Origin of the sequence: uncultured Bradyrhizobium sp. (assembly GCF_964252615.1) — a bacterium.
GTDB lineage: Bacteria > Pseudomonadota > Alphaproteobacteria > Rhizobiales > Xanthobacteraceae > Bradyrhizobium.
Window position 1 is genome coordinate 56,776 of the sequence record NZ_CAXUNQ010000001.1, and the last position, 56,782, is coordinate 113,557.

At 63.9% G+C, this 56,782-nt stretch carries 51 protein-coding genes (2 of these 51 running past the window's edge); 13 read left to right on the forward strand and 38 right to left on the reverse strand.

Annotation, left to right across the window (positions count from 1 at the left end; all coding sequences use genetic code 11):
• The 9 genes from ACFE72_RS00270 to ACFE72_RS00310 all read right to left on the reverse strand — a co-directional run.
• Window positions 1-321, reverse strand: the beginning of a protein-coding gene (locus ACFE72_RS00270) for an SDR family NAD(P)-dependent oxidoreductase (RefSeq protein WP_375411038.1). It extends 597 nt beyond the left edge of the window; only the first 321 of its 918 coding nucleotides appear in the window; it begins with the start codon at window positions 319-321; the stop codon falls past the left edge of the window.
• 28 nt (window positions 322-349) lie between these two features.
• Window positions 350-535: a hypothetical protein gene (locus ACFE72_RS00275; RefSeq protein WP_375411039.1), complete on the reverse strand. Its 186-nt coding sequence runs from the start codon at window positions 533-535 to the stop codon at window positions 350-352.
• Between the two features lie 102 nt (window positions 536-637).
• Complete coding sequence (locus ACFE72_RS00280; RefSeq protein WP_375411040.1) at window positions 638-1,117, reverse strand: MaoC family dehydratase; 480 nt, start codon at window positions 1,115-1,117, stop codon at window positions 638-640.
• Between the two features lie 3 nt (window positions 1,118-1,120).
• The gene (locus ACFE72_RS00285; protein ID WP_375411041.1) at window positions 1,121-2,857 is read right to left on the reverse strand and encodes an AMP-binding protein; all 1,737 of its coding nucleotides are present in this window, start codon (window positions 2,855-2,857) and stop codon (window positions 1,121-1,123) included.
• A gap of 119 nt (window positions 2,858-2,976) precedes the next feature.
• The gene (gene mmsB, locus ACFE72_RS00290; protein ID WP_375411042.1) at window positions 2,977-3,873 is read right to left on the reverse strand and encodes a 3-hydroxyisobutyrate dehydrogenase; all 897 of its coding nucleotides are present in this window, start codon (window positions 3,871-3,873) and stop codon (window positions 2,977-2,979) included.
• A gap of 14 nt (window positions 3,874-3,887) precedes the next feature.
• Window positions 3,888-4,997, reverse strand: coding sequence for an enoyl-CoA hydratase/isomerase family protein (locus ACFE72_RS00295; RefSeq protein ID WP_375411043.1), 1,110 nt, complete (start codon window positions 4,995-4,997; stop codon window positions 3,888-3,890).
• The gene (locus ACFE72_RS00300; protein ID WP_375411044.1) at window positions 4,994-6,142 is read right to left on the reverse strand and encodes an isobutyryl-CoA dehydrogenase; all 1,149 of its coding nucleotides are present in this window, start codon (window positions 6,140-6,142) and stop codon (window positions 4,994-4,996) included. Before ACFE72_RS00300 ends, ACFE72_RS00295 begins: the two co-directional genes overlap by 4 nt.
• 114 nt (window positions 6,143-6,256) lie before the next feature.
• On the reverse strand, window positions 6,257-7,753 hold the full coding sequence (locus tag ACFE72_RS00305; protein WP_375411045.1) for a CoA-acylating methylmalonate-semialdehyde dehydrogenase: 1,497 nt from the start codon (window positions 7,751-7,753) through the stop codon (window positions 6,257-6,259).
• Window positions 7,754-7,923: 170 nt separating this feature from the next.
• Window positions 7,924-8,559: a TetR/AcrR family transcriptional regulator gene (locus ACFE72_RS00310; protein ID WP_375411046.1), complete on the reverse strand. Its 636-nt coding sequence runs from the start codon at window positions 8,557-8,559 to the stop codon at window positions 7,924-7,926.
• Between the two features lie 176 nt (window positions 8,560-8,735).
• Between ACFE72_RS00310 and ACFE72_RS00315 the strand changes: the two genes are divergently transcribed.
• Window positions 8,736-9,506 (forward strand): enoyl-CoA hydratase, encoded by a 771-nt coding sequence (locus ACFE72_RS00315; RefSeq protein WP_375411047.1) that lies wholly within the window; start codon window positions 8,736-8,738, stop codon window positions 9,504-9,506.
• A gap of 123 nt (window positions 9,507-9,629) precedes the next feature.
• Here the strand turns inward: ACFE72_RS00315 and ACFE72_RS00320 are convergent, their stop codons facing one another.
• Together ACFE72_RS00320 and ACFE72_RS00325 are read right to left on the reverse strand one after the other, a co-directional pair.
• Window positions 9,630-11,189 carry an acyl-CoA carboxylase subunit beta gene (locus tag ACFE72_RS00320; protein ID WP_375411048.1) on the reverse strand — a complete coding sequence of 520 codons (1,560 nt, stop codon included), beginning with the start codon at window positions 11,187-11,189 and terminating at the stop codon, window positions 9,630-9,632.
• Window positions 11,119-12,090, reverse strand: coding sequence for an IclR family transcriptional regulator (locus ACFE72_RS00325; protein WP_375411049.1), 972 nt, complete (start codon window positions 12,088-12,090; stop codon window positions 11,119-11,121). The genes ACFE72_RS00320 and ACFE72_RS00325 overlap by 71 nt, the downstream gene beginning before the upstream one ends.
• A gap of 194 nt (window positions 12,091-12,284) precedes the next feature.
• On the opposite strand from ACFE72_RS00325, the gene ACFE72_RS00330 reads away from it, so the two are divergent.
• The 3 genes from ACFE72_RS00330 to ACFE72_RS00340 all read left to right on the forward strand — a co-directional run bounded on the left by ACFE72_RS00330 (window position 12,285) and on the right by ACFE72_RS00340 (window position 16,648).
• Window positions 12,285-12,506 (forward strand): acetyl-CoA carboxylase biotin carboxyl carrier protein subunit, encoded by a 222-nt coding sequence (locus ACFE72_RS00330; RefSeq protein ID WP_375411050.1) that lies wholly within the window; start codon window positions 12,285-12,287, stop codon window positions 12,504-12,506.
• Window positions 12,507-13,330: 824 nt separating this feature from the next.
• Window positions 13,331-14,491, forward strand: a complete 1,161-nt coding sequence (locus ACFE72_RS00335; RefSeq protein WP_375411051.1) for a TAXI family TRAP transporter solute-binding subunit — start codon at window positions 13,331-13,333, stop codon at window positions 14,489-14,491.
• Between the two features lie 60 nt (window positions 14,492-14,551).
• Window positions 14,552-16,648 (forward strand): TRAP transporter permease, encoded by a 2,097-nt coding sequence (locus ACFE72_RS00340; RefSeq protein WP_375411052.1) that lies wholly within the window; start codon window positions 14,552-14,554, stop codon window positions 16,646-16,648.
• 179 nt (window positions 16,649-16,827) lie between these two features.
• Here ACFE72_RS00340 and ACFE72_RS00345 read toward each other — a convergent pair whose 3' ends face one another.
• The 13 genes from ACFE72_RS00345 to ACFE72_RS00405 all read right to left on the reverse strand — a co-directional run bounded on the left by ACFE72_RS00345 (window position 16,828) and on the right by ACFE72_RS00405 (window position 32,619).
• Window positions 16,828-17,604: a gamma-glutamyl-gamma-aminobutyrate hydrolase family protein gene (locus ACFE72_RS00345; RefSeq protein ID WP_375411053.1), complete on the reverse strand. Its 777-nt coding sequence runs from the start codon at window positions 17,602-17,604 to the stop codon at window positions 16,828-16,830.
• 257 nt (window positions 17,605-17,861) lie between these two features.
• Entirely contained in the window at window positions 17,862-19,949 is a 2,088-nt protein-coding gene (locus tag ACFE72_RS00350; RefSeq protein WP_375411054.1) for an acetate--CoA ligase family protein, read from the reverse strand.
• Window positions 19,946-20,317 carry a Zn-ribbon domain-containing OB-fold protein gene (locus ACFE72_RS00355; RefSeq protein ID WP_375411055.1) on the reverse strand — a complete coding sequence of 124 codons (372 nt, stop codon included), beginning with the start codon at window positions 20,315-20,317 and terminating at the stop codon, window positions 19,946-19,948. The genes ACFE72_RS00350 and ACFE72_RS00355 overlap by 4 nt, the downstream gene beginning before the upstream one ends.
• Entirely contained in the window at window positions 20,314-21,450 is a 1,137-nt protein-coding gene (locus ACFE72_RS00360; protein ID WP_375411056.1) for a thiolase family protein, read from the reverse strand. Before ACFE72_RS00360 ends, ACFE72_RS00355 begins: the two co-directional genes overlap by 4 nt.
• A gap of 175 nt (window positions 21,451-21,625) precedes the next feature.
• The gene (locus ACFE72_RS00365) at window positions 21,626-22,792 is read right to left on the reverse strand and encodes an acyl-CoA dehydrogenase family protein (protein WP_375411057.1); all 1,167 of its coding nucleotides are present in this window, start codon (window positions 22,790-22,792) and stop codon (window positions 21,626-21,628) included.
• A gap of 3 nt (window positions 22,793-22,795) precedes the next feature.
• Window positions 22,796-24,001 (reverse strand): CaiB/BaiF CoA transferase family protein, encoded by a 1,206-nt coding sequence (locus tag ACFE72_RS00370; RefSeq protein ID WP_375411058.1) that lies wholly within the window; start codon window positions 23,999-24,001, stop codon window positions 22,796-22,798.
• Window positions 24,002-24,264: 263 nt separating this feature from the next.
• On the reverse strand, window positions 24,265-25,794 hold the full coding sequence (locus ACFE72_RS00375; protein WP_375411059.1) for a class I adenylate-forming enzyme family protein: 1,530 nt from the start codon (window positions 25,792-25,794) through the stop codon (window positions 24,265-24,267).
• A gap of 3 nt (window positions 25,795-25,797) precedes the next feature.
• Window positions 25,798-26,967 (reverse strand): acetyl-CoA acetyltransferase, encoded by a 1,170-nt coding sequence (locus ACFE72_RS00380; RefSeq protein ID WP_375411060.1) that lies wholly within the window; start codon window positions 26,965-26,967, stop codon window positions 25,798-25,800.
• A gap of 140 nt (window positions 26,968-27,107) precedes the next feature.
• A complete protein-coding gene (denD, locus tag ACFE72_RS00385) occupies window positions 27,108-28,094 on the reverse strand; it encodes a D-erythronate dehydrogenase (protein WP_375411061.1) in 987 nt (328 codons plus the stop codon).
• A 143-nt stretch (window positions 28,095-28,237) separates the two neighbouring features.
• The gene (locus tag ACFE72_RS00390; RefSeq protein WP_375411062.1) at window positions 28,238-29,155 is read right to left on the reverse strand and encodes a carbohydrate ABC transporter permease; all 918 of its coding nucleotides are present in this window, start codon (window positions 29,153-29,155) and stop codon (window positions 28,238-28,240) included.
• Window positions 29,152-30,108 (reverse strand): carbohydrate ABC transporter permease, encoded by a 957-nt coding sequence (locus ACFE72_RS00395; protein WP_375411063.1) that lies wholly within the window; start codon window positions 30,106-30,108, stop codon window positions 29,152-29,154. The genes ACFE72_RS00390 and ACFE72_RS00395 overlap by 4 nt, the downstream gene beginning before the upstream one ends.
• Before the next feature lie 63 nt (window positions 30,109-30,171).
• On the reverse strand, window positions 30,172-31,497 hold the full coding sequence (locus tag ACFE72_RS00400) for an ABC transporter substrate-binding protein (RefSeq protein WP_375411064.1): 1,326 nt from the start codon (window positions 31,495-31,497) through the stop codon (window positions 30,172-30,174).
• 60 nt (window positions 31,498-31,557) lie between these two features.
• A complete protein-coding gene (locus ACFE72_RS00405) occupies window positions 31,558-32,619 on the reverse strand; it encodes an ABC transporter ATP-binding protein (RefSeq protein ID WP_375411065.1) in 1,062 nt (353 codons plus the stop codon).
• 323 nt (window positions 32,620-32,942) lie between these two features.
• On the opposite strand from ACFE72_RS00405, the gene ACFE72_RS00410 reads away from it, so the two are divergent.
• The 5 genes from ACFE72_RS00410 (at window position 32,943) to ACFE72_RS00430 (ending at window position 37,476) form a co-directional block, all read left to right on the forward strand.
• Window positions 32,943-34,751, forward strand: coding sequence for an IlvD/Edd family dehydratase (locus tag ACFE72_RS00410; protein ID WP_375411066.1), 1,809 nt, complete (start codon window positions 32,943-32,945; stop codon window positions 34,749-34,751).
• Window positions 34,752-34,877: 126 nt separating this feature from the next.
• Entirely contained in the window at window positions 34,878-35,612 is a 735-nt protein-coding gene (locus ACFE72_RS00415; protein WP_375411067.1) for an SDR family oxidoreductase, read from the forward strand.
• A gap of 138 nt (window positions 35,613-35,750) precedes the next feature.
• A complete protein-coding gene (locus ACFE72_RS00420) occupies window positions 35,751-36,497 on the forward strand; it encodes an SDR family NAD(P)-dependent oxidoreductase (protein WP_375411068.1) in 747 nt (248 codons plus the stop codon).
• A 68-nt stretch (window positions 36,498-36,565) separates the two neighbouring features.
• A complete protein-coding gene (locus tag ACFE72_RS00425; RefSeq protein ID WP_375411069.1) occupies window positions 36,566-36,988 on the forward strand; it encodes a hypothetical protein in 423 nt (140 codons plus the stop codon).
• Between the two features lie 41 nt (window positions 36,989-37,029).
• The gene (locus ACFE72_RS00430) at window positions 37,030-37,476 is read left to right on the forward strand and encodes a hypothetical protein (RefSeq protein ID WP_375411070.1); all 447 of its coding nucleotides are present in this window, start codon (window positions 37,030-37,032) and stop codon (window positions 37,474-37,476) included.
• A 94-nt stretch (window positions 37,477-37,570) separates the two neighbouring features.
• Here the strand turns inward: ACFE72_RS00430 and ACFE72_RS00435 are convergent, their stop codons facing one another.
• The 8 genes from ACFE72_RS00435 to ACFE72_RS00470 form a co-directional block, all read right to left on the reverse strand.
• Entirely contained in the window at window positions 37,571-38,365 is a 795-nt protein-coding gene (locus tag ACFE72_RS00435) for an energy transducer TonB (RefSeq protein ID WP_375411071.1), read from the reverse strand.
• 16 nt (window positions 38,366-38,381) lie between these two features.
• Window positions 38,382-38,855, reverse strand: coding sequence for a TonB system transport protein ExbD (gene exbD, locus ACFE72_RS00440; RefSeq protein ID WP_375411072.1), 474 nt, complete (start codon window positions 38,853-38,855; stop codon window positions 38,382-38,384).
• A 3-nt stretch (window positions 38,856-38,858) separates the two neighbouring features.
• Window positions 38,859-39,821, reverse strand: a complete 963-nt coding sequence (gene exbB / locus ACFE72_RS00445) for a tonB-system energizer ExbB (RefSeq protein WP_375411073.1) — start codon at window positions 39,819-39,821, stop codon at window positions 38,859-38,861.
• Complete coding sequence (locus ACFE72_RS00450; protein ID WP_375411074.1) at window positions 39,818-40,507, reverse strand: Fe2+-dependent dioxygenase; 690 nt, start codon at window positions 40,505-40,507, stop codon at window positions 39,818-39,820. The genes exbB and ACFE72_RS00450 overlap by 4 nt, the downstream gene beginning before the upstream one ends.
• Before the next feature lie 61 nt (window positions 40,508-40,568).
• The gene (locus ACFE72_RS00455) at window positions 40,569-43,127 is read right to left on the reverse strand and encodes a TonB-dependent receptor (protein WP_375411075.1); all 2,559 of its coding nucleotides are present in this window, start codon (window positions 43,125-43,127) and stop codon (window positions 40,569-40,571) included.
• Between the two features lie 266 nt (window positions 43,128-43,393).
• On the reverse strand, window positions 43,394-43,633 hold the full coding sequence (locus tag ACFE72_RS00460; RefSeq protein ID WP_375411076.1) for a hypothetical protein: 240 nt from the start codon (window positions 43,631-43,633) through the stop codon (window positions 43,394-43,396).
• A gap of 178 nt (window positions 43,634-43,811) precedes the next feature.
• Window positions 43,812-44,591, reverse strand: a complete 780-nt coding sequence (locus ACFE72_RS00465) for a 2-keto-4-pentenoate hydratase (protein ID WP_375411077.1) — start codon at window positions 44,589-44,591, stop codon at window positions 43,812-43,814.
• A gap of 20 nt (window positions 44,592-44,611) precedes the next feature.
• Window positions 44,612-45,070 (reverse strand): MarR family winged helix-turn-helix transcriptional regulator, encoded by a 459-nt coding sequence (locus ACFE72_RS00470; protein ID WP_375411078.1) that lies wholly within the window; start codon window positions 45,068-45,070, stop codon window positions 44,612-44,614.
• 139 nt (window positions 45,071-45,209) lie between these two features.
• On the opposite strand from ACFE72_RS00470, the gene ACFE72_RS00475 reads away from it, so the two are divergent.
• The 4 genes from ACFE72_RS00475 to ACFE72_RS00490 all read left to right on the forward strand — a co-directional run bounded on the left by ACFE72_RS00475 (window position 45,210) and on the right by ACFE72_RS00490 (window position 50,912).
• Window positions 45,210-46,385 carry an efflux RND transporter periplasmic adaptor subunit gene (locus ACFE72_RS00475; RefSeq protein WP_375411079.1) on the forward strand — a complete coding sequence of 392 codons (1,176 nt, stop codon included), beginning with the start codon at window positions 45,210-45,212 and terminating at the stop codon, window positions 46,383-46,385.
• Window positions 46,386-46,388: 3 nt separating this feature from the next.
• A complete protein-coding gene (locus tag ACFE72_RS00480; RefSeq protein ID WP_375411080.1) occupies window positions 46,389-49,547 on the forward strand; it encodes a multidrug efflux RND transporter permease subunit in 3,159 nt (1,052 codons plus the stop codon).
• Window positions 49,548-49,668: 121 nt separating this feature from the next.
• On the forward strand, window positions 49,669-50,271 hold the full coding sequence (locus tag ACFE72_RS00485) for an invasion associated locus B family protein (RefSeq protein ID WP_375411081.1): 603 nt from the start codon (window positions 49,669-49,671) through the stop codon (window positions 50,269-50,271).
• 167 nt (window positions 50,272-50,438) lie between these two features.
• On the forward strand, window positions 50,439-50,912 hold the full coding sequence (locus tag ACFE72_RS00490; protein ID WP_375411082.1) for a VOC family protein: 474 nt from the start codon (window positions 50,439-50,441) through the stop codon (window positions 50,910-50,912).
• Window positions 50,913-51,080: 168 nt separating this feature from the next.
• On the opposite strand, the gene ACFE72_RS00495 is transcribed toward ACFE72_RS00490, so the two are convergent.
• The 6 genes from ACFE72_RS00495 to ACFE72_RS00520 all read right to left on the reverse strand — a co-directional run.
• Entirely contained in the window at window positions 51,081-52,223 is a 1,143-nt protein-coding gene (locus ACFE72_RS00495; protein WP_375411083.1) for an ATP-binding protein, read from the reverse strand.
• Window positions 52,216-53,004: an alpha/beta fold hydrolase gene (locus ACFE72_RS00500; protein WP_375411084.1), complete on the reverse strand. Its 789-nt coding sequence runs from the start codon at window positions 53,002-53,004 to the stop codon at window positions 52,216-52,218. The genes ACFE72_RS00495 and ACFE72_RS00500 overlap by 8 nt, the downstream gene beginning before the upstream one ends.
• Before the next feature lie 165 nt (window positions 53,005-53,169).
• Window positions 53,170-54,729, reverse strand: coding sequence for a L,D-transpeptidase (locus ACFE72_RS00505; protein WP_375411085.1), 1,560 nt, complete (start codon window positions 54,727-54,729; stop codon window positions 53,170-53,172).
• A gap of 406 nt (window positions 54,730-55,135) precedes the next feature.
• Entirely contained in the window at window positions 55,136-55,855 is a 720-nt protein-coding gene (locus tag ACFE72_RS00510; RefSeq protein ID WP_375411086.1) for an ABC transporter ATP-binding protein, read from the reverse strand.
• Complete coding sequence (locus ACFE72_RS00515; RefSeq protein WP_375411087.1) at window positions 55,852-56,619, reverse strand: ABC transporter ATP-binding protein; 768 nt, start codon at window positions 56,617-56,619, stop codon at window positions 55,852-55,854. The genes ACFE72_RS00510 and ACFE72_RS00515 overlap by 4 nt, the downstream gene beginning before the upstream one ends.
• On the reverse strand, window positions 56,609-56,782 hold the 3' end of the coding sequence (locus ACFE72_RS00520) for a branched-chain amino acid ABC transporter permease (RefSeq protein WP_375411088.1). 816 nt of this gene lie beyond the right edge of the window; the window shows 174 of its 990 coding nt (coding positions 817-990); the start codon falls outside the window, past its right edge; its stop codon occupies window positions 56,609-56,611. Before ACFE72_RS00520 ends, ACFE72_RS00515 begins: the two co-directional genes overlap by 11 nt.

Consider the following 56,782-nt stretch of genomic DNA (forward strand, 5'->3'; position numbering starts at 1 on the left):
TTTGTCTCTGAGGATGCCGGCATTGGCGCACAGCAGGTCGACGCCGCCCCATTTCTCGGCTGTCCTGGCCACCATCGCCTTGACCTGCTCGTAATTCGAGACATCGGCCGCATCGGCCATCGCCTCGCCGCCGGCTTTGCGGATTTCCTCGACCACGGCTTCAGCCGGCGTCAGCGAACCACCGGTGCCGTCGCGCGCGCCGCCGAAATCATTGACCACGACCCTGGCGCCGCGGCTCGCCAGCCCCAGCGCATGCGCACGTCCGAGGCCGTTGCCCGCGCCGGTGACGATGGCGACGCGTCCGTCAAACCTGATTGTCATGAGAAGTTCCCGTATGTTCATTCGTTGGTCATGCCGGGCTTGTCCCGGGCATCCACGTCTTTCTATAGCAGTAGACGTGGATGGCCGGGACAAGCCCGGCCATGACGGCTGAAACGTCACGCAAATAGATCAACCCCAGCCGCTCGGCCGCGACCGCCGGCTCGCCCTCGATCTCGACCCGGACGCCGGTGCGCGACGAGTTCCCGTTGTTCATTCCTTCGTCATGCCCGGGCCTGTCCCGGGCATCCACGTCTTTCTTCTCGCGGTTAAGACGTGGATGGCCGGGACAACAAGCCCGGCCATGACGGCTGAAACGTTACGCAAAATAGATCAGCCCCAGCCACTCGGCCGCGATGGCCGGTTTGGCTTCGCCTTCGATCTCCACGCTGACGCTGGTGCGCGACAGCAGTTCGGCCGGCTTGCGCAAGCGCGCTTCCATCAAGGTGAAGCGTCCGCGCACGCGGGAGCCTGCGCGCACCGGCGACAGAAAGCGCAGCTTGTCGAACCCGTAATTGACGCCCATGCTGGTGCCCTCGATCACCGGCATCACTTCATACGACATGATGCTCAGCAGCGACATGGTCAGGAATCCATGCGCCACCGTGGTTCCAAACGGCGTTTCGCGCGCCGCGCGCTCGGGATCGATATGGATGAACTGATGATCCTCGATCACATCGGCATAAACGTCGATCCGCTTCTGATCGATCAGGTGCCATGACGACACGCCGACTTCCCGGCCCACCATGCCCTGGTAGGCAGGAAGCGGGATCGGCGGCTTCTTCCATACTTCGTTCATTGGTCAGCTCTCCGCGGATCCGGCGGCCCGCACCTTCTGCAGTTCCGGAAAATCGTCCTCGCGGAACTCCTGCCCGCGCAGCGTGTCGCCGCGGTCGTTGTCATGTTCGAGACGGCGAAGCTGGACGCGGCGGATTTTGCCGGAAATCGTCTTCGGCAATTCGCTCACCAGCTCGATGCGGCGAATGCGCTTGAACGGCGCCAGCCGCGCGTGCAGATGACGGAAGATCGACAGCGCGGTGTCGGACGAACGCTCCCTGCCCGCCGCCAGCAGCACATAGGCTTTCGGAACCGCAAGCCGGATCGGATCGGGACTCGGCACCACCGCGGCTTCCGCGACCGCTTCATGTTCCAGCAGAATGCTTTCCAGTTCGAACGGGCTGATGCGGTAGTCCGACGATTTGAACACATCGTCGGAGCGGCCTACGAAGGTGAGATAGCCCTCGTCGTCGGCGAATACCACGTCGCCGCTGCGGTAGAGATCGCCGTCGGCGCCACTGAGCGTGCCGTCATCGCCCTGATAGCCCTGCATCAGGCCGGCGGGCCGGTCCGCACCGAGCACCAGCGTCACCTCGCCTTCCCTGGCGGCATGGCCGTCGCCGTCGGTGATCTCCACGCGATAGCCCGGCAGCGGCCGGCCCATCGACCCGACTTTTACATTCTGGCCCGGCGAATTGCCGGCCAGCGCCGTGGTTTCGGTCTGGCCGTAACCGTCGCGGATGGTGAGGCCCCATGCGGCCTTGACCTGATCGATCACTTCGGGGTTCAGCGGCTCGCCGGCGCCGCAGGCTTCGCGCAAGCCGACCTTGAAGGTCGCAAGCTTCTCCTGGATGAACAGCCGCCACACCGTCGGCGGCGCGCACAGCGTGGTGACGCCGCAGCGGCCGATGGTCGCGAGCAATCCCTTGGCGTCGAAGCGCGGCTGGTTGACCACGAACACGGTGGCGCCGGCGTTCCATGGTGCGAAGAAGCAGCTCCAGGCGTGCTTGGCCCATCCCGGCGAGGAAATATTGAGATGGATATCGCCGGGCTGCAGCCCGAGCCAGTACATGGTCGAGAGCCCTCCGACCGGATAGCTGCGCTGGCTGTGCCGCACCAGTTTCGGTTTCGCCGTCGTGCCCGAGGTGAAATACAGCAGCATCGGGTCTTCGGCGCGAGTTGGACCGTCGGGCGTAAAGGTTTCGGGAAACGACGCTGCATTCTCGAATGGCAGCCACCCTTCATGCGTCGCCGAGCCGCCGATCACGACGCGCGTAAGCCGGCCGCCACCAAGGCCTGCGAATTTTGCCACCTGATCCTGCGACGCCACCACCATCTTCGCCCGGCCGCGATCGAGCCGGTCGCGCAATTCGTCCGGAGTGAGCAAAGTGGTCGCGGGAATCACCACCACGCCGAGCTTGATCGACGCCAGCATGGTTTCCCACAGCGGGATCACGTTGCCGAGCAGCAGCAGCAAATGATCGCCGCGCTTCAACCCCTGCGCGCGAAGAAAATTCGCGACCTGGCTGGAGCGGCGCGACAATGCTTCGAACGACAGCCTGCTCTCGCGATTGCTGCCGGCGTCGACGATCCAAAGCGCGGTGCGGCTTTTGCTTTCCGGATCCTGGGCCAGTTCGGCGTCGAACCAGTCCAGCGCCCAGTTGAAATCCACCGGGTCGGGCCAGCGAAAGCCGGCGACCGCCTTGCCGTAATCGGTGCGGTGTTTCAGCAGAAACGCCCGCGCTTCCTTGAATGTCGTCATATCAAGCCCGCCCGGCACTCTCGGCGTCATTGCCGGGCTTGACCCGGCAATCCATCTCTTCGCAAGAGTCTTTTGAAGATGGATGGATGTGCGGGTCAAGCCCGCGCATGACGGATTGATCAAGTCTGCTTTTGTTGCGCCAGCCCGCGCACATGCTGGATGATCCCGGAGAAATCCACCCCGCCGTTTCCGGCGGCATCGAATTCCTTGTAGATCTCCTGCGCGTGCTGGCCGAGCGGCGTCGCGGCACCCGCCGTCCGCGCCGCGTCCTGCGCCAGGGTCAGGTCTTTCACCATCAGCGCTGAAGCAAAGCCCGGCTTGTAGCCGTTGTTCGCGGGCGACCCCGGCACCGGCCCCGGGACCGGACAATACGACGTCAGCGACCAGCACTGCCCCGACGACGTCGAGGCCACGTCGAACAAAGCCTGATGCGACAGTCCGAGTTTTTCAGCCAGCGCAAAGGCTTCGCCGACCGCGATCATGGAGACGCCGAGGATCATGTTGTTGCAGATCTTGGCTGCCTGGCCGGCGCCGGCATCGCCGCAGTGCACGATCTTCTTGCCCATGGCCTCGAGAACGGGCCTGGCTGCCGCGAAGGCCTTGGCGTCGCCGCCCGCCATGAAGGTCAGCGTCGCGCCCCTGGCGCCGCCAACGCCGCCGGACACCGGTGCATCGACCGACAATATCGAGGCCTTGTCCGCGAGCGCATGCGCCTGCCGCGCGCTTTCCACGTCGATGGTCGAACAGTCGATCATCAACGCGCCCTTGGCGACGGCGGGAATGATATCGCCCCAGACCGACACGACATGCTTGCCGGCCGGCAGCATGGTGATGACGACGTCGGCACCCTGTACCGCGGCTGTCGCACTTTTGGCGATCACCGCACCATCGGCTTTTGCCTGATCGAGCGAGGTCTGCACCAGATCGAAACCAACAACCTGATGGCCGGCCTTGACCAGATTGGCGGCCATCGGTCCGCCCATGTTTCCGAGCCCGATAAATGCGACGGTCGTCATGTCTCTCCCTCCGGTCAGGAATTCTTGTTCTTGTCTGGATTGCCGAAAACGAGCTCGTCGGCGCCGATCTCGGCAAGATAAGGCGCGATCATCTCAGGCGTGACATCCTCGATTCGCCGCGGCGACCATTTCGGCTTGCGGTCCTTGTCGATCACGGCGGCGCGCACGCCCTCGCGAAAATCATCGCTGGCGAACACTTCCAGCGCCGCGCGATATTCGCGCACCAGGCAGTCTTCCAGCGATGACGACGCCCGCGCCAGCCGCAGCAGTTTTAACGTGACCACCATGCCGCGGGGAGATTTTTCGTTCAGCGCCGCCAGCGTCGACTGCGCCAGTTCCGAACCGTCGCCATGCAGCGCCGCGACAATATGTTCCATCCGGTCATGCGCGAACCAGCCGTCGATGCGAGATTGACGCGTGGCAACGGGTCCTGCAGCCTCACCGGTTGCAAAGCCGTCGATCACGGCTTTCACCTCGGCCGGGTTCGGCCCTGCGCGGACCTGCACAAGGGCCTCGCGCAGCGCGGCAAGCTTGGCCGACGGCACCACCGCATCGGCGAACCCGGCGTAGACCGCATCGGGGCCGCTCATGGTCTGGCCGGTGAGGCCGAAATAAGTGCCGATCTCTCCCGGCGCGCGGGACAGCAACCAGGTTCCGCCGACATCCGGGAAGAAGCCGAGGCCGACTTCCGGCATCGCGAGTTTCGTCCGGTCGGTGACGATGCGGTGGCTGCCATGCGCGGCGAGACCGACCCCGCCGCCCATCACGATGCCGTCCATGAAGGCAACATAGGGCTTGGGGAATTTCGCGATGCGCGCATTGAGGATGTACTCCTCGCGCCACAGGATCCTGCCGAGGTCGCCGCCGGCGCGCGAGCTGTCGTACAGCGCCCGGATGTCACCGCCGGCGCAGAGGCCGCGCTCGCCGGCACCTTCCAGCACGATCAAGCCAACGGCCGGATCGGCCTCAAAGCGGTCGAGCGCCTTGTCGATATCGCGGAACATCTCAAGCGTGACGGCATTGATCGCCTTCGGCCGATTGAGCCGGATGATGCCGGCCGTACCCTCGCGCCGCACCACCAGGTCCGGCTCGGGACGCGAGGAGACTGCGGCAGGCGACGTCATCGCGCATCCTCGATCAGCTTGCGCGAAACGATCAGCCGCATGATTTCGTTGGTTCCCTCGAGGATCTGGTGCACGCGCAGGTCGCGGACGATCTTCTCGATGCCGTACTCGGACAGGTAGCCGTAGCCGCCGTGCAGTTGCAGCGCCTGATTGGCGACTTCGAAGCCGACGTCGGTACCGAAGCGTTTTGCCATCGCGCACAGCATGGTGGCGTCGGCGTCGCGGCGGTCGAGCGCCGCCGCGGCGCGCCACACAAACGTCCGCGCCGCCTCGAGTTCGGTCGCCATGTCGGCGAGGCGGAACTGCAGCGCCTGAAATTGGTCGAGCCGCTTCCCGAACGCCTTGCGTTCTTTCATGTAGCTCAGCGACTTGTCGAGCGCGCATTGCGCGCCGCCAAGCGAGCACGCCGCGATATTGATGCGGCCGCCGTCGAGGCCGGCCATCGCGATCTTGAAGCCGATACCCTCGTCGCCGAGCCGGTTGGCCACCGGCACCCGGGCATTCTCGAAAATCACCGCGCGGGTCGGCTGCGCGTTCCAGCCCATCTTGCGCTCGTTGGCTCCATAGGAAAGCCCGGGCGTGTCGCCTTCGATCACCAGCGTCGAGATGCCGCCGGGTCCGTCGCCGCCGGTCCGCACCATCACCACATAAAGATCGCCCTTGCCGGCGCCGGAGATGAACTGTTTCTGGCCATTGAGCACATAGTGATCGCCGTCGCGCACGGCGCGGGTGCGCAGCGCGGCCGCGTCGGAGCCGGAGCCGGGCTCGGTCAGGCAATAGCTCGCCAGCAATTCCATGGTGCACAATTTCGGCAGCCATCTGCGGCGTTGTGCATCGTCGCCATAGGCATCGATCATCCACGACGCCATGTTGTGGATCGAGATGAAGGCCGACACCGTCGGGCAGCCCAGCGCGAGCGCCTCGAAGATCAGCGCGGCGTCGAACCGCGTGAGCGCCGAACCTCCGACGTCGTCGCGGATATAGACGCCGCCGATGCCGAGCGCCGCCGCCTCGCGCATCACATCAACCGGAAAATGCTTTTCCTCGTCCCAGCGAATCGCATGCGGCGCGATTTTTTCCGCGGCAAACTCGCGCGCCATGTCGCGAACCGCGAGCTGGTCCTCGTTGAGGGCGAAGTGGGTCATGTTGGCTGCCCGTCGGAGAGCAGCGCTACGTAACGGGCAAAGTCAGCGGCGGCAAGCCTTGCGGTTTTGTCTCGGCCATCACGGCTTCTCCAAGATTTGTCGCTTCGACTTAGCTCAATTCATCGTCGGAATCGAGAACTCGGCGCCTTCCTTGACGCCGGAGGGCCAGCGTGCGGTCACCGTCTTGGTCTTGGTGTAGAAGCGGATCGAGTCCGGACCATGCTGGTTGAGGTCGCCGAAGCCGGATTTCTTCCAGCCGCCGAAGGTGTAATAGGCGATCGGCACCGGAATCGGCACGTTGATCCCGACCATGCCGACATTGACCTTGGCGGCGAAGTCGCGCGCGGCGTCGCCGTCGCGGGTGAAGATCGCGACGCCGTTGCCGTAGTCGTGGTCGGACGGCAGCGCCAGCGCCTCGCTGTAGTCGTGCGCGCGCACCACCGACAGCACCGGCCCGAATATTTCCTCCTTGTAGATGCGCATGTCCTTGGTGACGTTGTCGAACAGGCAGCCGCCCATATAGAAACCGTTCTCGTAGCCCTGCATCTTGAAGCCGCGGCCGTCGACCGCGAGCGTTGCGCCTTCCTGGATGCCGATCTCGACATAATTCTTGACGCGCTCCAGCGCGGCCTTGGTCACCAGCGGGCCGTAGTCGGCCGACGGATCGATGGAAGTCCCGATCTTCAAGCTCTCGACGCGCGGAACCAGTTTCTCCATCAGCCGGTCGGCAGTGGTCTTGCCGACGGGCACCGCGACCGAGATCGCCATGCAGCGCTCGCCGGCCGAACCGTAGCCGGCGCCGATCAGGGCATCGACGGTCTGGTCCATGTCGGCGTCGGGCATGACGATGGCGTGGTTCTTGGCGCCGCCGAAGCATTGCGCGCGTTTTCCCGTGGCCGCGGCGCGCTCGTAAATGTACTGCGCGATCGGTGACGAGCCGACAAAACCGACGGCGCGGATGTCGGGATCGTCGAGGATGGCGTCGACGGCTTCCTTGTCGCCGTTGACGACGTTGAGGATGCCGGGCGGCAGGCCCGCCTCGATCATCAGCGCCGCCAGCGCCATCGGCACGCCGGGATCGCGCTCGGAGGGTTTCAGGATGAACGCGTTGCCGCAGGCGATCGCCGGGGCGAATTTCCACATCGGAATCATCGCCGGGAAATTGAACGGCGTGATGCCGGCGACGACGCCGAGCGGCTGCCGCATCGAATAGATGTCGATGCCGGGACCCGCTCCCTCGGTGTACTCGCCCTTCATCAGATGCGGAATGCCGCAGGCGAATTCCACCACTTCGAGGCCGCGCTGGATGTCGCCCCTGGCGTCCGGCACGGTCTTGCCGTGCTCGCGCGCCAGCAGGTCGGCGAGCTTGTCGTAATCGCGCTGCGCCAGTTCGAGGAATTTCATCATCATCCGGGCGCGGCGCTGCGGATTGGTCGCGCCCCATTCCGGCTGCGCCGCCACCGCGTTCTCAACCGCCGCGCGCATCTCCGCTTTCGACGCCAAATCCACCTTGGCCTGGACGTCGCCGGTCATCGGCTCGAATACGTCGGCCGTGCGGCCCGATGTGCCCTTGACCTCGCGGCCGCCGATGAAATGTCCGATTGAGCGCATGGGTTCCTCCCGAAACATATTGCAAGACCGATTTTGCGGCATCTTGCAGGGTTTCGAGCATTTGAAAAGCGATTCTATGCGCGGGGGAACTGCGAAAATGAGGGGGGACCAGCCGCGATCTCCGGACCCATGACCAGCGGTATAGCCGGCTCAACTGGCGGTTGATGTCACTAACGTGCGTCGTGAGCAATTTTCTTTCGCGCCGGTTTCTCCAAACCGGCCTTGGTCGCCGCCGCCCGATCCAGCACCGCCTCGCGTCCCGCGCCTAAAATATCGTCCGAAAACGCGCCGTTGCCGGCGACACGGGCCAGCACCAGCGCACCCATCATGGTCGCCAGCGACGCCATCGCCTGTTGTCGCGCGGCCTTGCGCGGCAGGTCGGGGATCTGCTCGGCGATCATATCGATCATCTGGTCCAGTTTGGCCGCAAACGCCTTCCGGGTTTTCGGGCTTTCGCGGGCGATTTCCGCGCTCAGCGCCGGAATGGCGCAGCCATGGCCCGGATCGTCGCGATGCACCGGCGTCAGGTAGGACTCCACGATGGTCTCCAGGCGTTTTTCCGGCGGCGCCTGTTCAACCAGCTTGCGCCAGCGCTCGGTCGAGCGGTCCATCGCATAAGCAAACGCCTCGACCACCAGCGCTTCCCGCGAATCGAAATGCGCGTAGAACCCGCCATGGGTGAGCCCGGCGTCCTTCATCAGGTCGGCGACGCCGATGCCGTGCGCGCCCTTCTCGCGAAGCCGCACCGAGGCCTTTTTCACGATGCGTGCATGGGTTTCGAGCTTGTGTTCCTTCGAATAGCGCATCGGCGTTCCATTGGATGTTTGAAATCATATAATAACGGAAGCCGGCCAGAAAAGATGCACCTATCTGCAAGCGGTGCGCGTCATCCTGCCGGCGCACGATCCGGGTCAGGGCGCTTGACAAGCCGCGGATTTGGCCGGGAATACCGGATCGTACAACGCCGGACCCGAGACCGACCATGGATATGCTCAATCGTTATTGCGGGGTGGAGCGCGATCCACGCGGCGTGGTCCGCCTGACGATCTGCAACGCCGGCTCGCTCAATATCCTCGGTTCGGCCGCGATCAACGGCGTCCGCGAAGGGCTGGAAACGCTGGCAGCCGAGGCGGCGATCCGCGTACTTGTGATCGCCGGCCAAAGCGCGAAGAGCATGATCGGCGGAGCCGACATCAAGGAGATGGTGAAACTCGACCAGGCCTCGGCGGAAAGGTTCATCACTGGCCTGCGCGACCTCTGCGAAGCCGTGCGGGCGTTTCCAGCGCCGGTGATCGCGCGGATGCCGGGCTGGTGTCTCGGCGGCGGGCTCGAATTCGCCGCCGCCTGCGATTTCAGGGTCGCGGCGCATGACGCCAAATTCGCCATGCCCGAGGTCAGGATCGGCATTCCCTCGGTAATCCACGCCGCGCTGCTGCCGCGGCTGATCGGCTGGGGCCGCGCCCGCTGGCTGGTCATGACGGCGGCGACGATCGACGCGCCGACGGCGCTGGCGTGGGGGCTGGTCGATGCGGTGGCGTGTCACGGCCAACTCGACGCCGAAGTCGAAAAGGTCGTGGCGATGCTGCTGGAATGCGGTTCAGAGGCGCTGCGCGCGCAAAAAGCGTTGCTGAAACAATGGGAAGAGTTGCCGCTGAAGCAATCCGTCGATCTGTCGATCGGCGTATTCGGCCGCGCCTTCCTCACCGATGAGCCGCGCCGGATGATGCAGGGATTTATCGACAGGAAGCGATAGCGTAAACCGCTGTTCCCGCAAGTTGGGGATGACGGACTGTAGCAGGGCTGCCCATCGCCGCGATGGGTCGAGCCCTGCGGTGCGCACGCATCTCTGCCGTCATTGCCGGGCGAGACTCGGCGGTTACGGCCTGATCGTCATGTTGGTCGCCAGTCCCGGCGTGCGCAGCGGTTCGGCAAGCCGCGCGAATTCGCACAACAGCGAGCGCGTCTTGCGCGGATCGATAATCTCCTCGACCCAGAACCGTTCGGCCGAACGGAACGGCGAGCGCAGTTTGTTGAGGCGGTCCTCGATCTCCTGCAGTTTCGCCTGCGGGTCGTCGGACGCGTCGATGTCGGCGCGGTAGGCTGCCTCGATGCCGCCTTCCAGCGGCAGCGACCCCCAATAGGCCGACGGCCATGCATAGCGCATCGAAAACCGGTCGGCCGGCTGATGCACCACCCCGGCCACGCCAAAGGAATTGCGCACGATGATGGTGCACCAGGGCACCGTGGTCTGGTTGACCGCGGCCATGGCGCGGACGCCGTGCTTGATGGTGCCCGCCTTCTCCGCCTCAAGCCCGATCATGAATCCCGGGCAATCCATCAGATAGACCACCGGCAGGTGGAAGGTTTCCGCCAGATCGGCGAACCGCACCACCTTCTGGCACGCCTCCGCCGTCCATGAGCCGCCGTAGTGATAGGGATCGCTGGCCAGCAACAGCACTGCGCGGCCCTCCAGCCGCGCGAAGCCCGCGATGATCGAGCGGCCGAAATTTCGAGCCATTTCGAAGAACGAACCGCTGTCGACCACGGCCTCGATGATCGGACGCATCTTGTAGACCTGGCGGCGGTTGCGCGGCACCGCTTTCATCAGCGATTCCTCGGCGCGCGCCGGATCGTCGTCGCAGGCAAGCGTGGGCGGCAGTTCGAACACGGATGAAGGAAGATACGACAGGAAACGCCTGGCGCAGGCAAACGCCTCCTCCTCGGTATCGACGGCATGATCGACGCCGCCGGCGCGGGTCTGGATCTCGGCGCCGCCGAGTTCCTGCTTGGTGAGATCCTGGCCGAGGCGTTTGACCACCGGTGGCCCGGCCACGAACATGGCAGAGCTCTTGGTCATCACCGAAAAATGGCTGGCGGCGAGCCGCGCCGCCCCCAGTCCCGCGACCGAGCCCAGCCCAAGTCCCACCACCGGCACGCGCGCCATGTTCGCCGTCGTGTACCGGTACCAGCGCGTGCCGCCGATGCCGCCGGGCAGATTGGCAGCACCCTTGGTCTCGATCGTCTTGACCGAACCGCCGCCGCCGGAGCCTTCGATCATGCGGACGATGGGAAGGCGGAAATCATGCGCCATTTCTTCGGCCATTAGTGGTTTTGCCGAAATCGAGGCATCGGCCGAACCGCCCCGCACCGTAAAATCGTCGCCGACCACGACCACGGTGCGGCCATCGATCCTGCCGCGGCCGAACACGCAATTCGCCGGCGTCAGATGGATGAGTTCGCCACGTGCGTCATATTCGGCGCTGCCGGAAATCGCGCCGACCTCGTGGAAGGTTTTGGCATCGACCAGTTGGTCGATGCGCTCGCGGACGGTGAGCCGGCCCTGATCGCGCTGCCGCTTGACCTTGTCAACGCCTCCCATCTCGCGCGCGAATGCTTCGCGCCGGGCGAGATCGTCGAGTTCCGGCTTCCAGTTCATGCGGATCCTCCGTCTTGATTTTGGTGTCGCGGGTGGCGGCCGGAAGCGGCTGGTCCTGCAGGCAGCCGGGGAAGAGATCACCCTCGGCATTTTCCAGCATGGTGCCGACCGCCGTGCTCAATTCCAGCAGTACCGGCGCGACTTCTTTGTGCAGCCGCTTCTCGTCGTACATCGCCGATAATAGCCCGATCGTAACGACGACGAAGGTCCGGTACTGCGGCGACCATAGCGGCACCGCCAGGCCGTTGATATGCGGGCTCCACAGTCCGCAGGCCACCACATAACCGTGCTCGCGCAGGAAACGGCGGTTGGCGTCGATGCGCGCGCTCAGCATCTTGGCCTGTTCCGGAGTCTCGCGCGCCATTTCCGCCAGCAGAGCATTGCCGACATCGACGTCGAGCGCCGCGGTATAGGCATGTCCGGCGGCGGTGCTGGCCATGGCGATCCGGTCGCCGGTGGCCGACTGCAGGCCGATCGCCCGCGCCGCGCGGCCGAATTCGAGATAGACCAGATGAAACCGATCCGGAATCACGAACCCGACCGTACCCGGCAGTCGCTCGGCGACGTCCTGCAGCCGCAACCGGATCAGGTTGCGCAGTTGCAGGCCGCGCATCATCGATGTGCTCATCGCCACGGCACTCGGTCCGATGCGGTATTTCTGGTCGCGCGGCAGGTACACCAATTGGCCCATCCGGGTCAGGGTGTGGGTGAGACGGGAGACGGTGGATCGCGGCAGGCCGCAGCGGTTGGAAATTTCCAGATTGCCGAGCCGCGCTTCATGGCCCTCGAAGCAGCGCAACACGTCAAAGGCGCGCGACACCACCTGAATGATATCGCCCTCCCCCGCAAGATCGCTGGCGAGCATTCCCTGTTTGCTGAGCCGTTCCGAGCGCCGTCCCATCGTATGTCCGCCATTCAATGCACGCATCGTTGCGACAAGCGGTCCGCATCGACCGGCTTTGCGCGGGATGATGTATTCCGCACTGTGGAATAAAATTCCGCTTGCAGAACAAGCTACCTCAGGCAATCTGGCGCGACAACAGCAAGCCGTTCGCGAGGGGCATAGTCCGTCAAACGGTCGCGTCGGAGAACGGAATGCCGGAGATCAGAATCGTGACCGAGGTGGCGGGGCGCGTCTGCGCGCTTCCCGTGGCCGCCGGCAGCAGCGTCAACGGTGGCGAGGACATCGCATTCGTCGAAGCGATGAAGATGGAAATCCCGGTCGCCTCGCCTGTTGCGGGAAAGCTCAAGGCGTTTCTCGTTCAGATCGATGAGGTTGTCGCCGAAGGACAGGTGTTGGCGATCGTCGAGACGTGAGATTGCCTGTCCTCGTCATTGCGAGGAGCACTTGCGACGAAGCAACCCAGATCAAAAAATTCAAGCCGTCCTCCGCGAGGGATGGGGCAGGTTCTGGTTACGCCGCAAATCACTTCCGTAATCGGCTGCTCCGCTGCCGATCATTGCTGATGGAGGCTATGGGTGCCGCCTTCCGCGCTAATGCATGCGCACATTTTTAAACACCGCCGTCATCCTCGCGCAACGGCTACGCCATTGTCGCGGGAGGTGCGCGCCGTCTTCGGCGAGCCTCGAAGGATGGCCACAACCGCGCCTGTGGCCATCCTTCGAGACGCCGCGCAAGGTGCGCAGTTCCTCAGAGGCTGACCGAAAAAGCACCGATGAAATCAGGCGTCGCCACTGGTTCGTCATGCCCGGCCGTGTGCCGGGCATGCACGTCATAAAGGCGCTGAAGCAAGAAAGACGTGGATGGCCGGGACGAAGCCCGGCCATGACGAAAGTAAACCATTCAATCCGATGGCGAGAGCAAGGAAATATGGACGGCTTTTTCGGTCAGGCTCTCGGGATGACGGTCGAATGTGTGGCTGGAACTAGTTTCGGCGTGGACTTACGATCAAATCGGAGCTTGCAACCATATGTGCATGCATGAGAGCCCGCGTGGGGAGGACTCCGGGACTGGCGGCCTCTGGATTGCGGCGCTCGGCTTGCAGTGCGCGCGGAGGCTACCCGCGACAATCTGTCCGCAACGATTGGCTGATCTGCGACGGTTTGCCATCGCCGGCTCGCGATGACATGATCCGGGCAACAAAATGCCGTTCGCAAAAGCGGATTATCGGGAGGGATTCATGTTTCATCGCATCGCCATGCTCGTGTCGGTTGCCGTGCTGAGTGCCGCATCGGTGATGGCGGTATCCGCGCAAGACATCAAACTGCCGCCGACACTTACATTTACCGCCTACGACACCGGCACGGCCGGCTTCAACATCGCCGTCGCCGTCGGCAAGATGATGAAGGACAGATACGGCACGGATGTCCGCGTGCTTCCCGCCGGCAACGACGTCGCCCGGCTCGCACCCCTGCGCGCCGGCCGGGCGGTGTCGTCGGCCATGGGCTCCGGCACGTATTTCGCACAAGAGGGCGTGTTCGAATTCGGCGCAAAGGAATGGGGACCGCAGCCGCTGCAACTGATGCTGTCGTCGGTCGACTGCAACGCCGGTTCGCTCGGCGTGGCGCGCGACACCGGCGTGACCGAGATCAAGCAGCTTCGCGGCAAGCGGGTCGGCTTCGTGGTCGGCTCGCCGGCGCTCAACCAGAATGCGCTCGCCATTCTCGCCTTCGGCGACCTCAAGAAAAGCGACGTCAAGGCGGTCGAATTTTCCAGCTATGGCGCGATGTGGAAGGGCCTGATCAACAACGATACCGACGCTGCATTCGCAACCACCATTACCGGACCTGCGAAAGAAGCCGAAACCTCGCCGCGCGGCATCATCTGGCCGCCGCTTCCCCATAACGACGCCGCCGGATGGGAACGGGTGCAGAAGGTGGGATCGTTCTTCTTCCGCCATGTCGCAACCTGCGGCGCCGGAATTTCCCCGGAAAAGCCGATCGAACTCGGAAACTACCCGTATCCGATCTTCGTGGTGTACGGCACGCAGCCGGCCGATCTGGTCTACGCCATCACCAGGGCGATGATTGTGGACTATGACGTTTACAAGGACAGCGCCCCCGGCGCGGGCGGCCTCGCCGCCAAGCGCCAGACCATGAAATGGGTGGTGCCGTTCCACCCCGGCGCGGTCAAGGCCTTGAAAGAAGCCGGCAACTGGACCGACGGCGATCAGGCGCATAATGACGGCCTCCTCAAGCGCCAGGGCGTCCTTTCCGCCGCATGGGCCGATTACGGCAAATCCGGTCCGCCACCGGATGACAAGGCGTTCCTGGACGGCTGGATGGTCGCGCGCGCGGCTGCGCTGACGAAAGCCAATATGCCGAACGGGTTCGAGGAATAGGCCATCTTCTCGCTCTTCCCGCTTTGCGGGGAGAGGTGACGAGAACGCAGAGGATTACCTATGCCGTCCGCCTCATCATCCGCCGATCAGAAAGTGCCGGCGGCGGCATCCGCCGCGGGCGCGAAACGCATCGAGTTCGACGATCCGCATGCCGGCATCGGCGGCCTGCAGGAGGCCGAGGTTTCACGCGTGCGCACGCTATCCGGCGGCTGGCGCCGGGCGTTGATCGCCGCCACCGCCGCGACCATCGTTCTGTGCATCAACCAGCAATTCTCGCTGCGGTTTTTCGTCGGATATACCCAGCTCAATACCGAATATTTCTATCTGCTGATCGCGCTGATGCTGCCGTTCACCTTCCTGATTTTTCCGAACTCGGAAAAGTCGCCGCTGGATCGCGTTCCCTGGTACGACATCCTGTTGTTCGTCCTGACCTTCGGCTCGGCTATCATGCTGATGCGGTCGGTCCGCAAAGCAGCGGAGGCGGGCTGGGAGTTCGGCGGCGCGCCGACCACCGTGGTCGTCGCCGGCCTGATCATGTGGTTCGTGCTGATGGAGGCGTTGCGCCGCACCGGCGGCTGGAGCCTGCTGCTCAGCGTATTTCCATTCACGGTGTACCCGCTGTTCGCGGACGCCCGGTGGCTCGGTCCATTTCGCGGAACGCAGTCGACGCTGGAGCAGGCCGCCTCCTACCACGTACTGTCGGGCGAGAGCCTGCTTGGCATTCCGATTCAGGCCTTCGCCGACACCGTGATCGGCTTTCTGGTGTTCGGCACCGCGCTGATGATGACCGGCGCCGGCAAATTCTTCATCAACATCGCGTTCGCGCTGTGCGGAACGTTTCGTGGCGGCGCCGCGAAGGTCTGCATCTTTGCCAGCGGCCTGCTCGGCATGATGTCGGGCTCGATCATTTCCAACGTGCTAACTGCCGGCACCATGACCATTCCCGTCATGAAGAAGAGCGGTTTTCGCGCATCCTATGCCGCGGCGATCGAAGCCTGCGCCTCCACCGGCGCGGTGCTGGCGCCGCCGGTGATGGGCGCCACCGCCTTCGTGATCGCCCAGTTCCTCAATGTGAGCTACGCCGAGGTCGCGGTTGCGGCGATCATTCCCGCCGCTTTGTATTATATCGGCCTGTTCATGCAGGTGGACGCGTATGCCGGGCGTCACCGTCTGCTCGGCATTCCACGTTCCGAGCTTCCGAAAATATGGGATACCATCAAGGACGGCTGGTACTATATCTTCGTGATCGCGCTGCTGATTGTGATGCTGCTGTATTTCAAGCGCGAGAGCCACGCGCCGTTCTACGCCACCGCGCTGCTGCTGGTGCTGAATCAGACCTTCTCCAACGACACCCGCTGGACGCCGGCCACCATCAACAAGTTCCTCGAGGTCAACGGCCGCACCTTTGTCGAACTGGTCGGCATTCTCGCCGGCTGCGGGCTTTTGATCGGCGCATTCTCGATGACCGGCGTGGTATCCAGCCTTGCCAACGATCTGCTGCGCATCGCCGGCGACAACGCGTTCCTGCTGCTCGGCATGTGCGCCTTCACCAGCCTCGTGCTCGGCCTCGGGCTCACCACCACGGCCTGCTACATCTTCCTCGCTATTCTGGTGGCCCCGGCGCTGGAAAAGCTCGGGCTGAACCGGATGGCGGTGCACATGTTCATCTTCTACTGGGGCATGCTGTCGTCGATCACGCCGCCGGTCGCCATCGCCTCCTTTGCCGCGGCCGGCATCGCCGGTTCGCCGGCGATGAAGACCGGCTGGGAATCGATGTGGGTCGGCAGCATCATCTATTTCATTCCATTTTTCTTCGTGCTGAACCCGGCGCTGGTGCTGCAGGGCGACAGCCCGTATGTCGCAGCGCTCGGGCTGATGGCGCTGGCCGCGTTCGGCACGCTGTTCATTTGCGGCGGCATCCAGGGCTACCAGGCCGGCGTCGGCGATCTCCGCCGCGCCGGCGCGATGGAATGGCCGCTGCGCGTGCTGCTGGTACTCGGCGGCTTCGTGGTGGCGACGCCCGGCGGCGGCATCATGCCGCTGTCCCAGTTGCAGATCACCGCTCTCGGCTTTGCGATCCTGGTGCCGACGGTCCTCATGGCGTTGATGTTGGTGCGGCGTGCCGTGCCATCGCCTGGACAGGTGCAAGAGCCTTAGGCGCGGGCAATGACAGCCGAGATGTGCGCACACGACCCGTTTCGTCATACGCGGGCTTGACCCGCGTATTCATCCATCTTGCAGGAATCGTCTCGGAGCGGAATGGATTGCGGGGTCAAACCCGGCAATGACGGCAGACTTTGCCGGCTCTGAATAATCGATGCGCGCGATACTTGGCCTCATCCCGTTCGTGGCCGCCGATATGCACCCAGCGCGGTCCCGAATGCCTGAAACAGCTTGCGATTGATCGGATTGCGTTGCGGATCGTACTCGGCATGCCACTGCACCCCCAGCGCAAAGCCCGGCGCGTCGGCAATCCGGATCGCCTCGATGGTGCCGTCTTCGGCGACGCCTTCGACTACGATGCGCTTGCCGGGTTCGAGAATGCCCTGGCCATGCAGCGAATTGACGCGGATGGTCTGGCAGCCGAGCAGCGTTGCGAAAGCGCCGCCGGGAACCAGCGTGACCTCGTGGCGGTCGGCAAAAATGACCTCGTGGTCGGGATGAATCTCGCCGTTCTCCAGCCTCGGCATGCGGTGGTTCATCCGTCCGGGCAGTTCACGGATCTCCGGATGCAGCGAGCCGCCGAAGGCGACGTTCATCTCCTGTAGTCCACGGCAAATGCCGAACAGCGGCACGCCGCGTGCGACGCAGGCCTCGGTCAGCGACAGCGCCAGATCGTCGCGCGGAATATCGTAAGGCTCGTGCCTGGGGTGCGGTTCAGTACCAAACCGGGCCGGGTGCACATTGGCACGGGCGCCGGTCAGCACGATGCCATCGACGATATCCAGCAGCGCCCCGAGTTCGGTGATTTCAGGCGCGGCGGCGAACATCAGCGGCAACGCGCCGGAAACGTCGGCCACGGCGCGGAGGTTTCGCTCCCCCACCATCTGCACGGCGAACCGGTTTTCGACGCGATGCGCGTTTCCGATCACGCCGACCACCGGTCTTCTCATCGGTCGAAGTCCATTCTCATTCCGAGCGCGGCGATCATGCCCGGAGGCAGGCGTCGGATCAAGCTCGCCTTGGAAATTGAGCAGGATGGCCGTCTGACAGGTGCATCGTATCGAACATGTGAGTGTCGTCCCCGCGCAGGCGGGGACTCATAGCCGACCAATCTCCCGGTGACCGCCTCGAGTCTTATCAGCGACGGTGATTATTTATGGATCCCCCGCCTTCGCGGGGATGACGAGGCTGCGCGGGCACGCCGCGCTCACCCTTGGAACACCACCGCATCGACGACGACGCAGCCCTTGCCGGCGCTATCCAGCAGTACCGGATTGAGGTCGAGGCTTACCACCTTCGCGGCCGGATCCAGCATCAGTTCGCCGATCTTGACCACCGCTTCACAAAGCGCCTCGACATCCATCGGCGGCTCGCCGCGCACGCCGGCGAATAGCGGCGCGATGCGCAATCGGCCGAGCGCTTGCTGCGCATCGTCGATCGAAAACGGCGGCAGCAGCAGCGTGGTGTCGCGGAAAATCTCGACATATTTGCCGCCATCGCCGACCGCCACCACCGGGCCGAACACCGGATCCCGGTGCGCGCCGATCATGACTTCGCGCCGCCCGGTCGCCATCGCGGCGATGATGACGCCGTCGAACCGCGCGCCGTGCTTGCGGATGATGCCTTCCATCTGCGCCCAGACTTCGCCGGCCTCGTCGCGGGTGCGCACATTGAGCTTCACCAGCCCAAGCTCGGACTTGTGCGCGATATCGGCCGAACAGCCCTTCACCACCACCGGCCCGCCGATCGATTCAAATGCCGCCACCGCTTCCGCCCGCGACCGGCACAACCGATGCGGCACTGCAGGAATGCCGCGCGCGGCGAGCAGCGCAAGGCTGTCGGCTTCGTTCAGCATGGTAGTGGCCGCGGATGAAACCGGCGGCGAGGCCGGGGCAGTCCCCGCCGTGCGCGCACGCGTGCGCGCCATCAATTCGCGGTGCGCGAGAAACTGATGCAGCGCCGTCACCGCTTCGGTTTCGGTCGGAAACACCGTGCAGCCCTCGGCGGAAAATTGATTCGCGACGCTGCGCTGGGTTGCCGCGATCACCAGCGGCTTGCCGGTCTGCCTGCCGAACGCCGCGGCGTCGCGCGCAAAGGCCTCGACGTCGTAGCCGGGGCCGGCCACCGGCACGCCGATCAAAAACGCGTCGGCCGCCGGATCTTCGGCGATCACCGGCAGGATATCACCGAACAGGCGGCTATTGGACAACAGCGCCGCCGTCAAGTCGATCGGATTGGTCGTGGTCGCAAAGCTCGGCAAGATTTCCTTCAGCTTCTTGTCGGTCTCATCGGCCAGTTTCGCCATCGGCATGCCGACCGCGGTGGCGGCGTCGGCCGTCATCACGCAGACCGCGCCGGAATTGCTGATCGCGACCAGCCGCCGGCCGTTCGGCTTCCAGCCTTTCAGATAAAGCTCGGTCGCCTCCACGAGGCCGCGCATATCCGGCGCGCGCCAGATGCCGTGATGTTCGAAAAATGCATCGACCACGCGGTCCTCGTTGGCGAGCGCGCCGGTGTGCGACTGCGCCGCCTGCCGGCCGGCCTCGGAGCGGCCGGATTTCAGCGCGATAATCGGCAGGTCGCGCCCGAGCGCGACGGCGGCCAGTTCCTCCAGGTATTTCTTCTCCGGAATGCTCTCCAGATAGAGCAGCAGCAGCTTGACCTCGGGATCTTCGGCAACCGCGACCGCGAGTTCGCCGACCGTGATGTCCGCGTCGTTGCCGGTGGCGTGGGTATGGCGCACGCCGATGCCGCGCTGGCGCAGGAATCCGACCGGCACCGTACTTAGCGCGCCGCTCTGGCTCAGCATCGCGACGTGGCCCCTCGCGCGATCCATGTCCATGAACATGGTGGAGAAGCTGGCGATCGCGCCGGTGCCGAAATTTGCCAGCCCTTGTGAATTCGGCCCGACGATGCGCATCCCGGTCTTGTGCGCGGCCTCCACCATGCGCCGCTCTTTCGCCTTGCCCGCGACCGCGTCAACCTCGCCAAAACCGGATGCCATCACCACCGCGATTTTGACGCCGTGGGCGGCGCAGTCCTCCACCGCGCCGATGGCGCTGTCGCCGGCCACGGCGACAATCACCATCTCCGGGGTTTCCGGCAGGTCGGCGAGGCTCGGGTAACATTTGTGGCCCTGCACTTCCCCCCGCGACGGATTGATGGGAAAAATCCTGCCCTTGAAACCGAACTTATCCAGATAGTGCACCGGCCGGCCGCCGACCTTGTTGGGATTTTCCGAGGCGCCGATCACGGCGACGGATTTCGGATCGAGGGCGGCTCTCAAACGACTCATGGTTTGATCCTTGCAAAGTGGGGAACGAGGCGGCCGGCGAAGTACCGATATTGCGCCGTTACTTGGTCGCCGATTTCAAGATCGCCGTCGCCGTGCGCCATCATGCGAAAGCCTTCGGCGGCGTCGACCAGAACGATGTTGTAGGGCACGTGCGCACGCGCCTCCGGCGTCGCGGCGCGGACCACCAGGGACGCGGCATAGACGATGCCCGCGCCGGCGGCGCGCTTGTCTTGCGGGTCCGGCGCGCCGCACGCGGCGCAAAAGCTGCGGCGAAAATACTGCCTTGCGTCGCAGGCCGCGCAGCACTGATAGACGATGGCTTCGGCGCCCGCGGTCCAGTCGTCGATCGTTTGCCGCGCCTGCGTCATCGCACCCGCTCCAGAAACATGCTGACATGGGACGACAGCACGCCGCCATCGCCGTGCAGCAGCGCGATCGAGGCGTCGCGCACCCCGCGATTGCCGGCGCGGCCGGTCATCTGCAACTGGGTTTCCACCAGGTGCGCCATGGCGCCGCCGACACCGCAATGACCGTAGCTGAGAAGCCCGCCATGGGTGTTCAACGGCATCGCGCCGCGGCAGCCGAAATATCCCGATCGCACCCGCGCCGCCGCTTCGCCGCGGCCGGCCAGGCCCAGTTCTTCCAGCAGCATCGCCAGCGTGATGGTGAAGCTGTCGTAAATGCCGGCGTACCGCACGTCGCCGATCCCGATGCCAGAAGCGGCCTTGGCACGCTCGAGCGATATCGCCGCGCCCATCGCGCTGAATTCCGGGACCATGGTCGCGTGCTGATGGGTGTGGGCCTGCGCGCAGCCGCGTACGCGCACCGCGATGGCTGACGTAGCATCGCGGCTGATCACGAACGCCGCGCCGCCGTCCGACACCGGACAGCAATCCAAAAGCTTCAGCGGCAGCGCCACCGGCTTGGAGTTCATCACGTCGGCGACCGTGATCCTGTCGCGGAATTGTGCGCCGGGATGGTCCGCCGCATGGTCGCGCATCAGCACCGCGAATTCGGCAAGGTCGGGCTCGGTCACGCCGTATTCATGCATGTAGCGCGACGCGACGAGGCCGTAATAGGCCGGGATGGTCGGCCCCAGCGGCACCTCGTAAGCGGGATGGCCGACCTGCGCCAGCGCCTGGATCGCGGCGTCGCGGCTTTGCCCGGTGAGACGGTTCTCGCCGCCGACCACCAGCACATGCCGCGCCACGCCTGCTTCGACCAGATGATGCGCCAGCATGGTCATCGCCAGACCGGTGGCGCCGCCGACCTGCACGGCGTGGGCGTAAGACGGCTTGATGCCGAAATGCTCGGCGAACACGGTCGCCAGCATGATATGCGGCTGCACGGTCGAATAGCCGCACAGCACGCCGTCGATCTCGCCGCGCGTCAGCCCGGCATCGGCGATGGCCTGCGCCGCGGCCTTGCTCATCAGGTCCAACGTCGAGGAGCCGTCATGCCTGCCGAATGCCGTAAGGCCTACGCCGGTGACGAAACTCATGGCAGTGGAACTGCACGTCGGCGCTCAATTTCAAGGTTGTCATTCCCGGATGCACCTGTTGGCGCAGGCCTGGTGTCCCTACTCCCGGCAGCGGTTATGGATTCAGGGCTCGCGCTTCGCGCGCCCCGGAATGACGGTCTAAAGGCCGTTTTCCGCATCATCTTGATGAGCTCCGCTAATACGACTTCGGCAGGCCGAGAACCTTCTCGGCAATAAAACTCAAGATCAGTTGCGGACTGATCGGGGCGATGCGCGGGATCAGCGATTCGCGCAGATAGCGCTCGACATGGTATTCCCTGGCGTAGCCGAAACCGCCATGGGTCATCACCGCCTGCTCGCAGGCCTTAAAACTCGCCTCGCCCGCGAGATATTTGGCGGCGTTGGCCGCCGGCCCGCACGGCAGGCCCTGGTCGTACTGCCAGCCCGCCGACAGCGTCATCAGCCACGCCGCTTCCAGCTCCATCCAGTTCTTCGCCAGCGGATGCTGGATCGCCTGGTTCTTGCCGATCGGCCGATTGAACACGATGCGGGTTTTTGCGTAGGCGGCGGCGCGCGACAGCGCCAACTGGCCGAGGCCCACCCCTTCGGCGGCGATCAGGATGCGTTCGGGATTCATGCCGTGCAAGATGTATTCGAAGCCGCGGCCCTCTTCGCCGATACGGTCCCGGACCGGAATCTCGAAATCGGCGATGAACAGCTCGTTGGAATCCACCGCCTTGCGGCCCATCTTCTCGATCTCGTGCACGGCGATGCGGCTGCGGTCGAGATCGGTGTAGAACAGGCTGAGGCCGTGGGTGGGTTTCTTCACCTCTTCCAGCGGCGTGGTGCGCGCCAGCAGCAGGATCTTTTCGGCCACCTGCGCGGTGGAAATCCACACCTTCTGGCCATTGACGACGTATTTGTCGCCGCTGCGCACGGCGCGGGTTTTCAACTGCGTGGTGTTGAGCCCGGTATTGGGCTCGGTGACGGCGAAGCAGGCCCGCTCCGCGCCCGACACGATCGGTGGCAGCATCCGCTCGCACTGTTCCTCATTGCCGAACACCACGACGGGATTGAGCCCGAACACGTTCATATGCACCGCCGAGGCGCCCGACATCCCGGCGCCGGACTCCGCGATGGTCCGCATCATGATCGCCGCCTCGACGATGCCGAGGCCGGAGCCGCCATGGCTCTCCGGAATGCAGATGCCGAGCCAGCCGGCATCCGCCAGCGCCTTGTGAAAGTCGCCGGGAAAGCCGCCCTCCTTGTCCTTCCTCAGCCAGTAGGCGTCGTCGAACCCGGCGCAGATTCTCACAATCGCGTCGCGGATCGATTCCTGGTCGGGAGTGAGCGCAAAGTCCATCGGTCAATCCTGCAGGCTTGCGGTTTTAGTCACGCCGTCGCGCACCAACGCCGCGATCTCGTCCGCGGAAAACCCGACCTCCCCCAGGATCTTTTCGCCGTGCTCGCCGAGACGCGGCGCCAGCCGCGCCGGCTCCGCGGGAGTATCCGACCAGGTTGCCGATACCTTCATGGTGCGGATCGCGCCTTCGGTCGGATGATCGACCACCGGAAAGAATTTCGTCGCCACTAGATGCGGGTCCTGCAGCATGCTTTCCAGATCGTGCATCGGCATGACCGGCACATCGGCCCTGCTCAGCAGATCGGACCACTCCGCGGTGGTGCGGCTTTGGAAGATGCGGGCCAGTTCCGCATACACCGTGTCGATGTTGACGGCGCGCCCGGCGAAGGTCGCGAATTTCGGATCGCCGCGCAGATCGTCGCGGCCGGTGGCGCGGAAGAAATTCTCCCACTGCTTGTCGTTGTAGACGATCACGCAAATATAGCCGTCGGACGTCTTGTAGGGCCGCCGGTCGCGCGACAGATGCCGGGCATAGCCGCCCCTGTCGAGCGGCGGTTCATACGTAAGGCCTCCCATGTGATCGCCCATCACAAACCCCGCCATGGTTTCGAACATCGGGATATCCAGCCGCTGGCCGCGCCCGGTGCGATCGCGATGCACCAGGCTGGCGCAGATCGCGCCGACCGCGGTGAGGCCGACGATGCGATCGACCAGCGCGTTGGGAACATAGCGCGGGACGCCGTCGCCGGTCTGCGCCATCAGCGCGGGCAGCGCGGTGGCGCCCTGGATCAGATCGTCATAAGCGGGCTTTGCCGCATACGGCCCGTCCTGGCCGAAACCAAACACGCCGGCGTAGATCAGGCGCGGATTGACGGCTGCAACCACCCCGTAGCCGAGGCGCAAGCGCTCCATCGCCTGCGGGCGGACGTTGTAGACTAGGACGTCCGAGGCGGCGATCAGGCGCAGTAGCGCGTCCCGCCCGGCATCCTTCTTCAGATCGAGGCAGATGCTGCGCTTGCTGCGATTGGTATTGAGAAACACCGGCCCCATGCCGGGATGCCGCGTCGGCCCGATCAGCCGCGTCACATCGCCGTCGAAGGTTTCGATCTTGATGACGTCGGCGCCGTAGTCGCCGAGCGTCTGGGTCGCATACGGCCCCATCAGCACCGTCGTCAGGTCGATAATCTTGACGCCCTGCAGGGGTCCCATGGTTCGCTCCCGGCGCGCATAGCGCTGTCATCGCGCCGTCATTCGGGAGCTAGTAACGGCATGAACTGAGCAAGATCAAGGCCCGGTGGGGTATGGGCGCATGCGTGGCACCGTGCCCCGGACGCAGCGCAGCGCGTAGCTCCTGCGTAGCGGTGCGCTGCAGAGCCGGGGCCGGTATGCTCGACGGGCATATGCGTCCCAGTGGGTCCCGGTTCTGCGAAGCGGCATGAAGAAATGCCGCATCGCGCCCGGGACACGAGACCTTACCTCCCCATCATCTTGCGCAGCTCGGTCTTCAGCACCTTGCCGTAATTGTTCTTCGGCAACGCATCCAGATAGACGTAGCGTTTCGGCCGCTTGAAGCGAGCGATCGACGTCAGGCAATGCGCGTCGAGTTTTCCGTCGTCGGCAGCGGCGCCCTGCTCCAGCACCACGCATGCGACCACGATCTCGCCCCAGTCCGGATCGGGCACGCCGATCGCCGACACCTCGCGCACGTCGGCGTGCGTCAGCAGCGCCTCCTCGACTTCGCGCGGGTAGATGTTGGTGCCGCCGGAAATGATCACGTCCTTGGAGCGATCCGACAGGGTGAGAAATCCATCCTCGTCGAGCCGTCCGACATCGCCCGTGCGCAGCCAGCCGTCTTTCAGCGTCTCGGCGTTGGCGCTCGGGTTATTCCAGTAGCCGAGCATCACGGCCGCGCCCTTGGCTTCGATCTCGCCGGTTTCGCCCGCCGGCAACGCCCTGCCGTCGGGGCCGGTGATGCGAACCTCCATCACGCTCTGCGCCGGACCGGCGGATGCCAGCCGCTCGAGATAGCGCGGATGCCGGGTGTCCGCGTGCCAGTGGCGGCCAAGCGATGTGATGCACATCGGCGATTCACCCTGGCCGTAGATCTGAACAAAGCGCTGGCCCATGGTGGCGATGGCGTCGGTGATATCGGCAAGATACATCGGCCCGCCGCCATAAATGACAGTGCGCAGCCCCTCGCCATTGTCGCCGCGTTTCTTTGCGGCATCGACCAGCCGCCGCACCATGGTGGGGGCGGCAAACATCACGACATTGCCGAGCTGCCTGCCGATGTTAAGCACCTCATCGGGATCGAAGCCGCCGGATTCGGGGATGACGTGGCGTCCGCCCATGCGGACATGCGGCAGATGATAGAGGCCCGCGCCGTGCGAAATCGGCGCGGCATACAGCGAAACGTCGTCCGGCGTCGCAGCATCGACATCGACCATGTAGCACAGTGTCGCCGCCACCAGATTGCCGTGACTGAGCATGACGCCCTTCGGCCGGCCGGTGGTGCCGGAGGTGTAGAACAGCCAGGCCAGATCGTCGGTCTCCCGCGCCAGCGGCGTCGGGGCGCCCTCGCCCTCACGCAGCCTGCGATACGCAGCGCTGTCCATCGACAGCGTCTGCATCGACGCCGGCAGATCGGATGCGGCTTCAGCCAGGACTTGGATCGTGTCGTCGGACACGAATGTCAGCTTCGCGCCGGCGTCGGAGCAAATCCACGCCGCTTCGCGGCCATGCAGTTTTGCGTTGATGGGTATCGCGGCGGCGCCGATCCACCAGATGCCGTAGAGACATTCGAGATACTGCGTGCAATTGGTGGCGAACAGGCCGACGCGGTCGCCGGGCCGGATACCGAAATCGCGCGACAGCGCCGCGCCGATGGCGGCGGCATGCCGCGCAAAGGTGGCATAGTCGGCATCGAGATCGAAGCCGGTAAGCAGCGCCGGCGAATGCGGGCGCAGCCGCGCAGTCGCCGCCAGCCATTCGGCAACGTTCATCGCTTACTTCGCGGGCTCCAGCAGCGAGACATAATTGGCCACCGCAGCGCCGCCCATATTGAAGATGCCGCCGAGTTTCGCGTCCTTGATCTGCATGCCCTCCGGCGCCTGCCCGAGCAACTGCATCGCGGTCAGCACGTGCATGGAGACGCCGGTGGCGCCGATCGGATGGCCTTTGGCCTTCAGGCCGCCGGACGGATTGATCGGCAGCCTGCCGTCCTTTTGCGTCCAGCCCTCCTTGATCGCCCGCGCGCCCTGCCCCCTCGGCGTCAGCCCCATCGCCTCATACTCGATCAGTTCGGCGACGGTGAAACAGTCGTGGGTTTCGACAAAGGACAAGTCGGAGAGCGTCACGCCGGCCTTCTGCAGCGCGCGCTGCCAGGCCACGGTGCAGCCTTCGAACTGCAGGATGTCGCGCTTGGACATCGGCAGGAAGTCCTGCGCGTGCGCGGTGGCCTTGATGTCGACCGCCTTGCCCATGCTCCTGGCGGTTTCCGAATCCGTCAGCACCAGCGCGGCGGCGCCGTCGGAGACCAGCGAGCAGTCAGTCCGTTTCAGCGGGCCGGCGACGAACGGATTCTTCTCGCTTTCCGAACGGCAGAACTCGTAGCCGAAGTCCTTGCGCATCTGGGCATAGGGATTGGCGACGCCGTTCTTGTGGTTCTTGGCGGCGATCATCGCCAGCGCATCGGACTGGTCGCCATATTTCTGGAAATAGGCCTGCGCGATCTTGCCGAACACGCCGGCAAAGCCGCCGGGGGTGTCGCCGTCCTCGGGCAGATACGACGCGCGCAGCAGGTTGCGGCCGATCTCCGGTCCCGGCGTGCGCGTCATCTGCTCGACGCCTACCACCAGCACGATCTTTGCGGCGCCCGCCTCGATCGCGCGGACGCCCTGATGCACCGCCGCCGACCCGGTGGCGCAGGCGTTCTCGACCCGCGTCGCCGGCTTGAACCGCAAGCGCGGATCGGCCTGCAGCACCAACGAGGCGGTAAAATCCTGCGGCGAAAAGCCGGCGTTGAAATGCCCAAGCACGATCTCGTCAACGTCGTCAGCCGAAATGCCGGCATCGTCAAGCGCCTCCGTCGCAACCTTGACCACAAGACTCTCGACAGTCTCGGTGTCGAACTTTCCGAATGGCGTGTGCGCCCATCCGACGATGCTGGCTGTCATGGTTGTTCTCCCTTTGTCGTCCCCGCGAAGGCGGGGAATCCATACGCCGTGTCGTCCCGTTTAGGCGCTGGGCCAAGGCCTTCTGTATCACGAACGCCAGGGGTTATGGGTCCCCGCCTTCGCGGAGACGACACTGCATGTTATGCGACGAAACTGCCGCCGAGTTCGTCCTCTATATGGATACGAATGATATCATCGAAAGTCTTTTCCGCGGTGGTAAAGCCGAGTTTTTGAGCCCGGCTGGCATCGAAGTTCCGCGGCCAGCCGTCGACAATCCCCATGATGAAAGCGTCGGGTTCCCGCCTGATCCGTGCGGCCACCCTGTCTCCGGCCACCCGTTTCAAGGCCGCGATCTCTTCGCCGACGGTGGCCGACAGGCCGGGCATGGTGAGATTGCGGCGCGCGCCCGCGGTTGTACTGTCCATGGTCGCAGCGTGGATCAGGAAGCCGACCGCCGAACGCGGCGAGGCATGCCAGTGCCGGACCTCCTCGGATACCGGCAGCACGGCCTCCTTGCCGGCGAGCGGTTCGCGCAGGATGTTGGAGAAGAATCCGGATGCCGCCTTGTTGGGCAGCCCGGGACGGATGCAGATGGTCGGCAGCCGGATGCCAATACCGTCCATGAACCCGCGGCGCGAATAGTCGGCCAGCAGCAGTTCGCCGATCGCCTTCTGGGTGCCGTAGCTGAGCAGCGGGGTGTGGAAGAACTCGTCGCCGATCGCGTCGGGGAACGGCGCGCCGAACACCGCGATCGACGACGTGAACACCACCCGCGGCTTGTAGCCGCCGCCGATCAGCCTGATGGCGTCGAGCAGCATCCGCGTGCCGTCGAGATTGATGCGATAGCCCTTGTCGAAATCGAGCTCGGCCTCGCCGGAGACGATCGCCGCCAGGTGAAAGATCACATCGGGCCGGGCGGAGACCAGTTTTTCCGCAAAGCCCGCCACGGCAAAATCGCCGGCAATCGTCTCCGCCGGGAAGCCGGCATTGGCGGGCTTCGCCGGTTCCACCACGTCCTGAAGCGTCATCCGCGTGATGTCGTTGCTGCCAAGACGGCCGTCGCGCAGCAGGCGTTCGGTCAGTTTGCGCCCGACCATACCGGCCGCGCCGAGAATGAGGATGTGCAAGGGGGACGTTCCTTTTCTTTTTGTTGATCGTCGTCATTCCGGGGCGCGACCGAAGGGAGCGAGCCCGGAATCCATACCCACGATCGGCGGTTATGGATTTCCGGGCCTGCGCCCCAAGCGGCGCATCCCGGAATGACGGTGTGCTACTCCTTCACCGCGCCGGTCATCGCCGACACATAATGCTCGACGAAGAACGCGTAGAGAATGACCAGCGGCAGCGAACCGACCAGCGCGCCGGCCATCAGCGATCCCCACTTGTAGATGTCGCCATCGACAAACTCATTGACGATCGCTACCGGCACCGTCTTGTTCTGCGTCGATTGCAGGAAGGTCAGCGCGTAGATGAACTCGTTCCAGCAAATCGTGAATGAGAAGATGAATGCGGAAATCAGGCCGGGAACGGCGAGCGGCAGCACGATGCGGGTCAGTATCTGCCAACGGGTCGCACCGTCGATCAGCGCGCATTCCTCCAGTTCGAACGGAATCGTCTTGAAGTATCCCATCAGCAGCCACGTCGAAAACGGGATCAGAAGCGTGGGATAGACGAGAATCAGCGCGATCGGCGAGTCGAACAGGCCGTAGGCCTGGATCACCGACGCCAGCGGAATGAAAAGGATCGACGGCGGCACCAGATAAGCCATGAAGATCGTGACGCCGACCACCTCGGCTCCCCTGAACCGCAGCCGCACGATCGCGTAGGCTGCAAGCACGCTTGCGGTGATCGACAACGCGGTTGAGGCCGCCGCGACATACATCGTGTTCCAGAGCCAGCGCGGATATTCAGTCTCGAACAGCAGCTTGCTGATGTGCTTGAATGTGGGATGGACGACCCAGAACGGGTTGTATTTCTCCATGTCGATCAGCTGCTCATCCGGCTTGATCGATGTCAGGCCCATCCAGTAAAACGGAAACAGCAATACGACCACGATCACGAACAGCGGAAAATACAGCGTGACCAGCCGCCGGGGCAGCGATTCGAGATAGCTCATGCCGTCGCTATTGTCGTCGTTGGCCGCGGTCGCGACGACCGCGAGTTTGCTGGACGCAGCGGAATCCGTCATTTGTCTGAACCTTGCTGCCACTTCCGGCGCTGCATTCCGAACCAGGAAATCGTAATGGCGGCCAGCAGGAACGGGATCATCGCCGTGGCGATCGCCGCGCCCTCGCCGAGCCGCCCGCTGAGAATTCCGCGCTGGTAACTCAGCGTCGCCATCAAATGCGTGGAATTGACCGGTCCGCCGCGCGTCAACGCCCAGATCAGCTGGAAGTCGGTGAACGTGAACAACACCGAGAACGTCATCACCACCGCGATGATCGGCGTCAGCAACGGATAGGTGATGAAACGGAAGCGCTGCCAATTGGTGGCGCCATCGAGGGTCGCGGCTTCGTACAGCGACGGCGACACCGTCTGCAGGCCGGCGAGCAGGGTGATCGCGACGAACGGAACGCCGCGCCAGATATTGGCGAAAATAACGCTCGCCCGGGCCAGCGTGGTGTCGCCGAGAAAATTGATGTACCGGTCGATCAGGCCGAGCTTCATCAGCGACCATGAGATGATGGAGAACTGCGCGTCGTAGATCCACCAGAACGCGATCGCGGACAACACCGTCGGCACAATGAACGGAACCAGGATCGCCGCGCGGATCAGCGCCTTGAACGGCATGCTGCGATTGAGCAGCAGCGCCAGATACAGCCCTATCGCGAATTTAATGGCGCTTGCGACGACCGTGTAGACCAGCGTGTTGAAAACCGAGAGCCAGAAAACGGCGTCGTCCCACAGCCATTGGTAGTTTTCCGTGCCGATGAAGACACCGTCGCGGCCGATACGGGCATCGGTGAAACTCATCCAGACGCCGAGCCCGAGCGGATAGGCCAGGAAAAGGAGGAGGAATGCTCCGGCCGGTACCATGAACCAGAACGAAACCCAGTCGTTGTTCAGGCGCAGACGCTGCCAGAAGGAATACTCCTGGATCGCCCTGCGCGGAATATCCGCAGTCGCCGGAATCGAGCTCATTTGGTTTCCGCTCCGAAATTCAAAAGAGCTGGCGCGGGAAAGACCCGCGCCAGCAGGTGTCGCTTACGAGCGGTACAGACGCTTGGCCTGGCGCTCCGCCGAAGCCATCGCGCCCTTAACGTCTTCGCGGCCCGTGCAATAGTTGGCGAACATGTCGACCACGATGAAGTCGGCAATCGCCGCCGCCGCGTTTTCGCCCAGCGTTCCGAGACCGGCGGGCGTCCGCGCCCGCTTGGCGACGTCGCGATACGGCGTGGTCTTGGGATCCGCGGTCCAGATCGGGTTGTTGTCGTAGGCGTTGAGGAAGTGCGAGAGGTAGCCCTGCGCGCCCTCGATCCACGGATTGAACTGATCCGCTTCAAGCATGAACGCGGTGAGAGCCTTGCACGCCTGCGGCGACTTCGTGAAATTGAAGATCAACATCGGGAATGCAAGATGCAGTTCGGCCGGCTTGCCGAGCGGCCCGACCGGCAGGTAGGCGTGGTTCATATCTTCGGCAATGGCCGGGTTCTCCTTCTTGGCCGCGACGTAGATCGAGATACCATTGTTGGTGCAATGGAGCTGACCGGCAAGGAAAGCCTTGTTGTTCGAGCTGTCGTTCCACGAGACCGTGCCTGGAATGAAAGTGGCGTAAAGCTGCTTGATGTATTCAAGCGATGCCGCGGTTTCAGGAGAATTGATGACGACCTTGTCGTTGGCATCGACAAGATTGCCGCCGAACGCCCACAGCGCCCAGTACAGCCAGCCGTTCGCGTCGCCCGAGGCGTGGCCCAGCGCCATGCCGCCGGGAGTGCCGTTCTTGTTCAGTCCCTTGAACATTTCAAGCATGCCCGCGGTGTCTTTCGGGAACTCCTTGAACCCGGCTTTTTCACAGGCGGCGATGCGATAGTTGAGAAGCCCCCCGGTGGCTGCGATGGGAATGCCGACCCACTTATTGCCGACCTTGCAGTAGTCCTCGGCCGACTTGGTCCAGCCGCCATACTTGCCGCCAAGATAATTCGCGACGTCAGCGACGTCGGTGACTTTGGTCGACAGCAAATGCGGCAGCGAATAAAGGCCCCACACCATATCGAGGCCCTGCCCGGTGTTGGCGGCAACCGATGCCTTGGGCTGCAGATCGTCGAAGGATTCGTTGGAAACCGTCACGGTGACACCGGTCGCCTTCTGGAAGGCTTCGACCATTTTCATGAAGGCGGCATCTTCGGCCTCGACGAATCGCTTCCAGCGCAGCAGGTTGATCTTGGCGCCTTTTTCGGGCTTCCACTGCGAGGCCTGCGCCCAGGCCGTCGCATAGTTCAGCAACTGATCGGCCGACATCGTCGCCGCGGCGGCCATCGTGACAGCGCCGCCCTTGAGCAACGAGCGCCGATCCGGTGTAAAGTCAGTCATCTTGCGTTTTTCTCCACTGTTGATTGGCTGTTTTATCGACCAATGCTTCTTCTAAAAAAATCACAAACGCTTCCCGGTGGCGCCGTCGAACAGATGCACCAGCGCGGGATCTGGTTTAAGCCGGACCTTGTCGCCCGGATTGAATTGATGACGTTCGCGGAACACCGCGACGACCTGCTCGCCGCCGAGCTTGGCAAAGACCTGGGTTTCCGATCCGGTCGGCTCCACCACCACGATCTCGGCTTCCGCGCCGTCATCGGCGATGGTGAAATGCTCGGGCCGGACGCCGTACACCACGGGCTTGCCGTCTGAATGGGGCGGCGCGCCGGGCAGCGGCAGCTTGACCCCGTTGGGCCCTTCGAAGACGGCCGATCCGTTCACCTTGACCTTGCCATGCAGGAAATTCATCGCCGGCGAACCGATGAAGCCGGCGACGAACTGATTGTCCGGCCGGTCGTAGAGTTCGAGCGGCGTGCCGATCTGCTCGACGATGCCGTCATGCATGACCACGATCTTGTCGGCCATGGTCATGGCCTCGATCTGGTCGTGGGTAACGTAGACCGTGGTGGTCTTCAGCCGCTGGTGCAGTTCCTTGATCTCGGTGCGCATCGCGACGCGCAGCTTGGCGTCGAGGTTGGACAGCGGCTCGTCGAACAGGAACACCTGCGGATCGCGGACGATGGCGCGGCCCATGGCGACGCGCTGGCGCTGGCCGCCCGACAATTGCCGCGGATAGCGATCCAGCAGCGGCGTCAGCGCCAGGATCTCGGCGGCGCGCCTGACGCCCTTGTCGATGTCTTCCTTGCTCGCGCCGCGCAGTTTTAAGGAAAATCCCATATTGTCGGCCACCGTCATATGCGGATAGAGCGCATAATTCTGGAACACCATGGCGATGTCGCGCTCTTTGGGCTGGACGTTGTTGACCACGCGGTCGCCGATCGAAATCGTGCCGGAGGTGATGTTCTCCAGCCCCGCCAGCATCCGCAGCAAGGTCGACTTGCCGCAACCGGACGGACCTACCAGCACGACGAACGCGCCGTCCTCGATCGGAACGCTGACCCCGTGCAGGACCTCAAAGCCCCCAAATGACTTCCGCACGTCGTGAATCTGCACTGACGCCATACCAGTCCCTCCCAAACGCTCGCAGCCATCCGGCAGCAGCCGTGGCCTTTTCTATTTTGACGGCGGTCATACCAGACTTTTTCGAAATTGTCGTTGGATCAAAGTCGTAGGGGGTTACCGCTGGCTGCAACGTTGCGAACCATGCGGCGGCATGCAAACATCGGCCGCGACCAAAAAACAGCCGTCATGGCCGGACGTGTCCCGGCCATCCACGTCTTTCTTGGTCGGCGCCGCAAAACGTGATGCCCGGCACAAGGCGGGGCATGACGAAGGCTCAAAAACATTACGCACACAAATAAGGCGCGTGCGCTGCGGGAGAAACAATGAACAAGCCGATAACCGGTATCGCGAGGCGGAAGCTCCGATCCAGCGAATGGTTCAACAACCCCCATAATCCCGGAATGACCGCGCTTTATCTCGAGCGCTACCTGAACTACGGGCTGACCCGCCACGAATTGCAGTCCGGCAAGCCGATCATCGGCATCGCGCAGACCGGCAACGACCTGTCGCCGTGCAACCGCCACCACCTCGAACTTGCCCATCGGGTGCGCGAGGGCATCCGCGAGGCCGGCGGCATCGCCATGGAATTCCCGACCCATCCCATTCAGGAAACCGGCAAGCGCCCCACCGCCGCGCTCGACCGCAACCTTGCTTATCTCGGGCTGGTGGAAATCCTGTTCGGCTATCCGCTGGACGGCGTGGTGCTGACCACCGGCTGCGACAAGACCACCCCCGCCTGCATGATGGCGGCGGCGACCGTCAATATTCCGGCCATCGTCCTGTCCGGCGGGCCGATGCTGAACGGCTGGCACAATGGCGAGCGCACCGGTTCGGGCACCGTGGTCTGGAAGTCGCGCGAAGAGATGGCCGCCGGCAGGATCGACTATGAGGAATTCATGGATATCGTGGCGTCATCGGCGCCGTCGGTCGGCCACTGCAACACCATGGGCACGGCATCGACCATGAATTCGCTGGCGGAAGCGCTGGGCTTTTCGCTGCCCGGTTGCGCTGCGATCCCCGCGCCGTATCGCGAGCGCGGCCAGATTGCCTACGAGACGGGAAAACGCGCGGTCGAGATGGTGTGGGAAGATCTGAAACCCTCCGACTTCCTGACCCGCAAGGCGTTCGAGAACTGCATCGTCGTCAATTCGGCGATCGGCGGCTCCACCAACGCGCCGATCCACATCAATGCGCTGGCGCGGCATGTCGGCGTCGAACTGTCGATCGAGGACTGGCAGACGGTCGGCCATGACGTTCCGCTGCTGGTCAACATGCAGCCCGCAGGCTTCTATCTCGGCGAGGAATATCACCGCGCCGGCGGCGTGCCGGCCGTGATACGCGAATTGATCAAGCACAAGCGCATCCATGAAGATGCGCTGACCGTCAACGGCAAATCCATGGGCGAGAACTGCCGGCAGGCGCCGCTTCCCGACAGCGACGTGATCCGGACCTACGACAAGCCGCTGGTGAAGGATGCCGGCTTCATCGTGCTGCGCGGCAATCTGTTCGATTCGGCGATCATGAAGACCAGCGTGATCTCGAAGGAATTCCGCGACCGCTATCTGTCCAATCCGAACGACCCCGAAGCCTTCGAGGGCCGCGCCATCGTGTTCGAGGGACCGGAAGATTATCACCATCGTATCGACGATGAATCGCTGAACATCGATGAGCACTGCATGCTGTTCGTGCGCGGCGTCGGGCCGATCGGCTATCCCGGCGGCGCCGAGGTCGTGAACATGCAGCCGCCTGCGGCGCTGATCAAGAAAGGCATCACCGCGCTGCCCTGCATCGGCGACGGTCGCCAATCCGGCACCTCCGGCTCGCCGTCGATCCTCAACGCCTCGCCCGAGGCCGCGGCCAATGGCGGCCTTGCCGTGCTCAAGACCGGCGACCGCGTCCGCATCGACCTCAACAAGGGCGACGCGAACATCCTGATCTCGCCCGACGAACTGAAGCAGCGCTTCGCCGAGCTGAAGGCGATGGGCGGGTTTCCGTATCCGAAAAACCAGACCCCCTGGCAGGAACTGTACCGCGACACCGTCGGCCAGCAATCCACCGGCGCCTGCCTCGAACTCGCAACGCGCTACCGCAACATCGCCGGCACCGTCGGGGTGGCGCGGGATAATCATTGACACCTACCTTCGTCATGCCCGGCCCTGTGCCGGGGATCCACGTCTTTCTCCGGCGACCCTGCGAAGAAAGACGTGGATGGCCGGGACAAGCCCGGCCATGACGGAATAATCATACGGAGGAAATCCATGTCCGATCGCCTGAGAGGCAAACGCGCATTCGTGACCGCGGCGGCGGTCGGGATCGGCCGCGCCTGCGCGGTGGCCTTTGCCCGCGAAGGCGCGGAGGTGTTTGCGACCGACATCGACGAGGGTAAGCTGGCGCTTCTGAAAAACGACGGCGTGCCGGAGGTGGCAAAACTCGACGTGCGCGACAGCGCCGCCGTCGATGCGATGGCCCGGCGCGTCGGCAAGATCGACATCCTGCTCAACGCCGCGGGCTTCGTGCATCACGGCACCGTGCTGGAATGCTCCGACGCGGACTGGGATTTCTCGTTCGACCTCAATGTCAAGTCGATGCACCGGACCATCCGGGCGTTCCTGCCCGGCATGCTGGAGGCCGGCCGCGGTTCGATCGTCAACATCTCCTCGGCTGCCGGCGTGTTCAAGGCAGCGCCCAACCGCTACGTCTACGGCGCCACCAAGGCCGCCGTCGCCGCACTGACCCGGGCGGTGGCGACCGACTTCATCACCCGGGGCATCCGCTGCAACGCCATCTGCCCGGGCACCATCGAGACGCCGTCGATGCTGAACCGCGCCGAAGCCGCCGGGCCCGGCGGCCGCGACATGTTCGTGAGCCGGCAGCCGATGGGGCGGCTCGGCACCGCCGACGAGATCGGCGCGCTCGCGGTGTACCTCGCCAGCGACGAGAGCGCCTTCACCACCGGCGTCGCCCACATCATCGACGGCGGCTGGACGCTGTAACCAACCGTCATTCGCGGGCGCGACGAAGTCGCGAGCCCGGAATCCATAACCACCGTCGTGAGTATGGATTCCGGGTCTGCGCCAAGAGGCGCATCCCGGAATGACGATGAGATTTTCGTTTTTAGAAAGAGGACCACCATGAACAACATCGATCTCAACGGCCGCTGCGCCGTCGTCACCGGCGGCGCGCAGGGCTTTGGCCGCGCGATTACCGAGCGTTTTGCGGCTTCCGGCGCCAGGGTCGCGATCTGGGATCACGACCAGCCATTTGCGGAGAAAACCGCCAAAGAAATCGGCGGCGGCGTCACCGCGTTCGCCGTCGACGTCTCCGATCTCGCCGCGGTCGAGAAAGCGCGCGACGCCACGCTCGCCGCGTTCGGCAAGATCGACATCCTGGTCAACAATGCCGGCATCGCCGGAATCAACAAGACGGTGTGGGATACCGACCTCGACGAATGGCGCAAGGTGCTGCGCATCAACCTCGACGGTCCGTTCATCTGCTGCAAGGCGGTGGTGCCGGGAATGGTGAAACGGAACTACGGCCGCATCGTCAACATCGCCTCGATCGCCGGCAAGGAAGGTAACCCCAACGCGGCGCATTATTCCGCCTCCAAGGCCGGGCTTATCGCGCTGACCAAATCGCTCGGCAAGGAGCTCGCCGGTCACGAGATCGCGGTCAACGCCGTGACGCCGGCGGCGGCGAGAACCGCGATCTTCGATCAGATGACGCAGCAGCATATCGACTTCATGCTCTCCAAGATTCCGAAGGGCCGCTTCGTGCTGGTGGAAGAACTGGCGGCGATGGTGGCATGGCTGGCCTCGGAGGATTGCGCGTTTTCCACCGGCGCCGTGTTCGATATTTCCGGCGGCCGCGCGACTTATTGAAGACAAACAGTTCGCGCAATGAAAGACTGCCGTCATGCGACCCCGCACATCAACGACTTGAGGCAGCCTTGATCAAAGCCCCGGATAAGATGATCGCACGGCGCGCCGATACCCAGGCCCGCGCCGATTTCGCGACCTGGAAAATGATGGCGAAGCTGAACGGCTCCTCCGCCCTGCCCGTCGAAGCTCAGCGATTCCTGCTCCGCTACAAGGCGTTTCTCAACGACATGACGGAAGCGCAGGCAACCGACGCCACCATCAATCTGCTCTACAAGAGTTACTACACGCAGATGGGCGGCGCCGGCGCGCCGCCGGACGTCCGGCCCGGCCCGAGCGATTACGTGACGGACAATGTCACGGCCTTCAAACGGCCGGCGCCGCGGCCCAAGCCCGCACCCGCCGGCGCGCCGGTAAAGTCGAGGTTGCCCGTAGCGCTGATCTTCGCCTGCCTTGTCATCGTCTATGTCGGGTTCCGGTATTACTGGCGCTGACGCAATGATATAGAGACGATGCAGCCGAAAGGTATAGCGCCGTGAGTGACGAAAGTGTTGAGGATAGATTACTCATCGAAGAATATAAGTCCTGCCGCGACCTGATCAGTAAGAACATCGATATCATCGAGAAGACCGAAGTATACGCGGTTGGAGCAGCCGGCGCGACGGCGGTCTTTTCCTTTTCTGCGACTCAGCAGATCGTCGCCACCGTATCGGCATGGCTTCCGTTCGTGATCGCGTTGCTCGGGTTCGTTCGTTTTTTAGGAATCGACAGTACAATCAACAAGATCAACACCTATTTAGTCGCGCTGGAGACGAAGTATCCCAAGCTGAACTGGACAACTTTCTACAGAGCCAGCAACAAGAGCAAGACGTTGAAAAAGACCAGATACGGTTTTTGGATAGTGCTGGGACTTCTGGGTTTCGCGTTTGGAATCTTCATGACCATGAAAGGGCCATTTGGTATACCGCCATCGCCGCATTAATTGGGCTGGGTTTCGATCACAATTAAGGCCGGGTCTGACTTGCTCGAGCAGCTTGAAGGCAACAGCCCAGGTAACTCACTCAGCCAACTAAGACTCAGCTCCTCCCCTTCACGCGAAAGATCACCGGCAGCGTAAACGTCAGACCCTCGTCGGCCACCAGCGGCGGGGGCCGCGGCACGGGGTCGGAACGGCGCACCATGGCCAGCGCCGCCTCGTCGAACGCGGCATCGCCGGAACCTTTCATGATGCTGGTGGAGAGCACGTGGCCGCTGCGGTCGAGCGCGAAGGAGACCACGATCTCGGCGCTCTTTTGCTGGCGCTGCGCAGGGTAGCGTTTGTGCTTGTCGAGATGAGCGACCAGTTCCTTCTGCCAGGTCGCCTTGAGCCGGCGCATGCTCTCGCCGCTGCCCACCGCCGGCGCGACCGAGCGCGGACCGTCGGGTATCGCCTCGGAACTCGGCGTTGCCGTGGCTTCCGCCGCGACCGATTCCGTCGAGGCCGAGGTCTGCACCGCGGCGATTTCCGGCTCTTCCTCCTTCGGTTTTGGAGAATCGTTCGCCGTCACCACGCGGTCGGGATCTTCGGTTTCGGTCGGCACGTCCTTGGGAAGCTCGGTGTCCTTGACCGCCGCCTGCTGCTCGGCAAGCGCCGGGGACGCGACCGAAGCATCGGTATCCGGCCCCGGCGGCAGATCGGTGACCTCGACACGCGGCGCCATCATTTCCAGGCCGATCTCGATCGCCGGCGCGCCGAGCGTATCGTCGGGATCGTCGGTCTGCATATGGGCGACCGCCAGTGCCGCGCAGCCGAGATGCAGCGCAAGCGCCGCGACGCCTGCGAAAATCCAGAGCCGCCGCGACGGCTGTTGTTCGGTGTCGAAATCAGGCATCCGGGCTCAGCGCCATTCAAGGCTTCGGATTCTCGGCGGCTGGCGGCTGCGGCGCGCTGTCCGCGACGCCTTCCAGGGCCACCAGCTTGATCTTGGAATAACCTCCGGCGCGCAGAATTTCCAGCACGTCCATCATCTCGCCATAGGGCACCGCGCGGTCGGCGCGCAGGAAGATGAAGCGGTCCTTGCCGGCTTCGGCGGTCGAATCCAGGGTGCGGACGAGGTCGACGCGCTTGACCATGGTTTCGCCGATGGCGACCGCAAGATCGGACTTGATCGAGACGTAGGTCGGCTTGTCCGGCTTCTTCTGCGGCGTCGCGGTGGAGGACGGCAGGTCGACCGGAAGATCGACCGTCGACAGCGGCGCGGCCACCATGAAGATGATCAGCAGCACCAGCATCACGTCGATGAACGGCGTGACGTTGATTTCGTGCGCTTCGGCGAACTCCTCGTCGTCGTCCAGCCCGCCTTCCGCGATCGATGCGCCCATCGCCTACTCCGCCGCGCGCGCATGCACGCCGCCAAGAGAACTACCATGGGTGCGATCGAGGTCGCGCGACAACAGCCGTCCGGCGGACCCGGAGGCGCGGCTGACCTGTTCGAGATAGGTTTTGGTCACACGCGCGAAGTGATTGTAGATGATGACGGCGGGGATTGCCGCGACCAGACCGATCGCGGTGGCGAGCAGCGCCTCGGCGATACCGGGTGCGACCACCGCGAGGTTGGTGGTCTGCGCTTTCGAGATTCCGATAAAACTGTTCATGATGCCCCACACGGTGCCGAACAGTCCGACGAATGGCGAGGTCGCGCCGATGGTGGCGAGCAGTCCCATGCCGAGCCGGATGCGGCGCGCCTCGGCGCGCAAGATCTCGGCAAAGCTCGACGCCGCGCGTTCCTTGATGCCGCTGTCGGACGAAATTCCCGCCGACAGCCGCGCTTCGCGCATGGCGGCGGCAAGAAATGACGACAGCACGCCCTCTTTTGCGCCGAGCGCGAACTGGGCTTCCGCCAGCGAACGGGAGTCGCTGATCTTGTTGAGCGCGCTCTTGAGTTTGCGCCGCGCAATGGAAAGCTCGATCATTTTCGCGATGAAGATGGTCCAGGTCAGCAGCGACGCGAATGCAAGGCCGATCATCACCGCCTTGACCAGGACGTCGGCGGACTGGAACATCGACCACGGCGACAGTTCGCGAAGCGCCGCCGTCTCGGACCTGAGGGACCTCGCGCCGCCCGCGGCGTCAGGCGTAAGCGATGTCGGCGCAGGTTGACTGGCCGCCGGAGCCTGCGGGGGCGGCACAGCCGGGGCTTGAACGGCCGGCGCTTGAACCACCGGTTGATTCAGGGCCGGCGTTTGCGGGGCAGGCGCCGCCTTCTGCTGTGCAAGAACGGGCGATGCGAGCGACAACGTCGCGAGTGCAAGGATCGCCCCGTAGTTGGCTCGAAAGGACGGTTTCATACGTCGGCCCAGATGCGGATGAGGTTATGATAGATACCGGTCAATTTGACCGTTTCAGGGTCATCTCGCCCGAGACGTTCCACAAGGGCCTGAATGGCGGTGTCGAGATCGAAGATCAGGCTGCGGACGTGAGCATCCCGTACCATGCTCTGCAGCCAGAAAAAAGACGCAACGCGTAACCCTCGCGTGACCGGCGTCACCAGATGCAAACTGGACGCAGGATAAAGTACGAGATCGCCGGCCGGCAGCTTGATTTCATGGGAACCAAAATTGTCCTCGATCATCAGCTCGCCGCCGTCATATTCGTCCGGCTCGGACAAAAACAGCGTCACCGACAGATCGGTGCGGATGCGCAGGCCGGTCAGACGATCTCCGCGCACCGCGTTGTCGACGTGGAGGCCGAAGTGATGGCCGTCCGCGGCCGCGTAGCGGTTGAACAGCGGCGGAAATATCTGCAACGGGATCGCGGCCGAGATGAACCGCGGACTGGCGGTAAGCGCCGAAACAACGCGGTTGCCGAGCTGCCGCGACACCTCGCCGTCCGGCGGCAACTGCTGGTTCTTCTTCACCAGCGCCGACTGCGCGCCCGCGGTGGAACGGCCGTCTTCCCAATCGCAGGCATCCATGACGCGGCGGAAATCCGCCACGTCGGCCTTGCTCAGAACGTCGGGCACGCAGATCAGCATTCAGTTCAACGTCCCCGCTTCAGTCGTCGCCTCTGCCCCGCCTGCTGAGGAAAGGGAGCGATCAGTACCTTGCCGACAACACAATATAAGCCGCGCGCCCCGGCGCTTCGAGAACGAACGGCGCGGCGCTCTGGTACAACGCGTCGTAATAGAGCTTGTTGAAGACGTTGTTCACGAACAGCTTGACCTTCCAGTGCTTGTCGATCTGTGCTTCGGCGAAGGCGTCGAAGCGCCAGTAGCCCGGAAGCTGGGTTCCCTGGTTGGCGGCAAGGAAGGTGCCGCCGTAGATCTTCGAGCGATATACCGCCTGTCCGCCGACTTCCCAGATGTCGGTGACCTGGTACTTGGTCAGCAGGCTGAACGATTGATGTGCGACATTGGACAGCGGCAGGCCGACATTGGTGGAATACAGCGCGGTGTTCGCCGGCGGAATCAGCGACTTCGTAACCTTCGTATCCATCAGCACAAGGCCGCCGAAGAGGCTCCATTTGTCGGTGATCTTGCCGGCGACGCCGAGATCGATGCCTTGGATACGATAAGCGGCGCCCGCCGTGATGCAGGAGATGTTGCCCACCGGTGCCGGAGCGGGAAACGGACACGCTGCCGTTGCCGTTGCCGCGGTGACATTGCGCGACTCGCGGGCGTTTTCCTTTTCCGTCTGGAACAGCGCCGCCGTGACCAGCAGGCGCTTGTCGAACAGTTCGAACTTGGTGCCGACTTCCGCCGCCTGATTTTGCTCGGGTCCGAAAATCTGGGTCAGGTTGCCGTTCAGGACCGGCGCCAGGCCGCCATATTGGGCGGCGGTGCCGTCGAACTCCGCGCCGACCGGATTCGATGAAGTCGCATAGGCCGCGTAGACGCTGGCCCAAGGCAGCGGCTTGTACACAACGCCGCCGTTGTAATTGATCATCCTGAATTCCGCCGCCTGTGAACCGAACGTGTTCGGTTTGGCGTTCACGGTTGCATAGCCGGTGGTATTGATGCCGTAATTGTCAAAGCGAACGCCGCCGTTCAGAAACAGCACGTCGTTGTAATTGGCGGTATCGAGGACGTAAAAACTCTGCGTACCAACCGAGACGGTGGTCGGCAACCCGGTCAGTTGCGGGTTGGTGCCGAACGGAAGGTCAGTGAACTGCGGGTTGAATATGTTCACGCCGGTGAGCGAACCGGAACCGCTGAAACCGCCGGGCAACGCTTCGGAACTAAGCCCCGCATATCTGTCGATGCTGACGTGTTCACGCGAAATTTCGAGGCCGGAGACGGCGTTGTGCCTGAACGGGCCGGTGTCGAATTTGTACGCCGCCTCGGTCTGGTTGGCGACAACCTCCGTGGTCTGGTAGCGGCTTTGGGGATTGGCGCTGAGCGTCCACAGCAGCGGATTCGGATTGGTGATGACCGGCGCTTCCGGCAATGTCCCGACGTAGTCGAGCACCGAGCGCTGTACCCTGGTCTTGTTGCTCACGGTCAGTTCGGGACTGATTACGACTTCGGCGTTCACGGTCCCGATGTCCTGCGTGATGTTGGAATAGTCGCGGTTGGGGAAGCCGTAGAAATTTGCACGGTTGACGCCGAAATCCGGGAACGGTCCGCCGGCGGTGGTCGCCGTGCTGGGCCGGTAATACGGCACGCCGAAGTCCGGCAATCCGTGCAAATTGGTGTGGATGTAGTTCGCCGTCACCTTCACCGCGTCGAATGGCGTCCAGGCCACCGCCCCGAAGCCGCCGTTGCGGTCGTCCCTGACGCGGTCGCGGCCGGCTATATTGGCTTCCTGGAACAGGCCGCCGGCGCGCACTGCGAGCGTCGGGCTGATCACCTGGTTGGCGTCCAGCACGATGCGCTTGGTCATGTCGGTGCCGAAGGTGGTATCCATGTTGTAGAAATTGCCGGCGGTGGTGGCCTGTTTGGTGACGATGTTGATGGCGCCGCCGGTGGTGCCGCGTCCGGCAAAGGACGAGCCGGGCCCGCGCAAAATCTCGACCTGTTCGGTGAAGAAATTTTCGCGGACGCTGACGCCGGGATCGCGCACCCCATCGATGAAAACGTCGTTGCGCGCGTCGAAGCCGCGAATGAAGAAGCGGTCGCCGAAGGCATTGCCGCCCTCGCCGGTTCCCAGCGTTACCCCCGCCGTGCTCAGCAGCGCCTGCTTCAGCGTGGTGGCGTTCTTGTCTTCCAGGACGTCCTTGGTCAGGACGGTGATCGATTTCGGCGTGTTGGCGATCGGCTGCGGAAACTTGCTGGAGGCCTGTACCCCGGTGGCCAAATAGGGCGCCGACGGGTTGGCGTAGGGATCGCGGTCGGCGCGCAAGCCGGCGGCGTTGGGAAACGGCACCGCTGCCACTTGCGCCGGTTGCGCGCGCCGCGCTGCGCGGCGCAGCGCACTGCGCGCCCTCACCTGATCCGCCGAAGGCCGTGTTGCGGCGGGGCGCGGGCGCGCGACGGGAGCATCGACCATCACCGGCGGCAGGTTCGATTGCTGCGCTTCGGCGCCGGAGAACGAGGCGACGGCGATCAAGCCGGCCACCGCCGAAACTCGTTTGCCGGAATAGCTCTCCGAATGTTCCTGAACTTGACCTGCTGCTGCGATTGAGCGCAACGATCTCGGCAGTTTCGCCTGGCCCATGATCCGCCCCTTTGGATTTCCAATTTGCTCACCCCTGGTCGACCGGCAATGAGCGTCCCAGGGGTTTTGGTATCCAGCAGGAAAATTCGGGTCAACGCGAATAGGTCTAATATCGGCGCGGCGTTATTTGAATCTGTCCAGATCAAAACGATTCTAATATAGATTCTAAATCATGCACCCGGTTCACGCGAACGATTACGTTTCGGCGTGATTTTATAGCCACAGATTGAAATGGTTCTAAACGCTTCCGGTCGCCGACGCGCGGATCAATCGGTGCTCGGCGGCTTCATCAGCGAAAACAATTCATCGACGGTCTGCTGCGCGGTGTGCCGCACGCGGTCCGAATTTTCCATTCCGGCGATATTGATCCCGCCTACCACCGCTTTGATCTCATCGCGAAAATCGGTGAGAAACGTCAGGGGATTCGGCGAATTGTTGGCGACCCGCGCGATCAGGCCCGTGATCAAAATCTGACAGGCAATCATTCGTCCATTGAATTCGTCCATCGCGCGCCCCCGATTGGCTTGCCGTCGCGCAAAGAACTGGCGACGCGCGCTTCCGTTACAACATTGCCGTGCAACGACGCAACCGGGCGATGATGCGGAATCGACGCGGGCGTTCGAATGTTACGCGCTGCATTGCGACCGGACACGGAATACGACTCGTGCTCCGGACGCAGCGCGGCTAGTCCAGCGCGACGGCGACCTTGCCGAAACCGCCGAAGTCCACTTCGAAGCGGTCGCCCGATTGAATCGGCAGCGGCGGATGGCAGGTGCCCGTCGTCACCACCTCGCCTGCTTTCAGCGTGATGTCCAGTTGCCGCAGTTCATTGGCAAGCCAGGTCAGCGCAATACGTGGATCGCCGAGCACGTTTCTGCCATGGCCGACATAACGCCGGCCGCGCAGCGTCACCACCGGCCTGTGCTCAACCAGATCGACCGCGCGCCAGTCCGCAGCCGTCGGCGCTCCCAGCACAAACAAATGCGCGCAGGCATTGTCGGCGATCAGTTGCGCTTCGCCCGCTCCGGCAAAATCGGCAAAGCGGGAATCCGGCAGTTCGATCGCCGGATGCAGCGTATCGACCGCGGCGAGAACGTCCCCGACCGAGTATGGAGTGCGACGCGGCGGCAGGCTGCGTCCGATGCGAAAGGCAAATTCGGGCTCCCCTACCCGCATCTCGTTGCCCGCCATCGGCGCCGTGCCGCCATCTTCGATGACCCGCTCGGCAAAGATGCATCCGGCCAAGGGACCGGCGACATTGATGTGCTTCTGGCCGGCTTCGCTGGTGGCCGCGATTTTCCAGCCGAACAGGCTTTCATAGTTCTGCATCGCGGCCTGAATGGCATAACCCTCGGCACGGTCCCGCGGGCGCAGCGCCGGGTCGAGATTGCACAGCTTGGTGCCGGCCTGCCAGTGATCGTGCAGGGTTTTTGCCGCGGCGGCTGTCTGGTTGTCATCGAGCATGGTTCGGATTCCTCGTCCGTTTATTTCGCCGCCACGTCGACGCTCTCGCCGACCGTCTTGATCCGTTCCTTGATATCCCGCAGCGTTTCCAGACTGGTCTTGATCGCCGGCTCCGGAATTTCCCCCAGCACGTCGATGGCGATGGCATCACGCAAGGAATCCAGATCGTCGACCAGCAGACGCCCGGCCTCGGTCAGGAACAACCGGTTGGCCCTGCGGTCCCTGGGATCGGGCCTCCGTTCCAGCAGCCCATGCTCGACGAGGCGATCGAGCAGCCGCACCAGCGAAATCGGTTGCAGTTCGAGCACATCGGCGAGATCGACTTGGGACAGACCTTCCTGCTGCCGCAATCGGAACAGTACGATCCACTGCGCACGGGTGGTGCCGCGGCCCTTGGCGCGATGATCGATGTAGTTGCGCAGCAGGCGCGAGCTTTCCACCAGTTGCGCGACCAGTTGCCGTTTCAGATCGAAAGACATCGGCTCCGAGGCCTTCAAAGCTTTCCAAAGTTTCACACTTCTCAAACGATAGTGTGTGTACACATTAAGTGCACGCACATTATATCGGTACCGGAACTGGTTTGAACACCATTACTTATTTTTGAAACCCCGAGTTCACATGACCACGTCGCGGACGATCCGTTTTTTGGTGCTGGCCGCCGCCCTGGTTGCGGCGGGTTATCTCGGCTGGCAGCGCTTTGGCAGCCCCGAGCAGGCAACCCGGGCGGATAATGCACAAAAGCCGGCCGCCGCGCCGAACGCTGTCCCGGTGACTGTCGCTGCCGTCGAGAAAGCCGACTTTCCCGTGCTGCTGACCGGGCTTGGCACGGTGCAGGGCTTCAACACCGTGGTCGTGCGCACCCGGGTCGATGGCCAGATCGACAAGATCGCCTTCAAGGAAGGCGATCTTGTCAAACAGGGCGACCTGCTGGCGCAAATCGATCCCCGCCCGTTCCAGGCCTCGCTCGACCAAGCCAAGGCCAAAAAAGCGCAGGACGAGGCCGGTCTGGCCAATGCCAACCTCGATCTGCAGCGCTACACCAAGCTTGGCGAATTCGCGACCCGGCAGCAGACCGATACCCAACGCTCCACGGTGGCCCAACTGACGGCCCAACTCGCGGCCGACGACGCCGCCATCTCGAATGCGCAGACCCAGTTCGATTACACCAGCGTCAAGGCGCCGATCTCCGGTATCGCGGGCTTGCGTCAGGTCGATGTCGGCAACATCGTCAACGCCTCGACCCAGACCGGCATCGTTACCATCGCACAGATCGAGCCTATCGCGGTGATCTTCACCGCGCCGGAAGCCCAGCTCCCCTACATCAACGAGGCGCAGGCAACGCAGCCGCGGAAAGTGACGGCGTTCACCACCGATGGCGCCAAGCAGTTGTCGGAAGGGTCGCTGTCGGTCGTCAACAACCAGGTCGACACCTCAAGCGGCACCATCCGCCTCAAGGCCGTGTTCGACAACAAGAACCACGCCCTGTGGCCCGGCCAGTCGGTGTCGACGCGACTGCTGGTGACAACCTTGAAAGACGCCACGGTGATTCCGGACGACGCGGTTCAACACGGCGTCGACGGCCTTTACGCCTTCGCCGTCAATGGCGACAACAAGGCCGAGCTGCGCAAGATCAAGGTTTCCAGATCGATCGACGGCCGTTCCGTGGTGGACGAAGGCTTGAGGCCCGGCGAGCGCGTCATCGTGGCGGGGCAGTTCAAGGTGCAGCCGGGATCGACGGTGGCGACCAAGGTCGCGGCCTCGGACGCGGCGCCCGTTCCGGCCAAGGCCGAATGAGCCATGATCGAAAACCCGCCCGCCAGCATCTCCTCGCCCTTCATCCGCTATCCGATTGCGACGTCGTTGCTGATGGCCGGCATCCTGTTCGTCGGCCTCGTGGCCTACCCGCTGCTTCCGGTGGCCCCGCTGCCGCAGGTCGATTTCCCCACCATCCAGGTCGCGGCATCCTTGCCGGGCGGCAGCCCGGAGACGATGGCCTCGTCGGTGGCGCAGCCGCTGGAACGGCAACTGGCGCAAATTCCCGGCGTCGCCCAGATGACGTCGACAAGTTCGCTCGGCACCACCGCGGTCACCATCCAGTTCGACCTCAACCGCAGCATCGACGGTGCCGCCAACGACGTGCAGGCGGCGATCAACGCCGCCGGCGGCCAGTTGCCGAAGAATCTCCCCTCGCCGCCGACCTATCGCAAGGTCAACCCGGCGGACTCGCCGATCCTGCTGCTGTCGGCGACCTCGGACACGCTGCCGCTGACCACGGTGAGCGACGCCGTCGATGCCCAGCTTGCGCAGCAGATCAGCCAGATTTCCGGCGTGGCGCAGGTTTCGATCGGCGGTCAGCAGAAGCCCGCGGTGCGCATCCAGATCGATCCCGCAAAGCTGGTGGCAAAGGGCCTGCAGCTCGAAGACGTCCGCGCCGTGGTCGCGACCACCACCGTCGACAGCCCGAAGGGCAACATCGACGGCGACAAGAAAAGCTACACCATCTACGCCAACGACCAGTTGCCGGACTCCAGGGACTGGAACGACGTCATCATCGCCTACCGCAACGGCGGTCCGTTGCGGATCAGCGACATCGGTCAGGCCGTCTCCGGCCCCGAAGACGCCAAGCAGGCCGCCTGGGCCAACGGCAAGCGCGGCGTGTTCCTGGTGATCTTCAAGCAGCCCGGCGCCAACGTCATCGAAACCGTCGACAAGATCAAGGCGCAGTTGCCGCGACTGGTCGCCGCGATCCCGCCGACGATCAAGATCGACATCATCAGCGACCGCACCCAGACCATCCGCGCCGCCGTGGAAGACGTCCAGTTCACGCTGCTGCTGACCATCGCGCTCGTGGTCATGGTGATCTTCCTCTTCCTGCGCAGCGTGTGGGCGACGATCATCCCGAGCATCACCGTTCCGCTGGCGCTGCTCGGCGCGTGCTCGCTGATGTGGGTGTTCGGCTACACCCTCGACAACCTCTCGCTGATGGCGCTGACGATTTCGGTCGGCTTCGTCGTCGACGATGCCATCGTGATGCTGGAGAACATCACCCGCTATATCGAGGAGGGCGAAAAACCGATGGCGGCGGCGCTGAAAGGCGCGGGCGAGATCGGGTTCACCATCGTGTCGATCAGCGTGTCGCTGGTGGCGGTGCTGATTCCGCTGCTGCTGATGGGCGGCATCATCGGGCGGCTGTTCCGCGAATTCGCGGTGACGCTGACGATGGCGATTTTCGTGTCGCTGGTGGTGTCGCTGACGCTGACCCCGATGATGGCCTCGCGCTTCCTGCGCGCGCACAAGGAAACCAGACACGGCCGTTTCTACCAATGGAGCGAGCGCGGTTTCGAGGCGATGCTGCACGCCTATGAGCGCGGCCTCGACCTCGCCCTGAAATGGCGCCTGACCACGCTCGGCATTTTCTTCGCGACGCTGGCGTTGTCGGTGTATCTGTTCGTGATCATCCCGAAGGGTTTCTTTCCGCAGCAGGACACCGGCCTGATCACCGCGAGCTCCGAAGCCGCGCAGGATATTTCCTTTGCCGACATGAAACGCCATCAGGAAGAGCTCGGCGCGATCGTGCGCGCCGACCCTGATGTCGCCAGCGCGGCGATGTCGGTCGGCGGCAGCGGCGGCGCGCTCAATACCGGGCGCATGTTCATCACCTTGAAGCCGCGCAGCGAACGCAAGGCCACCGCGCAGCAGATCATCGCGCGGCTGCGGCCGAAGCTGGAACAGGTGCAGGGCGCGCGGCTGTTCATGCAGGCGGCGCAGGACGTCCGGCTCGGCGGCCGGGCGACGCGGACGCAGTTCGAATACACCCTGCAGGACGCCAATCTTGCCGAATTGAACGAATGGGCGCCGAAGATCCTGGGCAAGCTGCAGACGCTGCCGCAACTGCGCGACGTCGCCACCGACCAGCAGACCAGGGGAACCACGCTGACGTTGACCATCGACCGCAATACCGCGTCGCGGTTCGGCATCCAGCCGCAACTGATCGACGACACGCTGTATGATGCGTTCGGCCAGCGTCAGGTCACGCAATATTTCACGCAGCTCAACAGCTATCACGTGATCCTGGAAATCCTGCCCGAACTGCAGGGCAACCTCGACACGCTGAACAAGATCTACATCAAGTCGCCCACGACCGGCGACCAGGTGCCGCTGTCGGCATTCGCGAAATGGACCAGCGTGCCGGTGCGGCCGCTGTCGATCAGCCATCAGGGCCAGTTTCCGGCCATCACCATCAGCTTCAACCTGGCCCAGGGCGTCGCCCTCGGGCAGGCAACCGAGGCCATTCAGGGTGCGATGGTCGAACTCGGCGCGCCGTCGACGCTGAACTCCAGCTTCCAGGGCACCGCGCAGGCGTTCCAGCAGTCGCTCGGCACCGTGCCGCTATTGATCCTGGCGGCGCTGGTGGTGGTGTATCTGATCCTCGGCATTCTCTACGAAAGCTACATTCACCCGCTCACGATTCTGTCGACGCTGCCCTCGGCCGGCGTCGGCGCGCTCGCGATCCTGATGATGTTCGGATACGACTTCAGCCTGATCGCGCTGATCGGCATCATTCTGTTGATCGGCATCGTCAAGAAGAACGGCATCATGATGGTCGATTTCGCGATCTCGGCGGAGCGCGACGAGCATCTGCCGGCGGAGCAGGCGATCCGCAAAGCCGCGATCCTGCGATTTCGCCCGATCATGATGACGACGATGGCCGCTTTGCTCGGCGGCGTACCGCTGATGCTGGGAACCGGCACCGGATCGGAAATCCGGCAGCCGCTCGGCTATGCGATGGTCGGCGGCCTGATCGTCAGCCAGGCGCTGACGCTGTTCACCACGCCGGTGATCTATCTCTATCTCGACCGGCTGTCCGATTTCATCTCCGGCTGGGGCCGTTCGCCCGATGCCGAGAACCGGCAGCTCGCGCCGGAGCACGGCCCGGTCAAGCAGGCCGCGGAATAGCGGCCCGCCGCAGATTGAACCCACCGGTCCCGACCTGATTTAAGGTGTTGGTGTTTCAGACAAATTGTTGAACAATCGCTGAGGTCGGCCGGCCGGTCGATCGTCAGATGCTGGTTTGGCCATGAAAACTTTCACACTGCCGGCGATTGTCGCCGCCGCCATTGTCGCGTTCGGCCCGATCGGAGCCGTCGACGCGCAGCAGCCCGCCAAATCCAAGAGTCCCGCCAAATCCCCGCAACCGACACCGGCCGGTCCGGCGCCGTCCATGGCTGCTCCAGCCGACACCGCCAACGGCGCGGCGACGGCCACCCCGCCCTCGCCCGGCTGGGTCGCGCGATGCGGCAGCGCCAGCCGCGACGCGCCGCTCGAATGCGCCATCGAGCAAAACGCCGTGCTGTCGCGCACCGGTCAGTTGGTCATCGCCGTCAACATCCGCGTCCCCGCCGACACCCATGCGCCGTCGGCATTGATCCAGCTTCCGCTGGGGATGAACATTCCGAACGGCGCCAGGCTGCAGGTCGACGACGGCAATACCACGGACCTGCAAATCCAGACCTGCGAAGCCCGCGGCTGCTACGCCGGAACGGCGATCGCGCCGGAGCTGCTGGCGGCGATGAAATCCGGCAAGCAGTTGAAGGTGTCGTTCCAGAACCTGAACAAGGAAACCCTGACGGTGCCGCTGCCGCTTGCCGATTTCGCCGCGGCATATGAGAAGATAAAGTAACCTCTACGAGTCGTCCCCGCGCAGGCGGGGACCCCTGACCACCGCGCTGGTGATGGCGCAATGCGTTTGTCCCCGGTGCCACCAAGCAACGGCACGGCGCATGGGTCCTCGCCTGCGCGGGGACGACGAAGATCTGCGGACGTCAAAAGACCGACAAAGGAGGCGCAATGGCCAAGAACACGATCTGCCTGTGGTACAACGGGGACGCGGAAGCTGCGGCGCGCTTCTACGCCGAAACCTTTCCCGACAGCGCCGTGGGTGCCGTCCACCGCGCACCCAGCGACTACCCTTCCGGAAAGAAAGGCGACGTGCTGACGGTAGAATTCACCGTTGCCGGCGTGCCCTGTATCGGCCTCAACGGCGGTCCCGCGTTCAGGCATAACGAGGCTTTCTCGTTTCAGATCGCCACCGACGATCAGCAGGAGACCGACCGCCTGTGGAACGCCATTGTCGGCAATGGCGGCCAGGAGAATGCGTGCGGCTGGTGCAAGGACAAATGGGGCCTGTCCTGGCAGATCACGCCGCGCGTGCTGACGGAGGCGATGGCGGCCGGCGGCGATGAAGCAGAGCGGGCATTCGAGGCCATGATGGGCATGAAGAAGATCGACGTCGCCGCGATCAAGGCGGCGCGGCGCGGCTGAGTTTCAGGCTTCCGCTTGCGCATGATGCGTTTTGTTGAATCGCCGTCGCGAGCCGACGGGTCCGGCTTCGCCGGCCCGATGACCGGGTCCGCGAAGCAATCCAGAGCCGCAGGGCAGACCGGATCGCTTCGTCGCCTCGCAATGATGCATTGCGACCTGATATCACGCTCAAGTGCTGGTTTGCCGCAGCGGCAAAGCCTCGAGCGGATGGAGAGGCATCGTGAAAATGAAGCGGGTTTCATCCGGTTCGGACGTCACGTCAATCCTGCCGCCATGCGCCCGCGCGATCTGCGAGGCGATATGAAGTCCGAGGCCGAGGCCCTGACGGCTGCGCCGCACCTCGCCACGAAAAAACGGTTCGAACAGCTTCGCCATCGCCGCCGCCGGAAGTGGTTCACCGGCGTTTGCGACCCAGAGTTCGAATTTGCCGCCTACGGTTTTCGCTCCCACGCGCACCGGCTGGTCAGGCGCTCCGTGCGTGAGAGCGTTGCCGATCAGATTCGACGCCAGTTGTCCGATCCGCGTGCGGTCGCAGTCGATGTTATCCGTTATGTCAAAACTGGTTTCGATCACGCGCCGGGGCGAGGCCGTGCGTAATTCGTCGACGACCTGCTCGAGGACCGGTTTCAGCGGTCGGTCCGCGTCGCGGCTCAAGGTGATGCCTCCGCCCAGCCGTCCGCGCGCGAAATCCAGAACGTTGTCGATCAGGTCCGCCATGCGGGCGACGGTAGTGTTGATCATGTCGATGACGCGAAGTTCCCTTTCACCCTGCAGCGCGGCTGAGCGCTGCAGGATTCCCGCGCCGGCGCCGATTGCCGCGAGCGGATTGCGCAGGTCATGGCCCAGGACGGCGATAAACTGTTCGCGCAGTTCGGCGGTCTCCCGCTCGCTGGCAAGTCCCTGCTGAAGCTCCGATCTCGAAGCAATCAATTGGCGTTCGTAGCGCCGCCGGTCGGCCGCCTTGATGACGACCAGCGCCGTGAACAGGACCCCGCCATCGGGACCGCGGCGTTCGGCGGCGTTGGCGATCACCGGCAGCCGCTCGCCGGCGGCGGTTTCGAAGTCCAGCGCGAACTCGTGGAAGAAACCCTGCATTCGCAGCAGCGGCGCGATGTGGGTTTCGTAGTAGATACGGCCCGCCATGTTCAGGAATTGATGAAGACGGCCGCCGACGAATTTGTCGGGCGCAAATCCCGTCCAGGCTGCGAGCGTGGCGTTGACCTTCACTATGCGCCCGTCCGGTCCGATCGTGAGGTAGCCGCAAGGGGCGTTCTCGAACAGATCGCGGTACTCGCCGGCCGTCTCAGACATATGCCCGAATGGCCGAGACGACCTCCGCGGGCGCGCTCAGGTTCGGACAGTGCCCGGTGGCCTTGAGGAAGACGATCTCGCTGCCCGGAATCCTGCTGCGGACGAACCTTCCAACTTCCTCGGAGGCGATGATGTCCTCGCTGCATTGAAGGATCAGGGTTGGAACCTTGACCTTGGCAAGATCGCTTCTGTTATCCGAGGTGAAGGTGACGCGCGCGAAAGCCTTGGCGATCTCCGGGTCGGTCCGGCAGAAGCTGTTGGTCAGTTCCTCGCCGAGTTCGGGCCGAGCCGGATTGCCCATGATGGAAGGTGCCATGGCGGCGGACCAGCCCATATGGTTGTCCTCCAGGAATTCGAGCAGTTCCGCGATCTGTTTTTCGCTGAAGCCGCCGACATATTCGCCGTCGTCGATGTATCGGGGGGACGGGCCGACCAGCACCATGCGGCCGAACAGGTCGGGCGCCTGCAATGAAGCCAGCACGCCGATCATCGCACTGACCGAATGACCGACGAAGACGGCGTCCTTCAACTTGAGCTCACGGCCGATCTCCACGAGGTCTTCGGCATAGCCGTGAAGCGTCGAATATTTGGCCCGGTCGTAGGCCGCCAAGTCCGATCCACCGGCACCGACGTGGTCGAAAAGCACGACCTTGAAGTCGTTCTCGAACTCCGGCGCGACGAAACGCCACATGTTCTGATCGCAGCCGAAACCGTGGGCGAACACCATGCCCCGGTCACCCCGTCCACTCACATGGACGTTGTTTCTCGCCAATACATCCATGCTTGATCCTCATGTCCCCAGCATCTAATGCCGATCGGGGGTGCAATTCCAGCGCGTTTGCGATGCAGCAGGTTCTGATCGCAGATGCGGACGCAAGGCAAGAGCTACGGATGCTATTTTGTTCCGTTCGCAGATTTGGCGGTCGTGCGGACGGCGGCGACCTCTTCACCAACCCGGTTGCACTTGAAAGGTGCGCGGTTGCACCTGCTGATAGATCTGGCCACCACGCCGGCGCGGATCGCCGAGCTGGTTGCCTTGGGAGTCCCAACCGCGCTGAAAGAACGAGCCGAAGCCGAAGCCGGCGTCGCTTGCGACCTCGACATTGACCGTAGGCTTGCGCGTGATAAAGCCGCCCTGGGGCTGGTTGCTCAGCACCGCAACGAACTCGGTTCGGTAGTTGGTCTCGCGGCTCAGCGGCTCGTCCGATATGACGATCGAGGATCGCGGCAGCGCGGTCAGCGCCACGCGATCGAGCACCTCCAGGGGGAAGGTGACGCGGTCGAGCGCGCCGCTCGCGCCGTCTGCGTGGTCGATCGTGACCGCGGTCCAGCGCAGCCCCGCATCGTTGCGGGCCGCGGCGGTGAACACATGCGTACCGATCGGCCGGTCGGGATCGCGGATCGTGACCGGAACCTCGATGGTTGCATCGAACACCTCGCCGCCCCCGTCCGGCGCCGGCCTGTGCGTGTTGCGCCGTACGTAAAGCTTCTGCGTCGCGCGACTGATGAAGATCGAAAACGGCTCGAGCGCGAGCTTCGCCTCGCTTGCCGCCCTGGCGGTGTCGGCCTTCCTGGTCTGGGCCGTCTTGACGGCTTCCTTTGCGGCAGCGGCGGCGGCGAACTTCGACGCCGCCTCGGCTTTGGCGGTGTCGAGCTGCGTCTCCGCGTCGGTAGCCCTGGCGGCGGCGGTCTGCTTCCGCTCCCCGGCCCCCGCTTTGGCCTCGTCCGTTCTCGCGCCGGCCAGCACCTTCTCGGCGGTCGCGCGTTCGGCGTCGGCGCGGGTCTTGAGCGCTTGCAGTTTGCGCAGCGACGCCGTCAGCGAGGTCGTCTCGCGCGCCGCGGACGCCGCGGCCTTCCTCGTCTCGTCGGCGGTTCTGGCGGCCTCCTCGGCCTCACGGGCGAGCGCCTCGGCCCTGGCCGGTGCGGCCGCGATGGCCTCCGCCTTCGGCATCGGCAACGCCGGATGTGAGAACGCGACCGGCTCGGCGTCGTTCGGGGAGATGATCACGCGCATCCCGATCCATGTCTTGTCGAACAGCTTCTCGGCAAAGCCATAGGGCATCCGCACGCAGCCGTGCGAGGCCGCATATCCCGGCAGCGGCCCGCCATGCAGCGCGACCCCGTTCCAGGTGATGCGCTGCATGTTCGGCATCCAGGCGTCGTCATACATGCTCGAATGGTGGTCCTTGTCCTTCTCGACAACGGCGAAGATGCCGGCCGGCGTCTCGCGTTCCGCGGTGCCGGTCGACACCGGAGCGCGCAGGATCCAGCCGTCGGCATCGTAGAACGTGACGTGCTGGGTCTTGATCGACACGATCGCCATGATGGGCTCGCCTGCCTCGCGCGGAGCCATCGCCTCAGGGATCGGCGCGGGGCGCGCCGGTCTCGCCGCGACGCCTGATGTCAGCGCCGTCAGTGCGGCAATCGCCGCGAGCGTCGCCACAGCCGGAAAATGCCTGCGCCGCATCGCCGCGCCGGGTCGCGACGCTGGTGATCTGTTTTCCATGCCATGTCCTGATTGAACGCGCGTCCGCGCTTGCGCCGATCGAATGTCAGTCCGCAACCGCTCGCAGGAACCATTGGCCCATCGCGGTAGCGATTCTTTCATATACGACAGCCGGCGCAGGAGAAAGCGTCGCCATGAAAAGATAATAACTCTCCTGGATTCACACATCTTGTCATACGCGGGCTTGACCCGCGTATCCATCCATCTTCGGAAGAGTCGTTTCGAAGCGGATGGATCGCCGGGTCAAGCCCTACTGGATGCACACATCTCGCCGTCATGCCCGGCCTTGTGCCGGGCATCCACGTCTTTCTTTCTGAGCAAAGACGTGGATGGCCGGGACAAGCCCGGCCATGACGTTGAGCGCGCTGCCCGGCCTTATGCCGGGCATGATGTAGACCGCGCCGATTCACCCCGTCCCCAGATACACCTTCTGCACCTGCGGATCATTGGTAAGGTCGGCGGCGGTGCCGGACAGCACGCTTTTCCCCACCTGCAGCACGGTGGCGAAATCCGAAACTTCCAGCGCCAGCTCGATCGACTGCTCGGCGAGCAGGATGGTCAGTCCCTGCTTGTGCAGCCGCCCAAACGTCTCGTACATCGACTCCACCACGGTCGGCGCAAGGCCCAGCGAGGGCTCGTCCAGCATCAACAGTTTCGGATCGCTCATCAAGGCACGGCCGACCGCCAGCATCTGGCGCTCGCCGCCGGACATGGTGCCGGCGCGCTGGCTGCGCCGCTCGGCGAGTTTCGGAAAGATGTCGTAGACGCGCTCGAGCAGCACGGCGGTGCGCGATCTGTCGCGCAGCGGCGTGGCGCCGAGCCTGAGGTTGTTCTCGACGCTTTGCTGCACGAACAGCCGCCAGCCTTCCGGCGACAGCGCAAGGCCCTTGCGGACGATTGCGAATGCGCTCTGTCCCGCGATCGCCTCGCCGCGAAAGACGATCGATCCCGAATGCACCGGAATCAAACCCGCAACGGCGTTGAGCGTCGTTGTCTTGCCGCCGCCATTGGAGCCGAGCAGCGCCACCACGCTGCCCTCGGGCACTTGCAGCGATACATCCGAGACGCCGATGAGGTCGCCGTAGCGCACTTCGAGATGCCGGATCTCGAGCAGCGGCGCGCTCATGTGGCCGGCCCACCCATCAGCGCGACGGGAGTGTGGCCGGCGGCGGCCCTGGCGGCGCGGGTGCCGAGATAGGCCGCGATCACCGCGGGATCGGCGGTGACGTCGCGCGGACTGCCGCGCGCAATCTCGCGGCCCTGGTGAAACACCACCACGCGGGTCGCGAGCGACATGATGACTTCCATGATGTGCTCGACGATGACCAGCGCGATGCCGGAGCGATGGATGTCGCGGACCAGATCGATGGCAAGCTGCACCTCGCGCTGCGTCAGACCCGCCATCGCCTCATCGAGCAGCAGGATCTTCGGTTCGGTGGCGAGCGCGCGTGCGATCTCCAGCCGCTTGCGGCCCGGTGTTCCCAGCGATTTCGCCGGCGCGCCGGCCAAGCGGCTCATGCCGACGCGCTCCAGCACCGCGCGGGCCCTGGCTTCAGCCTCCGACCGGTGCGGCGTTCGCAGAAATGCCCCGATCATGACATTCTCGAGCACCGACATGCCTTCGAACGTCTGCGGCACCTGGAAGGTGCGGGCGAGGCCGAGATGGGCGCGGGCTTCCGGCGTCAGATCGGTGATGTCCACGTCATTCAGCAAAACCTTGCCGGAAGTCGACAACAGATCGCCGGTCAGGCAGTTGAACAGCGTGGATTTGCCTGCGCCATTGGGCCCGATCAGGCCGAGGATTTCGCCGGGCAGCAGCGTCACCGAGGCTTTGTCGACGGCCTTGAAGCTGCCGAAGGCCTTTGTCACATCGCGGGCTTCAAGGAGCATGCGTCGCGCCTTCCGTTGCGACGTCCGGCGTCTTGCCGCGCCGGGCCCAGAGCCGCTTGATCAGCGTGAGAATGCCGCCGGGCTGAAAGCGCGCGATCAACACGATGATCGCGCCGTACACCACGAAGGTCAGGCCGGCGCCCTTGCCGCCGAGCAGGTTGTT

Bases quoted from the DNA above. Each gene is read 5' to 3' on its own strand.
- ACFE72_RS00275 (WP_375411039.1), bottom strand. From the start codon at position 535: ATGAACAACGGGAACTCGTCGCGCACCGGCGTCCGGGTCGAGATCGAG.
- ACFE72_RS00280 (WP_375411040.1), bottom strand. From the start codon at position 1,117: ATGAACGAAGTATGGAAGAAGCCGCCGATCCCGCTTCCTGCCTACCAG.
- ACFE72_RS00285 (WP_375411041.1), bottom strand. From the start codon at position 2,857: ATGACGACATTCAAGGAAGCGCGGGCGTTTCTGCTGAAACACCGCACC.
- mmsB (WP_375411042.1), bottom strand. From the start codon at position 3,873: ATGACGACCGTCGCATTTATCGGGCTCGGAAACATGGGCGGACCGATG.
- ACFE72_RS00295 (WP_375411043.1), bottom strand. From the start codon at position 4,997: ATGACGTCGCCTGCCGCAGTCTCCTCGCGTCCCGAGCCGGACCTGGTG.
- ACFE72_RS00300 (WP_375411044.1), bottom strand. From the start codon at position 6,142: ATGACCCACTTCGCCCTCAACGAGGACCAGCTCGCGGTTCGCGACATG.
- ACFE72_RS00305 (WP_375411045.1), bottom strand. From the start codon at position 7,753: ATGCGCTCAATCGGACATTTCATCGGCGGCCGCGAGGTCAAGGGCACA.
- ACFE72_RS00310 (WP_375411046.1), bottom strand. From the start codon at position 8,559: ATGCGCTATTCGAAGGAACACAAGCTCGAAACCCATGCACGCATCGTG.
- ACFE72_RS00315 (WP_375411047.1), top strand. From the start codon at position 8,736: ATGGATATGCTCAATCGTTATTGCGGGGTGGAGCGCGATCCACGCGGC.
- ACFE72_RS00320 (WP_375411048.1), bottom strand. From the start codon at position 11,189: ATGAACTGGAAGCCGGAACTCGACGATCTCGCCCGGCGCGAAGCATTC.
- ACFE72_RS00325 (WP_375411049.1), bottom strand. From the start codon at position 12,090: ATGGGACGGCGCTCGGAACGGCTCAGCAAACAGGGAATGCTCGCCAGC.
- ACFE72_RS00330 (WP_375411050.1), top strand. From the start codon at position 12,285: ATGCCGGAGATCAGAATCGTGACCGAGGTGGCGGGGCGCGTCTGCGCG.
- ACFE72_RS00335 (WP_375411051.1), top strand. From the start codon at position 13,331: ATGTTTCATCGCATCGCCATGCTCGTGTCGGTTGCCGTGCTGAGTGCC.
- ACFE72_RS00340 (WP_375411052.1), top strand. From the start codon at position 14,552: ATGCCGTCCGCCTCATCATCCGCCGATCAGAAAGTGCCGGCGGCGGCA.
- ACFE72_RS00345 (WP_375411053.1), bottom strand. From the start codon at position 17,604: ATGAGAAGACCGGTGGTCGGCGTGATCGGAAACGCGCATCGCGTCGAA.
- ACFE72_RS00350 (WP_375411054.1), bottom strand. From the start codon at position 19,949: ATGAGTCGTTTGAGAGCCGCCCTCGATCCGAAATCCGTCGCCGTGATC.
- ACFE72_RS00355 (WP_375411055.1), bottom strand. From the start codon at position 20,317: ATGACGCAGGCGCGGCAAACGATCGACGACTGGACCGCGGGCGCCGAA.
- ACFE72_RS00360 (WP_375411056.1), bottom strand. From the start codon at position 21,450: ATGAGTTTCGTCACCGGCGTAGGCCTTACGGCATTCGGCAGGCATGAC.
- ACFE72_RS00365 (WP_375411057.1), bottom strand. From the start codon at position 22,792: ATGGACTTTGCGCTCACTCCCGACCAGGAATCGATCCGCGACGCGATT.
- ACFE72_RS00370 (WP_375411058.1), bottom strand. From the start codon at position 24,001: ATGGGACCCCTGCAGGGCGTCAAGATTATCGACCTGACGACGGTGCTG.
- ACFE72_RS00375 (WP_375411059.1), bottom strand. From the start codon at position 25,794: ATGAACGTTGCCGAATGGCTGGCGGCGACTGCGCGGCTGCGCCCGCAT.
- ACFE72_RS00380 (WP_375411060.1), bottom strand. From the start codon at position 26,967: ATGACAGCCAGCATCGTCGGATGGGCGCACACGCCATTCGGAAAGTTC.
- ACFE72_RS00390 (WP_375411062.1), bottom strand. From the start codon at position 29,155: ATGACGGATTCCGCTGCGTCCAGCAAACTCGCGGTCGTCGCGACCGCG.
- ACFE72_RS00395 (WP_375411063.1), bottom strand. From the start codon at position 30,108: ATGAGCTCGATTCCGGCGACTGCGGATATTCCGCGCAGGGCGATCCAG.
- ACFE72_RS00400 (WP_375411064.1), bottom strand. From the start codon at position 31,497: ATGACTGACTTTACACCGGATCGGCGCTCGTTGCTCAAGGGCGGCGCT.
- ACFE72_RS00405 (WP_375411065.1), bottom strand. From the start codon at position 32,619: ATGGCGTCAGTGCAGATTCACGACGTGCGGAAGTCATTTGGGGGCTTT.
- ACFE72_RS00410 (WP_375411066.1), top strand. From the start codon at position 32,943: ATGAACAAGCCGATAACCGGTATCGCGAGGCGGAAGCTCCGATCCAGC.
- ACFE72_RS00415 (WP_375411067.1), top strand. From the start codon at position 34,878: ATGTCCGATCGCCTGAGAGGCAAACGCGCATTCGTGACCGCGGCGGCG.
- ACFE72_RS00420 (WP_375411068.1), top strand. From the start codon at position 35,751: ATGAACAACATCGATCTCAACGGCCGCTGCGCCGTCGTCACCGGCGGC.
- ACFE72_RS00435 (WP_375411071.1), bottom strand. From the start codon at position 38,365: ATGCCTGATTTCGACACCGAACAACAGCCGTCGCGGCGGCTCTGGATT.
- exbD (WP_375411072.1), bottom strand. From the start codon at position 38,855: ATGGGCGCATCGATCGCGGAAGGCGGGCTGGACGACGACGAGGAGTTC.
- exbB (WP_375411073.1), bottom strand. From the start codon at position 39,821: ATGAAACCGTCCTTTCGAGCCAACTACGGGGCGATCCTTGCACTCGCG.
- ACFE72_RS00450 (WP_375411074.1), bottom strand. From the start codon at position 40,507: ATGCTGATCTGCGTGCCCGACGTTCTGAGCAAGGCCGACGTGGCGGAT.
- ACFE72_RS00455 (WP_375411075.1), bottom strand. From the start codon at position 43,127: ATGGGCCAGGCGAAACTGCCGAGATCGTTGCGCTCAATCGCAGCAGCA.
- ACFE72_RS00460 (WP_375411076.1), bottom strand. From the start codon at position 43,633: ATGGACGAATTCAATGGACGAATGATTGCCTGTCAGATTTTGATCACG.
- ACFE72_RS00465 (WP_375411077.1), bottom strand. From the start codon at position 44,591: ATGCTCGATGACAACCAGACAGCCGCCGCGGCAAAAACCCTGCACGAT.
- ACFE72_RS00470 (WP_375411078.1), bottom strand. From the start codon at position 45,070: ATGTCTTTCGATCTGAAACGGCAACTGGTCGCGCAACTGGTGGAAAGC.
- ACFE72_RS00475 (WP_375411079.1), top strand. From the start codon at position 45,210: ATGACCACGTCGCGGACGATCCGTTTTTTGGTGCTGGCCGCCGCCCTG.
- ACFE72_RS00480 (WP_375411080.1), top strand. From the start codon at position 46,389: ATGATCGAAAACCCGCCCGCCAGCATCTCCTCGCCCTTCATCCGCTAT.
- ACFE72_RS00485 (WP_375411081.1), top strand. From the start codon at position 49,669: ATGAAAACTTTCACACTGCCGGCGATTGTCGCCGCCGCCATTGTCGCG.
- ACFE72_RS00490 (WP_375411082.1), top strand. From the start codon at position 50,439: ATGGCCAAGAACACGATCTGCCTGTGGTACAACGGGGACGCGGAAGCT.
- ACFE72_RS00495 (WP_375411083.1), bottom strand. From the start codon at position 52,223: ATGTCTGAGACGGCCGGCGAGTACCGCGATCTGTTCGAGAACGCCCCT.
- ACFE72_RS00500 (WP_375411084.1), bottom strand. From the start codon at position 53,004: ATGGATGTATTGGCGAGAAACAACGTCCATGTGAGTGGACGGGGTGAC.
- ACFE72_RS00505 (WP_375411085.1), bottom strand. From the start codon at position 54,729: ATGGAAAACAGATCACCAGCGTCGCGACCCGGCGCGGCGATGCGGCGC.
- ACFE72_RS00510 (WP_375411086.1), bottom strand. From the start codon at position 55,855: ATGAGCGCGCCGCTGCTCGAGATCCGGCATCTCGAAGTGCGCTACGGC.
- ACFE72_RS00515 (WP_375411087.1), bottom strand. From the start codon at position 56,619: ATGCTCCTTGAAGCCCGCGATGTGACAAAGGCCTTCGGCAGCTTCAAG.